Genomic DNA, 56,431 nt, shown 5'->3' on the forward strand with positions numbered 1-56,431 from the left:
CGGCCAGGACTACGGGATGATCATGTCGATGCTGGGTGGCGACGATGCCGGTGGCGGTGTGACCTGGGCTCCGCAAGTCATTCAGGACGCGCAGGCCCATGGCCTGGTGCTGGGCAATAACGGCGTACTTTATGACAGCAAGAAAGGTCAGGAACTGCCGCATAACGTGCGCCCGATGCCTCTGCTGACCGAAGAAGAGCTGAAAGCCTATCCCGAAGTGCCCGTCGAATCCGTAATCGGCAAATACGTGGCCCGTTATTGGGACCTGATGGCGCTGGGTGCGGACAAACCCGCAACGGTGATCGGTGAGAATGGCATCATAAAGGATAAACCGGGTTTCGAGGTTGATTTCCTGACCCGCGGATCGTCGGTCGACGATCCGGTCAAGGCCGAGAAACCTGTGGTTCTTATGCCGGCCAGCGGCCATTGGCGCGTCGCGGTGGACGGGTATGAAACGACACTCTCCAACGGCGATACCGCGCTGGTGATGCCGGGTGAGGCCTACAGCGTCGCGCCCTCCATGACCGGTGAGGCAGGCCTGTACCGCATCACGGCCACCGACGATCCTGCCGGTGCGACCTGGGTCGGATGACCGTCGGTCCCGACGATACCCATGCCGTCTATGAACGGCAGGCCAGGGCCTATGATGAGCAACGCTCAAAGGCCCTGTTCGAAGCGCGCTGGCTGGCGCGCTTCACCGCCAGCCTGCAACCCGGCGATCACGTTCTGGATCTGGGCTGCGGAACGGGGGAACCCATCGCCCGATGGTTCAAGGCCGAAGGGTTCGCTGTTACCGGCGTCGATTTCTCGGACGCCATGCTTGAAATCGCGCGCAGCCGTTGGCCCGATGGCGATTGGGTGCAGGCGGACATGCGGGACTTTGAATTGAACCGCAGCTTTGATGGCATCATCGCCTGGAACAGCTTTTTCCACCTGACGGCTGACGAACAGACAGACTGTATCGCCCGCATGGCGCGTCATCTGCGCCCCGGTGGGATGCTGATGCTGACCGTCGGCCCCAGCGCCGGTGAAGAACAGGGAACCGTGGGCGGAGAGCTGGTGTATCACGCCTCCCTCTCGCCCGCAGGTTATGCCACCTGCCTTGAGGAAAACGGGATGATCCTGACCGGATTTCTGGCCAAAGACCCCGAGACCCAAAGCCACACCGTGCTGATGGCGCGCAAGACATAACGGAGGTTCCATGACCGTAAAAACAACACATGTCGGGTCGCTGCCCCGCTCGCAAGAGGTGGTGGATTTCATCTTTGCCCGCGAACGCGAAGAACCTTTCGACACTGCTGCATTTGATGCAAGCATGGCTGCAGCCGTGTCCGAGACGGTGCGCAAGCAGGTTGAGGCCGGCGTGGATATCGTCAGTGATGGCGAAACCTCGAAGATTTCCTACGCGACTTACGTCAAGGATCGCTATACCGGTTTTTCGGGGGACAGCCCGCGCAATGCGCCCGCCGATCTGAAGATGTTCCCCGGCTTCCTGCAACGTCTGGCCGATGATGGTGGCACCCCGCAATATGCCCGCCCGCAATGCACCGGAGAGGTGCGTTCCAAGGGGCAGGGCGAGCTGGAAAAGGACATCGCCAACCTCAAGGCGGCGATGGCGCAGCACGGCGCCGAGCGCGGGTTCATGAACGCCGCATCTCCGGGTGTGATTTCGCTGTTCCTGCAGAACGATTTCTATCCCACGCGCGAGGCCTATCTGGCCGCACTGGCGGATGCGATGAAAGACGAATACGAAACCATCGTGGCCGCCGGGCTGGACCTGCAACTGGATTGTCCGGACCTGGCGCTGTCGCGCCACATGCTGTTCACCGATTTGTCCGACGCGGAATTCGTCAAGATTGCCGACATGCATGTCGAGGCCCTGAACCACGCGCTGCGGAACGTGCCGCGGGACCGTGTACGGGTGCATATCTGCTGGGGCAATTACGAAGGGCCGCATTGCTGTGACATCGCCATGGACAAGGTGTTCACGACCCTGATGAACACAAAATCCCGCTATGTGCTGTTCGAAACCTCGAACCCGCGGCACGCGCATGAATGGACCGTGTTCCGCGACCGCAAGGCCGAGATACCAGACGACAAGGTTCTGGTCCCCGGCGTTGTCGACACAACGACCAACTTTGTCGAACACCCCGAACTGGTCGCGCAGCGCATCACGCGGTTCACCGATATCGTCGGCGCGGATCGGGTGATCGCGGGCAGTGACTGCGGTTTCGGCACCTTCGCGGGGTTTGGCGCGGTCGATCCCGACATTGCTTATGCCAAGCTGACAGCACTGTCCGAGGGTGCGAAACTGGCCTCGGCATGACACCACTGGTTCTTTTACCCGGCATGATGTGCGACGCGCGGCTGTATCAGCCGCAGATCGCCGCCTTGTCCGGGTCCAGACCTTTGCTGACCTTCCCGTTGGCGATGCAGGACAGCGTGCAGGCGATGGCCGAAGATATTCTGGCCAACACGCCGCCGGTCTTTGCGCTGGCAGGCCTGTCGATGGGCGGCATCGTGGCGATGGAGGTCGTGCGGCAAGCCCCTGACCGCGTCGATCGGCTGGCCCTGCTGGACACCAACCCGCTGGCAGAAAAGCCCGAGGTCAAGGAGCGGCGCGGCCCGCAGATGGAGGCTGTGCGTAACGGTAAACTGCGGCAGGTGATGCGGGATGAGATGAAGCCCAACTATCTGGCCGATGGACCCAATCAGGGCGCTATTCTGGATCTGTGCATGGCGATGGCAGAGGCTTTGGGTCCCGATGTGTTCCTGCGGCAGTCCCGCGCTTTGATGGATCGCCCTGACCAAACCGAAACACTGAAAACCTATCCGGGCAAAGCGCTGGTTCTGTGCGGTCGTGACGACGGCTTATGCCCAGTCGAGCGCCATCAGCTCATGTACGATCTGCTGCCCAACAGCAGCTTTGACATCATCGAACAGGCCGGGCACCTGCCCACTCTGGAACAATCTAACAACACGACAGCGGCGCTGACCCGCTGGCTGGAGGCTACATGACACCGTCCCTTCTGACCCTGTTGCGCAAGGTCGATACCCCCACCGTCTGCAACGCCATCGAGGTGGCGCAGGGCAGGCGCGGGTTCGATGCGTTCACCCGCGGCTCCATGCTGTGTTCGGCCCCGTCCGAACCTGCGATCGTGGGATACGCCCGCACCGCCAAGATCGCTGCAGTCGCGCCACCGTCCGAAGCACCAGAGGTCATCCGGGAACGCCGCATGGCCTATTACAAATACATGGCCGAAGGCCCTGCGCCCTCGGTGGCGGTGATCGAGGACGTCGATTTCCCCAACTGCATCGGTGCCTATTGGGGCGAAATCAACACCACCGTACACAAGGGCTTTGGCATGTCGGGCGCCCTGACCAACGGCGTCATGCGCGACCTCGGCGATTTGCCCGAAGGCTTTCCGGTGGTTGCCGGCTCGGTCGGGCCCAGCCATGGCTTTGTCCATGTGCGCGAGATCGATACCCCGGTGTCGGTCTTTGGTCTGACGATCAATCCCGGTGATCTGATCCACGCTGACCGCCATGGCGCGCTGGTGGTGCCGGCGGATGTGGTTGATCAGCTTGAGGCCGCGATCCAGAAATTGCTGACCACGGAACGCATCGTCCTGGATGCCGCCACCCAGTCGGGCTTTGATTTTCAGGCCTTTCAATCGGCCTGGGAAAAATTCGAGAAATCACGGGTGTGAAATAACCCCGGTCGCACAATAATACCGGGGATCAGAAAGGTCGGGCGCGGGCTACTTGCGCCCGGCCGGAAGGTCGTCGCGTTTTTCTTCCAGAACGGTTTGGAACAACGCGGTCAGTTCGGATTTCTTGATCGGGGGAACCCTGCGGCCCAATGCCGAGGTTGCATCCATATCTTCTGAAACAGCGCCCCGCACCGGTTTGGCCGCTTTGAAGCGATTGAGAAACGTTCTGATCTGCATTGTCACTTTCCTCCAAAATTCCGGACTTAAAAAAACTTGCCGCTGCGGACCTGATCCGAACCCGCTGGTTCCGGGCTCGAGGATCAATGATCCGTGAGCGGTGATCCGCAGCGACAGGGCGCATTTACGCACCGTGTTTTTTCGAACAAGGGGGAAGAAATTGCCCTTTTGCGTCATTTTTTAACCGTTCAATCAAAAAATGATTTCAAACCTTACCTTTAGGTAAAGACGTTGCAGAAGAGGTTTACGTTCCGCGACGCCACGTCACTTTTGCAACGGCCGCTACAAGCGCCTGCCGGGGCATTCGGACCAAAAGGGCTTGGCCGGAGTCGAAAGCAGAGTATTTGCCCCCGTTTGTGCAACACGAACGAAAAAACCAGAGGATAAATCCCGCAGGCGCAGGGAACCTCCGCATAAGCAGATTGGTCTTTTTACTTTGTCGGGGATTTGGTGCCCAGGAGAGGACGCGATCACTACATGAAATCTATATAAATCAATACTTTGAATGGTATATCCGTGTCAATATGTGTAGTGTTTGTGTAGTATTTTCCAGTACGTAGTAGCCCTACAACGACCCTGTTTTCAGAGCGGTCGCTGATCTCTCCTTCGATACTGTTGCGTCTGAGTCACGGAACACTTGGTTGAGTGCTATCGACTTGAGATTAAGCCTATGGTTGCTCAATAACTTGCAAAACATCCAAACGTTCTAGAGGTGATAAGACATGCAGGTGATTTTTTTTGTAGCTTATATCGTGATGGGGTTCGTGCAGTTTTTTGCGACAATGGATGGCCTCGAACAGGCCACAGGGATCAGTGGATTTTTTAATGTGATAGTCTCGTTTTTCCTTGCATACGTTCCAGTTGTTGGCGCGATAACTGGCGTCTACGGTGCCGTAGCTGTTTGGGACTGGAACATTCTACTCGCACTGGCGCTGTTCTTTTGGCCGCTACTGTTCGCGCTCGTTGCCTCTATTCCACAGGCGCTCGAAAGTAGAAGATGACGCGGGACAGGGGCCGCTATCATCGTGCAGTTTGGTTGCTTCCTGCTTGTCTTTTGGTGGTGGCCATCTTGCCAATGCCTTATGGATACTATCAGGTCCTACGACTTGTAGTGTGCTCGGTGGCGGTTTTCTTAACTGCCTTTGAATTCCGTCAGAACAGCAAGTTCGGCGGATGGTGTGTTGTCCTTTCCACCGTGGCGCTGCTGTTTAACCCAATCGTTCCAGTTCACCTGAGTCAGGCACTATGGATGCCGATTGATCTTTTGACAGCGTGTGTGTTCTTAAGCCATTGGTGGACGAAAAGCCTAAGAGGGGTGGCTGAGGGCGGACAATAGTGGGTCTTTAGTCGAAGTCCTCAGTGGGGGGATTATTCAATCTAATTATCCCCTACCTGAGAGACCCCTCTAACGTTCCCTCTCTCGACTGTCTCTAGTCTGTCTCTAGGACAGTCCTATAGTAGACTTAATGTATATGACAATCGGGGGAGGGCTTCGCCTCTCCCGTGTACGTTCTTTAAATTGGTTGTCCAAAAAAAACAGGGGTCCGCTACTACCCGCTGCTAATCCGTACCGGCATTTGGACTCAACGGATTGCCGGTTGCTGGCTGACCGTCTTGAACGCAAGTTCCGCTCAGACATTACATATCGTCCCGCAAGAGCTTGGTCCAATGAGACGTCTCAGACGGTGAGTCAGAATGACTCATTGGAATAGTCCTTGAGATTTGGGACACAAACGACTCCTAGTTCTAAGATATGTATGAGACAAAAAGGGAGTTGCTATGCTTGTCGGCTACGCGCGAACATCCACGCTGGATCAAACTGCGGGGCTTGAGGCCCAGTTACGGGACCTCAAGAATGAGGGCTGTGAACGCATATTCGAGGAACAGGTCTCCTCAGTAGACGTAAGGGCGCGTGAGAGGCTTGAGGAGGCCCTGTCCTTTGTACGAGAGGGGGACACCTTAGTGGTCACGAAACTCGACCGTCTGGCGCGCTCTATGGCCCACCTGATGGACATACGGCAGCGGCTGGAAGCGCGAGGAGCGCACCTAAAGATCATTGGCTTAAACCTTGACACTTCGACGCCCACAGGAAAGCTGATGATTAACCTGCTGGGCAGCGTCGCTGAGTTTGAGCGGGAGATCATGCTCGAACGTCAACGCGAAGGGATCGCCAAAGCCAAAGCGGCAGGGAAGTACAAAGGCCGAAAGCCCACAGCACAAGCCAAAGCGGACGAGGTCAGGGAGCTAAAGGCGAAAGGTGTCAGGCCCACTGACATTGCGAGACAACTCAACATAGGGCGGGCGTCTGTCTACCGGATTCTGTCCAATGTTGAAGAGACAGCGGTTTAGCGTCCTGCTTGTATCTTCGGTCGCTCGGTGGATCGCAAACTCTTGGACATCCAACACTGACGGTAGTCCGTATGTGTACTTGCGCCAAAGCATGGCCGCAGGAGGACTCGCACAGGGGCGAAACCAGTTTTGGTAGGGTAACCTACCGCAATGGGCTTTCCGTCGCTCTACGGCCACAGGGTGCGGGCTTAAAAACGATCTGGGTGTCCACCTCCCCTTGCGAAGGGGGTACGGGGGAAACGATCTTTCGGTAGCGGTGATATATGCCTCAACGGATCACGTAGCAGTTTTAGGTTCCAAACCCTTGCGACTTCATGAGGTCGATTATTCCGCTTTCCGTGCAGCCACGGATCATAGTTTCGTGCAGCAGGTCTAGCATATCGTCTCCACCGTAAACTCCAGCTGAGCCAGGAGCACGATGCCCATGAACACGGTCAACTAAGTTCCTAGGCGCGACCCGGTCAAGCCAGTCTTTATGGGAGTGGCGGAGCGAATAGGGCACCTTTTTCAGTTCTACCCACACTCCAGCCTGAACCATTGCCTTCCGCATGAGCGTCGAAGCAGCGTCTGGTCCATTAGGGGGCGCATAGCGTGGAAACAAGGGTTGGTCTTTCTTCCCCTCAGCGTCCGCTAACCTCTCTTCAAGGGTGCGGAGAGCGGGACCTATTATGGGTACTTTTCGTTCCGATACTTCGCCCTTGATGCGCCACAGAGAGTTGAACCGTATGTGAATGTGGGGGACTTTGTGGTCCAAGACCACATCCTGTCTTTCTAGGCTGAGGATTTCCCCCTGACGAGCGCCTGTAAGCGCCAATACACACCAAAGGTTTTGTATGTCTTTGTTCTTCGACAGGATGAATTCGTTACATCGTTTGATCTCATCCAATGACAGCGGCAACCTGCTATCCTTGGCGTTGGGTTCTGATGCCAGTTTTGGGACTTCGAGGTTATTGAAGGGGTTCGCGTAACCGTCAATCTCGAACCGGCGTACCCCATAGTTCAGTATCGCTTTGATTGTCCCGACTCGGCGTTTGACCGTACCATAACTCAAGCCATTCCCGCGAAGAGCATTTCTGAACTCATAAGCGGCTTCTATGCCAATGTTTCGGACCACGGGGTTCTCTTCACCCATGACTTCGGCGATCAGCGATACCACTAACGAAGTCTGGTTCGTAAGGTTCTTGTTGTTGTATTGATTCCGCCTGTCCTCAAGGTAGGCGTCGACGACTTGCCGAATGCGGATGTCAGGGCGCTTCATGCCAAAGTACTTGGCTTCGACAATTTGGTCGAATTCTGCGCTAGATCGTGCGCCAAGGGCGGCTTTCGTAAAGTCGTCAAATGATCTTGGGTCGTCGTTGAACCGGATCGGTTCGAGAGTTTTGGGCCTTCCTTGCGTCAACCCGTGTTTCCGAAGGACCGCTATTTGCGCTTCATAGTCCTTCATCTCAGGGTCAATCATTCTGGCGGCAGCGATCTCGTTCTCTACCGCTTCATGGACGTCGCAGTAACGCCGTGCGGCATCCTGTTTGTCCTTGGTTTTTAGCGAAATAGAGAACTCTCGTTTCCCAAGTACAGACACCAGACCTTTGGGCACACGACGTCGGTACTTGTATCGCCCGGACTTGGGATCAGTGGTCAGGTGGTCCATTTCAATGACGACTCGCATAGTCACTCCACTTCGCTTGTGTGTAGCGTTCGTGTAGTGAAATTGATGTCAACCCGTTGAAGTGATTGTTTTTATTAGGATCGATGGTGCCCAGGAGAGGACTCGAACCTCCACGTCCATACGGACACTAGCACCTGAAGCTAGCGCGTCTACCAATTCCGCCACCTGGGCAGGTGTCGTGGAGGGGCGTTTAAGCCTACTGGCGGGGGGCGTCAACAGGATTCGGGAGAATTTTTGAAAGTTTTTTGACCCATGCCTCAAACAGTCCGGATTCCGACGGCTTTTTCCCGGACGCGCGGCGTTATTGCGCCTTGTTTGCCGGGGCTTTGGGCGGTAGATCGGATCAAGACCCATCAGCAGGAGCCCTCGCATGTCCAAACTGGTCACGATTTATGGCGGATCGGGATTTGTCGGTCGTTACATCGCACGTCGCATGGCGAACGAAGGATGGCGCGTGCGGGTCGCGGTGCGCCGCCCGAACGAGGCGATGTTCGTCAAACCCTATGGTGTGGTCGGTCAGGTCGAGCCCATCCTGTGCAACATCCGCGATGATGCCTCGGTGGCTGCGGTCATGCACGGTGCCGATGCGGTGGTGAACTGCGTCGGAGTGCTGAACGAGCTGGGCAAGAACGAATTCGATGCCGTGCAGGCCGAAGGGGCCGAGCGGATCGCCCGTATCGCCGCCGAACAGGGCGTTGCGCGGATGGTGCATATCTCGGCCATCGGCGCGGATGCAGAATCGAACAGCGAATATTCCCGCACCAAGGCGCAGGGTGAGGCTGGCGTGTTGGTGCATATGCCGGACGCGGTGATCCTGCGGCCCTCGATCGTTTTCGGAACCGAGGATCAGTTCTTTAACCGTTTTGCAGGCATGACCCGCATGGGGCCGTTCCTGCCTCTGGTCGGGGCCGACTCCAAGTTCCAGCCCGTTTATGTGGATGATGTGGCCAAAGCCGCCGTGCAGGGCGTTCTGGGCCAGGCAGAGGCCGGCATTTACGAACTGGGCGGGCCCGAGGTGAAATCCTTCCGCGCGCTGATGCAGCAGATGCTGGGGGTAATTCACCGCCGCCGTGTCATCATCGGGGTGCCGTTCTTTGCCGCCCGGATTATGGCGGGTGTTCTGGATATCGCCAAATTCGTCAGCTTTCAGCTGTTCCCGAACCACATCCTGACCCGCGATCAGCTGAAGAACCTGCGCCGCGACAATGTGGTGTCCGAGGGCGCCAGGGGCTTTGATGATCTGGGAATCGAGCCGGCCACTTTGGAATCGGTGCTGCCGGATTACCTGTGGAAGTTCCGCCCGGCCGGTCAGTATGACGACATCCAGAATTCGGCCGACAACCTGCGGACCTGATCAGTTGTAGGCGATCACCAGCAGGATCGCGCCCAGGATCACGCGATAGATGACATAGGGCGTGAAACTGACGCTGCGCAGCAGACGCATCATTAGGGACAGCGCCAGCAGGGCCGAGATAAAGGCGAAAAAGGCGGCAATCGCGCCGTCTTTGGCCAGCTGCACATCCGCCTCTCGGATGACTTCTGCCGACAACAGCACGCCTGACGCCAGAATCGTCGGAATCGACATCAGCATCGCGATCCGGGCGCCGTCTTCGCGGCTGTAGCCCAACTGTCGCGCGCCGGTGATGGTGATGCCCGACCGCGAGGTACCTGGGATCAGCGCCAGAACCTGCCACAACCCCATGATAAAGGCGTCGCGCAGCCCCCAATCTCCGGCTTTTTTGGTCTGTGGGCCTTTCTGGTCCATCCAGTACAGAAGCAGCCCGAAACCCAGCATGGTCCAGCCAACCACTGTCATCGAGCGCAAGGACTGGCTGAGCCCGGTTTGGAACAGGATAGTGCCGATGATGATGGTGGGAATCGTTGCGATGATCAGGCCCATAGCCAGCCGGGCCTGCGGGGTATCGACCCGTCCGGTCATGGCGCGGGGCAGGCCGGCGACCGCCTGTTTCACGTCGGACCAGAAATACAGAACCACGGCACCCAAAGTGCCCACATGCACGGCCACATCGATGGCCATCCCCTGATCTTCCATGCCGGTCAGGATGGGCAGCAGGATCAAGTGGCCCGATGAGGAGATGGGCAAAAATTCGGTGATACCCTGAATAATTGCCGCGAGAATCAGTTGGAAAAAGCCCATTTAACCTGCCGTGCTGCCGTCACGTGTTCTTTGCGCGCAATGGGTATAAGTGTGGTGCCGAAAAGGAAAGCGCGTAAATGGGTCCGAATCGGAACTAAAAAACTGATTATTTTCCGCCGATTTCGATTTTCGGCTCAGATTTTTTCAATTTAGGTCAGTACAATTGACTTTTCATTCGGAGCGGTATCTCTTAAAGAAACCCGACCAAGCCAAATCATGGAGTCTGACCCGTGGCCAAGCAACCGATGCTGAAATTTGTGCAGATCGACCGCGTCATGCCGGAAAAGCGTGCCGCCGATGTGCGCAAAGAAGACTTTGACGAGATTTATGCTGAGTTTGCGTCGGCCAAGGCGGAAGAACAAGCCAGCCGCTGCAGCCAATGCGGTGTGCCTTACTGCCAGTCACACTGCCCGCTGCACAATAACATTCCCGACTGGCTGCGCCTGACCGCCACGGGGCGTCTGGAAGAGGCCTATGCGACCAGCCAGGCCACCAACACCTTCCCGGAAATCTGCGGCCGCATCTGTCCGCAGGACCGTCTGTGCGAAGGTAACTGCGTGATCGAACAGTCCGGCCACGGCACCGTCACCATCGGCACGATCGAAAAATACATCACCGACACTGCCTGGGACAAAGGTTGGGTGAAACCGGCCACTCCGGGTGCTGAACGCAGTGAAAGCGTTGGCATCATCGGTGGCGGCCCCGGCGGTCTGGCCGCTGCGGACATGCTGCGCCGTGCCGGTATTCAGGTCACTGTCTATGACCGCTATGACCGCGCCGGTGGGCTGCTGATGTACGGCATTCCGGGCTTCAAGCTGGAAAAAGACATCGTGCAGCGCCGCAATGACCTGCTGGCCGATGGCGGGGTTGAATTCGTGCTGAACTGTGATGTCGACGCCAAAAAATTCGCGGAAATCCGCGCCAAACATGATGCGGTGATAATCGCGACCGGTGTCTACAAGTCGCGCGACCTGACCATGCCGGGCAGCGGGTTGAATGGCATTGAAAAGGCGATCGACTTTCTGACCGCCTCGAACCGCAAGAGCTTTGGCGATGACGTTGAGGATTTCGACAATGGCCGCCTGAACGCTGACGGCAAGAAGGTTGTTGTCATCGGCGGCGGCGACACCGCGATGGACTGCGTGCGCACCTCGATCCGCCAGGGTGCAACCTCGGTCAAATGTCTGTACCGCCGTGACCGCGCCAACATGCCGGGCTCGCAGCGTGAAACCCAGAACGCCGAGGAAGAAGGCGTGGTGTTCGAATGGCTCAGCGCGCCCAAGGGCTTTACCGGTGACGACACGGTCGCGGGCGTGATGGTGCAGAAAATGCGTCTGGGTCAGCCCGATGCCTCGGGCCGCCAGGCGCCCGAAGTGATCGAAGGTGCGGATTACGTCGAAGAGGCCGATCTGGTGATCAAGGCACTGGGTTTCGAGCCCGAAGACCTGCCCACCCTGTTCGGCCAGCCCGACCTTCCCGTGACCCGATGGGGTACCGTCAAGGCCGCGTTCCAGACCGGTGAGACCGAGATGGACGGCGTCTATGCCATTGGTGACATCGTACGTGGTGCCTCGCTGGTGGTCTGGGCGATCCGCGACGGGCGCGACTGCGCCGATGCGATCATCGACCGGTTCAATGCCAAGGCTGCCATCGCAGCCGAATAACCCGATACCCAGCGACAGGAGGGTTCGAATGCCCGAATTGCAAGGCCAATGCATGTGCGGCGCGGTCACCGTCACCGCCACCCCGGCGAAGGACTCGCTGGGCGCATGCCATTGCGACCAATGCCGGCGCTGGACCAGCTCGATGCTGGTGACGTTTCAGGCCGAGCCCGGCTATGCCGCTTTGGGTCCGGTCAAGACCTTCACCTCGTCCGACTGGGCCGAGCGTGCTTTCTGCGCCGAATGCGGATCTGCCCTGTGGTACCGGGTCACCGCGCCGGGCGAAATGCACGGACACACCGAAATGGCAGCGGGCCTGTTCGAAGACACAGGAAACCCGCTGCAACTGGAACTTTTTATCGACAAAAAGCCCGACGGGTACGCGTTCGCAGGCGAGCGCAAGCAGATGACCAAAAGCGAGGTCGAAGCCATGTTTGCCCAGCCGGAAAAAGGAGACAGCCAATGACCAAATACGATGCCGATTGGGTGCGGGCCGAGGAAGCCAAGCGCAAATGGATGGCGGAAAACGGTCTCTATTCCGAGGAAGAAGAGCATTCCTCCTGCGGCGTGGGTCTTGTGGTCTCGGTTGATGGCAAAAAAAGCCGCAAGGTGGTGGATGCCGGGATCGATGCGCTCAAGGCGATCTGGCACCGGGGTGCCGTGGACGCCGATGGCAAAACCGGCGACGGCGCGGGTATCCATGTGCAGATCCCGGTTCCCTTCTTCTATGACCAGATCCGCCGCACCGGCCACGAGCCCAACATGGATGAGCTGATCGCGGTTGGTCAGGTCTTTCTGCCCCGCACCGATTTCGGCGCGCAGGAAAGCTGCCGGACCATCGTGGAAACCGAAGTTCTGCGCATGGGCTATTACATCTATGGCTGGCGACATGTGCCGGTCGATGTCACCTGTCTGGGAGAAAAAGCCAACGCGACCCGTCCCGAGATCGAGCAGATTCTGATTTCGAACTCCAAGGGCGTCGACGAAGAGACGTTCGAGCGTGAGCTGTATGTCATCCGCCGCCGCATCGAAAAGGCCGCGCTGGCCGCGGGGATTTCCGGTTTGTATCTGGCTTCGCTGTCCTGCCGGTCGATCATCTACAAGGGCATGATGCTGGCCGAGCAGGTCGCCGTCTTCTACCCCGACCTGATGGATGAGCGCTTTGAATCCGCCTTTGCGATCTATCACCAGCGTTATTCGACAAACACCTTTCCGCAATGGTGGCTGGCGCAGCCGTTCCGCATGTTGGCCCACAACGGTGAGATCAACACGCTGAAGGGCAATATCAACTGGATGAAAAGCCATGAGATCCGCATGGCCAGCGGCACCTTTGGCGACTATGCCGAGGATATCAAGCCGATCATCGCGGGCGGATCGTCGGATTCTGCTGCATTAGACTCGGTTTTCGAGGTTCTGGTGCGCGCAGGACGTTCGGCGCCGATGGCGAAAACCATGCTGGTGCCGGAAAGCTGGTCCAAGCAGGCGGTGGAACTGCCGCAGGCGTGGCGCGACATGTATTCCTATTGCAACTCGGTGATGGAGCCGTGGGACGGCCCGGCTGCGCTGGCGATGACCGATGGCCGCTGGGTTTGCGCCGGTCTGGACCGGAACGGGTTGCGCCCGATGCGCTATGTGGTGACGGGCGATGGTCTGGTCATCGCGGGATCCGAGGCCGGGATGGTGCCGATTGACGAAGCAACCGTGACCGAAAAAGGCGCGCTGGGTCCGGGTCAGATGCTGGCCGTGGACATGAAGCGCGGCAAGCTCTATCGCGATACGCAGATCAAAGACAAATTGGCCCGTGCGCTGCCCTTTGGCGAGTGGGTCGGCAAGATCAATGATCTGGACGATACGCTGGCCGAAGCGGCCGAGGCGCCGATCTTCTCGGGTGAAGAACTGCGCAAGCGTCAGATCGCTGCGGGCTATTCGATTGAGGAATTGGAGCAGATCCTGGCCCCGATGGCCGAAGACGGCAAGGAATCGATTGCCTCGATGGGCGACGATACCCCATCGGCGGTTCTGTCCAAGCAATACCGCCCGCTCAGCCATTTCTTCCGCCAGAATTTCAGCCAGGTGACCAACCCGCCGATTGACTCGTTGCGTGAATACCGGGTGATGTCGCTGAAAACGAGGTTCGGAAACCTCAAGAACGTGCTGGACGAAGACAGCAGCCAGACTGAAATCATCGTGCTGGGCAGCCCCTTTGTCGGCAACACGCAGTGGGACAAGCTGGTCGAGAACTTCAACTCTCCGCTGGCCGAGATCGACTGCAGTTTTGAGCCCGGCCGGGGCGCGCTGAGCGCCGCTTTGGCCCGTGTCAGAGCCGAAGCAGAAGAGGCCGTGCGCTCGGGCGCGGGGCATCTGGTGCTGTCCGACATGAATTCGGGCCAGGGCCGCGTGGCGATGCCGATGATCCTGGCGACCAGTGCGGTGCATTCGCACCTGACCCGTCAGGGGTTGCGGACCTTCTGTTCGCTGAACGTGCGCTCGGCCGAGTGTATTGATCCGCATTACTTTGCCGTGCTGATCGGCTGTGGCGCGACCGTTGTGAACGCCTATCTGGCCGAAGATTCGCTGGCCGACCGTATTGATCGCGGCCTGCTGGACGGCACCCTGACTGAAAACGTCGCCCGTTTCCGTGAGGCCATTGACCAAGGTCTGTTGAAGATCATGGCCAAGATGGGCATCTCTGTGATCTCGTCCTATCGCGGCGGTCTGAATTTTGAGGCCGTGGGCCTCAGCCGTGCGATGGTGGCTGAATACTTCCCGGGCATGACCAGCCGGATTTCCGGCATCGGTGTCACCGGCATTCAGACCAAGGCCGAAGAAATCCACGCCAAAGCCTGGACCAACGGTCTGGACGTGCTGCCCATCGGTGGTTTCTACAAAGCGCGTAAATCGGGTGAGACCCACGCGTGGGAAGCGACCTCGATGCATATGATGCAGATGGCTTGCAACCGCGCGTCCTATGAGCTGTGGAAGCAGTATTCGGCCAAGATGCAGTCGAACCCGCCGATTCACCTGCGCGACCTGATGGATTTCAAACCGCTGGGCAATCCGGTGCCGATTGAAGAGGTCGAATCGATCACCTCGATCCGCAAACGCTTTGTCACCCCGGGCATGTCGCTGGGCGCGCTGTCGCCCGAGGCGCACAAGACGCTGAACGTGGCGATGAACCGGATCGGTGCCAAGTCCGACTCGGGTGAAGGTGGCGAGGACCCGGCGCATTTCGTGCCGGAACCCAATGGCGATAACCCGTCGGCCAAGATCAAGCAGGTGGCCTCGGGCCGGTTTGGTGTGACCGCCGAATACCTCAACCAGTGTGAAGAGCTTGAGATCAAGGTCGCCCAAGGCGCCAAGCCGGGTGAGGGTGGCCAGCTGCCGGGCATGAAGGTCACCGACCTCATCGCGCGTCTGCGGCATTCGACCAAGGGCGTGACGCTGATCTCGCCACCACCGCATCACGATATCTATTCGATCGAGGATCTGGCGCAGCTGATCTATGACCTGAAACAGATCAACCCGCGCTGTAAGGTGACGGTGAAGCTGGTGGCGTCCTCGGGCGTGGGAACGATTGCCGCCGGTGTGGCCAAGGCCAAGGCGGATGTGATTCTGATTTCGGGTCACAACGGTGGCACCGGTGCTTCACCCGCGACCAGCATCAAATATGCCGGCCTTCCGTGGGAAATGGGCCTGACCGAGGCGCATCAGGTTCTGGCAATGAACAACCTGCGGGATCGCGTGACCCTGCGCACCGACGGCGGCTTGCGCACCGGGCGTGACATTGTCATGGCCGCGATGATGGGGGCCGAGGAATACGGCATCGGTACCGCCGCGCTGATTGCGATGGGCTGTATCATGGTGCGCCAGTGCCAGTCGAATACCTGCCCGGTTGGCGTGTGTACGCAGGACGAAGACCTGCGCGCCAAGTTCACCGGTAGCGCGGACAAGGTCGTCAACCTGATCACCTTCTACGCGCAGGAAGTGCGCGAGCTGCTGGCTAGCCTTGGCGCGCGTTCGATTGATGAGATCATCGGCCGGGCCGATCTGCTGGCGCAGGTCAGCCGGGGCTCGGCGCATCTGGACGATCTGGACCTGAACCCGCTGCTGATTACCGTCGATGGCGCGCAGGACATCGTCTATGACCGTCGCAAGGATCGCAATGCGGTGCCGGATACTCTGGACGCCGAGATCGTCCGCGATGCGGCACGGTTCCTGAAAGACGGTGAAAAGATGCAGCTGTCTTACGCGGTGCAGAACACGCACCGGACCGTGGGGACGCGGGTGTCCAGTCATATCGTGCAGAATTTCGGGATGCGGAACACGTTCCAATCCGATCACCTGCATGTGAAACTGCAAGGCTCTGCCGGTCAGTCCTTGGGTGCCTTTGCGGCGCCGGGTCTGAAACTGGAAGTGTCGGGCGACGCCAACGACTATGTCGGCAAGGGTCTGTCGGGCGGCATGATCGTCGTGCGCCCGCCGCAGGTCAGCCCGCTGAAGGCGGATGACAACACGATCATCGGCAACACGGTGCTGTACGGTGCAACGGATGGGCACCTCTTCGCCGCCGGCCGCGCCGGTGAGCGGTTCGCGGTGCGCAACTCGGGCGCAACAGTGGTGATCGAGGGCTGCGGTTCCAACGGTTGTGAATACATGACCGGTGGTGTCGCGGTGATCCTGGGTGACATCGGTGCCAATTTCGGCGCGGGCATGACGGGTGGTATGGCCTATTTGCACGACCCCGAAGGCAAGGCCGAAAAGCTGATGAACATGGAAACACTGGTGACCTGTCCGGTGACCGTCGACCATTGGGAAGAGCAGCTGAAATCGCTGATCGAAACCCATCAGGTTGAAACCTTCAGCCGCAAGGCTGCGGACATTCTGCAGCACTGGGATGTTGAAAAGGCCAACTTCCTGCAGGTCTGCCCGAAAGAGATGCTGAACAAGCTCAGCCATCCTCTGACCAGAGAGGCCGAGGCTGTCCCGGCTGAGTAAGCCGCCGACAGGGCCCTGAATCAAGAAACCCGCGTGTCACCTGAAACACGCGGGTTTTTTCGATTTCGGACAATTTAGCCAAGTTTATTGCGTTTTTTCTCCGTTCACGCCTAGCTATGGCCATAGTTTCTTCGGGATTTGCAGGGACACTGCTGTCCTACGCGACGAATAGGCAGGAGCAGACACATGCCAACGACCTATACAGACCAGTTTTTTGACATGGATCCGGCGAACCCGCCCGCGGCGGGCACGACGCTGACGGTGCAGAAATACGATCTGGTGGATCAGAATGACGACGGCGATATTGATCGGTTCAACAACGATACCGTCAACGGCGTGGATGTTACCCGCTCGTGGCCAGGGGATACGGTTACAATTAACGTACCCGGTCAGGGAAACGTAACCTACATCGGAACAACCTTTTATCTTGCGGATGGAACGCGGGTTTTCACTCCGACTGACGGCAAGGTGTTGCAAAGCGGCACCTTTGTTTCGTCGACCTTTGTTACCACGCAGGGGCCGCTGGATGTCGGTGATCTGGGCCCGCCCTGCTTCACGCCCGGCACCATGATCGAAACGCCGGACGGTCCGCGCCGGGTCGAAGACTTGCAGCCGGGGGATATGGTCGTCACTGCCGATCATGGTGCGCAGCCCTTGCTGTGGGTGGGCAATACCCGGGTCGAGGCACGGGGCAAACTGGCGCCGATCCGGTTCGAGGCCGGTGTGCTGGGGCTGGATCGTCCTCTGACCGTGTCGCCGCAGCACAGGATGCTGATTGCGGATTGGCGTGCGCCTTACCTCTTTGGTCATTCCGAGGTTCTGATCGCCGCGCATTGTCTGGTCAATGACGATACGGTGACCCGCGTCGAAAACGATGAGGTCGAATATATCCACCTGCTGTTCTCGCGGCATGAGATCGTCATTGCCAACGGGGCGAAAAGCGAAAGCTATTACCCGGGACATGCGGTGACTCAGACGGATCGTGACACTCAGGCCGAAGTGCTGCGCCTGTTTCCGGAACTGCGCAGCCGCGATCCGGTGATGCCGGAAACCGCGCGCCCGGTCATCCGCCCGCGCGAGGCGCGCGCGCTGGCGATATAAACCGTTTCAAACCCCAACGCCGCGTCGTATAGCAACAACATGGCAAGAAAAGCAGCGCGCAAGTCGAGCAGTAAGAAAAGCAAGGCGTCAAAGGCAAGGAAACCAACCACATTGCGGATTCGCCGTTGGGTGACCCGGGCTGTGGTGGGTGTGATTGTCTTTGTGGTCGGGCTGGTGGCGCTATATTCCGTTGTGAACCCGCCGGTGACCCATACGATCTGGTCCGAATGGCGTCGGCTGGGCAAGGTCGAGCGCGATTGGGTGCCGATTGAAGAGATCTCTCCGGTCATGGCCCGCTCGGTTGTGGCGGCCGAGGATGCCAATTTCTGCTTGCACTGGGGCTTTGACGTTGAAGCGATCCGTGATGCGCTGGAAAACGGCGGAACGCGCGGGGCATCGACCATCACGCAGCAGGTGGTGAAGAACGTGTTCCTGTGGCAGGGCCGCAGTTGGGTGCGCAAGGCGCTCGAAACCTCGATCACACCGGTTGTCGAGATTTTCTGGAGCAAGGAACGCATTCTCGAGGTCTATCTGAACGTGGCTGAAACCGGGCAGGGCGTGTTCGGGGTCGAGGCCGCGGCCCAGCGCAATTTCAGCGTGCCCGCCGCCCGGCTGAGCCCGGTCCAGGCGGCCCGGATCGCGGCGATCCTGCCTTCGCCGCGCAATCGGTCTGTCACCGATCCCTCGGTGCGCACCCGCAGGCGGGCCGCGTCGATCCTGGACGGGGCGGCCACCATCCGCGCAGATGGTCGCGCGGATTGTTTCGAGGATTGAAACTCATCGCCCCTCAAGGCTAAAGCTGATGGGGTATTCACTGGTTCGATTAGGAAGCCCATGGCGCGTCTGTTTCACGTTCCCCTGTCCCCGTATTGCCGCAAGGTCCGCCTGTCCCTGGCGGAAAAGAAGATCGAGGTTGAACTGGTCGAGGAACGATATTGGGAAAAAGACCCGGATTTCCTGCGCCGCAACCCGGCCGGTAAAGTGCCGGTTCTGCGTCTGGACGGGCGGGTGATGTCGGAAAGTGCCGCCATTTGTGAATATATCGAGGACACCCGTCCAGAACCCCCGCTGATGCCGAAAACGCCCGAGGCCCGATACGAGGTGCGCCGTCTGGTCGGCTGGTTCGATGACAAGTTTCATCACGAGGTGACCTCAAAACTGTTATATGAGCGAGTGAACAAGAAGGTCACCGGTGAGGGCTATCCGGACAGCAAGAACGTCAAGGAAGGCGCCCGCGCGATCAAATACCATCTGGACTACATGGCTTGGCTGCTGGATCATCGGCGTTGGTTGGCGGGCGATCAAATGACTTTGGCGGATTTCGCCGCAGCGGCGCATCTGTCGGCGCTGGACTATATCTCGGATGTGGATTGGAACCGGTCTGCCGCTGTCAAGGATTGGTACGCAAAGATCAAATCGCGGCCGGCGTTTCGGTCGATCCTGGCGGATCAGGTGCCGGGGTTCCGGCCGCCACCCCATTACGCCGATCTGGATTTCTGATAAGGTGGCAGGGGGGCTGTCTGCCCCCCATCGCGCCGGGGCGCGATTCCCCCGAGGATATTTTTGGCCAGATGAAAAGCGGATCGGGTTTAAAGGGCAAGCTGGTGGCGCAGGCGCTGGGCGAGGGGTTCGTTTCATGCCGTGTGTGTCGACCCTGGGATGTGCCCGAGGTTCCGGCCCGGTTGGAGGCGTTTCTGCAGGCCGGATACCACGGGCAGATGGGGTGGATGGCCGAGCGGACCCATTGGCGCGGTGATCCGGCGGCACTGTGGCCCGAGGCGCGATCGGTTGTCATGCTGGCCGAGAGCTATACACCGGATCATGATCCGACCGAGGTGCTGGATCACCCGGACAAGGCGGCGATCTCAGTCTATGCGCAGAACAAGGATTACCATGATCTGGTCAAGAAACGGCTGAAGCGGCTGGCGCGCTGGCTGATCGCTGAGGCGGGCGGCGAGGTGAAGGTTTTTGTCGATACGGCCCCGGTGCCGGAAAAGGCCTTGGGTTATGCCGCCGGGCTGGGCTGGCAGGGCAAACACACCAATCTGGTCAGTCGGGATTGGGGGAATTGGGCCTTTATAGGGTCTGTTTTCACCACTTTGGACCTGCCATCAGACATGGCCGAGGTGGACCATTGCGGTTCGTGCCGGGCCTGTCTGGATGCCTGTCCGACGGATGCCTTCCCGGCCCCTTACCAGTTGGATGCAACGCGCTGTATTTCTTACCTGACCATCGAACACAAAGGCCCGGTGGACGAGGAGTTGCGGGGCAAGCTCGGCAACCGGATATACGGCTGCGACGATTGTCTGGCCGCCTGTCCGTGGAACAAGTTTGCGGTTGCGGCCAGTGATATACGCTATGCCGCCCGGGATGATCTGAAAGCACCTGTTCTGGCGGAATTGGCCGTGCTGGATGACGCAGCTTTTCGCGCGAAGTTTTCAGGATCACCGGTCAAACGCATTGGGCGGGATCGGTTTGTACGCAATGTGCTCTATGCCATCGGAAACTCGGGAAGGGCCGAGCTTCGGCCCGTCGCGCAGGGTTTGACGGATGATCCGGACCCCACGGTTGCTGACGCCGCGCGCTGGGCGGTGCAACGATTGCCATAAGTGCCGCAAACAGGCTGGACGTGTCGGTCCAAACCGCTAAACCCATCCGCAGCGAACAGGAAGGAGAACCCGATGGCGTTGGCTTTGGGGGTGGATACGGGCGGAACCTACACCGATGCGGTGCTGGTCCGGGATGAGCGTGAGGTGATCGCCTCGGCCAAGTCTCTGACCACGCGGGCGGATCTGGCGATTGGTGTGGGCAAGGCGATTCAGGCGGTTCTGGATGCGGCGCAGGTGGCGCCAGAGCAGATATCGATGGCGTCGCTGTCGACCACGTTGGCGACAAATGCCTTGGTCGAAGGGCAGGGTGGGCGCGTCGCGTTGATCTATATCGGATTCAAGGATGGCGATCTGGACAAACACGGGCTGCGGGACGCATTGAAGGGCGATCCGTCGCTGGTGGTCGGGGGTGGTCACACTCATGCTGGGGGCGAAGCAGCGCCGTTAGACGTGGCGGCGCTTGAGGCCTTTTTAGACTCTCATATAGGTGTTTCGGGCTATGCGGTCGCCGCGCAATTTGCCACGCGCAACCCGGCGCACGAGCTGGAAGCGGCCCGGATCATTGCCGAACGGACCGGTGCTCCGATCACTTGTTCGCATCAACTGTCGGCCAAGTTGAACGGTCCGAAACGGGCTGTGACCGCCGTGTTGAACGCCCGGCTGATCGGGATGATCGACCGGCTTATCGGACGCGCTCAGGACCGGTTGCAGGAAATGGGTATCGCCGCGCCGTTGATGGTGGTGCGTGGTGACGGCGCCCTGATGAGCGCCGATCAAGCACGCGAGCGCCCGATTGAGACGATCCTCAGCGGGCCGGCCGCATCGATTGTCGGCGCAAGCTGGCTGACGGACACCGAGAACGCCCTTGTGTCGGATATTGGCGGGACCACCACGGATGTGGCACTGATCCGCGACGGCAAGCCTGCGATTGATCCCGCTGGCGCGCAGGTTGGCGGCTTCCGCACCATGGTCGAGGCGGTTGCGATGCGCACTCATGGTCTGGGCGGTGACAGTCAGGTGCATGTAATGACCGAAGGGCTGGGCGGCGGCGTGTTTCTGGGGCCACGGCGGGTGCTGCCCGTTTCGCTGATCGCATCTGAGGCGCCCGAGGCTGTTCATGCCGTGTTGGATACGCAACTGCGGGCAACAACGGTGGGGGAGCATGACACCCGCTTTGCACGCCGCGTTCCCGGCATTCACGCCGAGGGGCTGGGCGCGCGGCAAGAAGATCTGTTGGAGCGGTTGGGTGACCAGGTCCTGCCGCTCAGTGACCTGCTGCGAACCCGGATGGAGAACGGGGCTCTGGCGCGGCTGGTGGATCGCGGGATCGTTCAGGTCTCGGGGGTGACGCCATCGGATGCCAGCCATGTTCTGGGTCGGTTGGATGCCTGGGATGCGGATGCCGCCCACAAGGCGCTGGAACTGATCGCGCGCAAACGGGTTGGCACCGGTGACAGGCTGGCCAAGACGCCGGAGGAACTGGCCCAGATCATCGTCGATCAACTGACCGAACAGACAACATTGACCTTGTTAGAGACTGCTTTTGCGGAAGAGGCAGAAGCGTTTGGTGTGCCATCGACCGAATTGGCGCGCCATGTTCTGACGCAAAAGGGCCTGTCCAGCCATCGCGGGCTGCTGGCGTTGGATACGGCACTGAACGTGGATGTGGTGGGCCTCGGGGCGTCGGCGCCCAGCTACTATCCGGCGGTCGGAGAGCGTCTGCGTTGTCGCATGATCCTGCCGGAACATGCGGGTGTGGCCAATGCCATCGGGGCGGTGGTGGGCCGTTTGACCCTGCGCCGAACGGGCACGGTCACGTCCCCGTCCGAGGGCCGGTTCCGGGTTCACCTTGAAGATGGTCCGCAGGACTTCAACGAATCCGAAGCTGCGCTGGACCTGCTGGAATCGGTGCTGCGGTCTGAGGCTGAGGGGGCCGTCCGTCAGGCCGGGGCCGAAGATATCCGGATCGTGGTCGACCGGGATATCCGAACCGCCCGGATCGAGGCGCAGGACGTGTTTGTCGAGGCCATGATCACCGTCGAAGCCAGCGGCCGTCCGCGCGTGGCGACGGGCTAGCCCCCGCAGGGGCCGCCCCTTTATTCAGCCGCGTCGCGTTTGGGTAGAACCCAATCGGGGCGCGGGAAGTGGCAGGTATAGCCGTTCGGAATCCGCTCAAGATAGTCCTGATGCTCGGGCTCGGCCTCCCAGAAATCGCCGACGGGTTCAACCTCGGTCACCACCTTGCCAGGCCAGATGCCGCTGGCGTTGACGTCCGCGATTGTGTCCAGCGCCACTTGTTTCTGGGCGTCATCCACATAGTAGATGGCCGAGCGGTAGCTCATGCCGCGGTCATTGCCCTGACGGTTCAGTGTGGTGGGATCGTGGATCTGAAAGAAGAACTCCAACAGATCGCGATAGCTGATTTGCGACGGGTCGAACCAGATCTCGATCCCTTCTGCATGGGTGCCGTGGTTACGATAAGTGGCGTTGGGCACGTCACCGCCGGTATAGCCGACGCGGGTGCGCGACACGCCCGTCAGTTTGCGGATCAGGTCCTGCATCCCCCAGAAGCATCCCCCGGCAAGTACGGCGCGTTCTTCGGTCATTGGATATCCTCCACATGGATCAGGTATTCGCCATAGCCTTCGGCCTCCATCTCGTCCCGATGGATAAACCGCAGCGCGGCAGAGTTGATGCAATAGCGTAGCCCGCCATGTTCACGCGGACCATCGGGAAAGACATGTCCCAGATGGCTGTCGCCGTGTTTCGAGCGGACTTCGGTGCGGATCATACCATGGGTGGCGTCGTGAAACTCTTCCACATGCTCATGGATGATCGGTTTGGTGAAACTGGGCCAGCCGCAGCCGGATTCGTACTTGTGGGTCGAGGCGAACAGCGGCTCGCCCGAGACGATATCCACGTATATCCCCGGTTCCTTGTTGCCCAAATATTTGCCGGTGCCGGGACGTTCAGTCCCGCTGCGCTGGGTGACGTGGAACTCTTCGGGGGACAGGGCGGCGATGGCCTCGGGGTCTTTGGTATAACGGGTCATGGCTCCTCCGGTCGTTTTTCTTGTGGCATAATCTGGGGGCAGCGGCGGGGAAATCAAAGACCTATTTCAGCGGCCTCGCGCGTTCGTGCAGGTGATCTGCAACGGGGTTTGGAACGTAATGTCAGAAAAGGGAGGCCAAATCATGCTCAGAATATTTGTATTGACGGTTTTGATCCTGCTCGGCCGGGTGGCGCAGGCGGCACCGCTGGCGGGTGAGTTCGCATCCATCGACGGCGGGACTCTGTCGATCGAGGATTGGAGGGGTCAACCGGTTCTGGTGGTGAACACGGCCTCGCAATGCGGGTTCACCGGGCAATATGCGGCTCTGCAAAAGGTATATGAGGCGTTTTCGGATCAGGGCCTTGTGGTATTGGCGGTGCCGTCGGATTCGTTCAATCAAGAACTGGGTTCGGCCGATGAGGTGAAGGAGTTCTGCGAGATAAACTATGGCCTGACCCTGCCGATGACCGACATCACTCCGGTGAAAGGTGCCGATGCGCACCCGTTCTTCAAGGCGGTCGCGGCGCAGACCGGGTTTGAGCCCCGGTGGAATTTCAATAAGATTCTGTTGGACCCCAATGGTGAGGTTGTTGCCACCTATGGCGCGAACACGAAACCAGATGCGCCCAAGCTGCTGCGTCAAGTCGAGGCCTTACTGCCCTGAGCAGGCTGCCGCGCCAGTTGAACCGCCAGAATACCGAGCGTCGTGATTCCGACCCCAACCGCATCCAGCGGTCCCAGTTTTTCACCCAGCAGGATGGCCGCGATGGTGACACCGAAGACCGGGTTGAGGAAATGGAAGGTCGCTGCGCGGGTGGCGCCGATCCGGTCCAGCAGCAGAACCCAGATCAGCGTCGCCAGAAGGCCGGGGAACAGGGTTGTATAGGTAAAGGCCAGCACCAGCGGCACGGTCGGGTGGATGTAGATCGTCTCAAATACCGGTGCTGCGACAAACAATGCGGCAGAGCCCACCAGCATCTGCAACCCGACCACCATCATGAAGTTGCCGCCCGAGGTGGCGCCGCGAATGGACAATGTGGCAAAGGTCAGTGCCAAGGCCCCAAGGCAACACAGGGCCACGCCGAACATGTCAACACCACCACCGATCCGCGTGCTCATGATCAGGGCCACGCCCGCAAAGCCGGCAAACAGGCCCAGCACCGCAACCGGTCGCAGCTTTTCGCCCAGAAAAACCCATCCCGCCAGCGCCACAAGCAGCGGCATGGTCGAGGCGATGATAGCCGCAAGCGACGCCTCAACCGTTTGCATCGCATAGAAGTTCAGACCCAAATAAAGGGCATTCTGACAGATTCCGAACAGGATTGTCGCCCGCCATTGGGGCCGGGTCAGGTTCCAGCTTTGACCCATGGCGCGCGCAATGGCGACCCCGAGAAGCCCCGAGATCAAAAACCGCAACGCCAGTGAAAACAACGGAGACGCATCTGCGACGATGATCCGGGCCGAGGTGAAAGCCGAGGACCAGATGAACGCAAATGTCAGCCCCATGGCAATGGCGCGAAGGTCCATTCCACTCCCCTCTCAGCACTTTCGCGCACTGTTTATCAATTTCGCATTTACCGCAAGGCGGGTCGCTTTTTTGCGTCAAAAAAGGCACATCCGGTCCACAGCATTAACCCATCAGTCGTTTTTATTGATTGACTCGCCAATAAAAGATAACAGCAGGCGCATCTGAAACATAATGGGAGGTGTGTTAAGTGTTGTTGGAGTACATCCTGTCGTTCGGCGTCCTGCTGGCTTTGGGCCTGGTCGCTTTCTTTGTGGTGAAGTGGTGGAACCTGCGCTGTGTTGGCGTAACCCCCGTTCATCTGTTCACGTTCATCGCTATCCTGTTCACATCCGGTCTGGATGTAGGCCTGATCATGTTCCCGTTGACCGAGTTCGGGGGATACGCCGAGGACCCCGCCTATGCTTTCGCCAACCCGCTGGCCATCGAGTTCGGGTTCTGGGGTTTCCTGATCTGGGCCTTCTACTTCCTGACGGCGTTCTATTTCTGCGTGATCGAACCGCGGGTGAAGTTCTTTGAGATTCCGCTGGTCAAACTGGTCAACAACGTGGTCATCATCGGCACCTGCGCCTTCACCGCCAGCCTGTTCCTGATCTACCTGCCGGGTTACCTGCCCGAGGTTGGTGACGGAGAGTCCGTGGTCGGCACCTTCTATATCATCGTATTCGTCGTCATTCTGGCGGCGGCCTATTCGTCGACCGACCTGAAATACGTGCGCATTCTGTCGGTGGGCTCGACCTTCCTGTTCCTGGCGCTGATCCTTGGCATGTGGGCGGCCGCAGGCATGGGTGTCACCGGGTTCCTGGAAACCGGCAGCAATATCGGTGCCTATTTCGCGAACCTCCACAAGTTCGTCCTGCCGCTGACCGACTATCACGCCTTCTACCTGTTCTGGTGGTTCGCATGGTCGATCATGATCGGCCAATTCACCTCGCGCTTTGTCGGCGGTCTGACCACATGGCAACTGCTGGCGGCGCTGCTGATCTTCCCGTCGATCCCGCTGGGGATCTGGTTCACCGTTCTCTACTACTTCCACCTGAACGGCATCCAGGCTGCGGGCCTCATCAACATCGCAATGGTGATCGTCGGCGTGACCTTCGTGATCAACTCGCTGGACTCGCTGATCCGTCTGTATACCGACAACCTGAACATGACGGTCGAGCGGTTCGGCAAGGCCCCGTACGTTGCGGGCAACGTTGCGCTGCTGTTTGTCCTGACCCTGCTGTTTCAGAGCCAGTGGCTGCAAATCCAGTGGATCGGGGCCGTGGTTGTCGGCCTGTATCTGGCCTGCGTGGTCTATATCCTGATCGCCAAGCGCAAAGAGGTACTGAGCATCGATTCAATGCCCGAGGATCGCGATCTGGATTTCCACAAGGTTGAGACGGTGCACTGAACGGGGTCGGCCAAAAAACTTGAAACGGGCGCTTCGGGCGCCCGTTTTCTTTTAGAGAGGCGTCTTGTCGCGACTGGGTCCGCTTTGCGGACAAAGCTGTCGTCAAAATTTACCGGCAGAACGACTGCTTCGTGCAATTGCTTTATCGACTATCCGTTGCTCACGGTTTGTCTGGCCCTCATAGTGAAGATCATTCGAATAAGGTGCCCGTTCGTTGAATAAGCTTCATTTAGCGGTGGACGAAAGCGGCTTCGGGACAAGTTCTTCTGCGAGAGTGGCAATTGCGTCGACACGCGCGATGCGTCGTGATCCGGGTCGGAAGGTCAGGAAAACGCTGTATGGCCGGTCATTGTGAATTTCGCTTCGCGCACTCGCACACGAAAAAACGCTGCCTGCGCTCGAAATCTGGCGCTGTGACGCGGCGATGAATCCGGCCTTGGGTTCAGCACGCAGCGAGGCTGGACCGGTGGGTTCACAAGGAGCGGACGTAGCCGTCATCAAAGTCGATTGCGTGAAGGTCTGCTTTCGTTACCAATCTCTAGTTGGGTCCTAAAGGATGCTAACGCGGCTCAAGTCCGCAACATACGCCACTTCTGGCGGATTAGGATTTCGCCAGTGGCGGTATCCAAAGTGAACACCCGCAGGATGTTGTAGCTGGATCGCCCTTTACCCTGTTCAATCGCCTCAAGGGTGATGCGCGCGGCGAGGTTAGTTTCCGGAATGATGGGCTTGGCAAAGCGAATTTCGCTGATTTCTGCACCAATCAACGGCTGGCCACCAAAAGGGCGAGCCTCGACCGCCATACGCATTGTGAGGGCCAGTGCGTGCCAACCGCTGGCGACAAGTGACCCAAAGAAACTGTCCAAGGCCGCGCTCTCGTCGACGTGCATCGGTTGCGGGTCAAACTCTTTCGCGAATTCAACCATTGCCTCTTTGGTGAGCCGCATTGATCTACTGGTGATGGACTGCCCAACTGCAAGCGATGTCGGTTCAGCCATGCATTTTCGCGCCCTTGGTGATTTTATCGACGATCTTCGTGTCCGCGCGGAGGGCTATGCCGACGGTGTTTGCTTCACTGGCATCGTGTTCGGCAAAAACGGCTCGGTTTGCAGCGTCATGACCGGTCGCAAACATCTCTTCGATGTAGGCAACAGTTTCCACATCACGGCTGTGAGCACGATTACGAATGTTCGTCATGACGTTGGCAGCACCCGTCAACACGATCACAGGCTGGACTGACATCGGAAGATGCACATTGCCGTCGGCGTCTCTGTAATGTTCGCCGATGATGTCAGGGTTGGCACCCGCAATCCCACTCATAAGAAAGGCGGTCACATTGAGCTTCTGCCAGGTCGCAAGGTCGTCACGCACAATGATTGCTATCTTGGTATCGAACATTCTCAGGCTTTCTACTTGGTTTGCAGCGCCGCGAGGGTCTGAAGGCTCTTGCGCACACTAGGTGCCGATTGACTTAACTCGGCATCGATTTCGTCGTTCAATTCATCCATGCCGGCTTGCATAGCAGGCAGTGATTTCACGCCGTGCGAGGTGAGGAGCAGTCGATAGAGTCGTCTGTCTGCTGGGTCGGCTTCCCTCATGAGAAGATTAAGCCCTTCCAGGCGGTCGATGACGCCAACAATTGTAGCACTGTCGATCATCAAGGCCGCTCCAACTTCTGCTGCAGTTGGCCGATCCGCCTCGGACACGGCTTGGAGCACCGCAAATTGGATGGGTGTTACTCCAAACGGTGACAGACGCGCGCGCGATAGGCGCGCTATTGTCTTTGCCGCAGCACTTGCCTGAAAACTGATGCAGTCGCGAATATGTTCCATGCAAACTAATTACTTGTATACAAGCTTCTTGTAAAGTACAATGTGCTAAGCACGTTTCTCCTTCATCGATGCAGGGGCTCTATCGCCAGATAGCAGCAGTCTCAGGACTCGACCAATATGGTGCTTTTCCGGACTACACCGCAGGTCAATTTGAGGAGCTTCGCGACAGTCTAAGCAGTATCATGGAGAACAATATGACATTTGAAATCGCGCCATTGGTTCCGGAGCTTTGGTGCACTGACTTCGAAGAATCGATGAAGTTCTACACTGAATCCATCGGCTTTGAAGTCGTCCAACAGCGAGGCCATGATCCCCACGCATACATATCTTTGAACCAAGCTCAGATCATGCTTGCACATTGGACAATCGATGGAGGCTGGGAGCCTTGGCATCCTAAGCCGATGGAGCGACCCTTCGGACGTGGGATAAATTTCCAGTTTTTGGTTCACAACGTACAGGGTCTGTATGATCGAATATGCTCAATAGGGATTGAGCCATTCGTCGATATTCATGATGCGGAAGTCTGGAAGACCGGTTGCATGGATACAAGGCGGCAGTTCATAGTTCTTGATCCCGACGGATATCTTTTACGGTTTGCCCAAAGTGTTGGCATGCGCGCGGTCACAGACACCGATCACAAAAGACTGAATCAGAAATATGGAACGCGTTCTTCTTAAAGCTGTTTCGAACTGAGAGTCGCTGCAATGCTGGCAGCACTATTAGTCTGAAACGCAGTCCACTGACATGGAAATGAGCCAAATGAAGATCACCAAACTCAGCGTCTTTCAAAAGGATTTACCCTATGTGGGCGGCGGGCTGGCAGTTGGTGATCTGGCCGCAGACCGCGCGAGGACATTTGACACTTTCAACAGTACTGTAGTGGTCATCGAAACTGACGCGGGCATCAGCGGATGTGGCGAGTCCTGCCCCTGGGGCGCGAGCAATCTCGGGGCGCTGCCTGCCATGCCAGGTCTTGCCAAGGCTTTGTCAGGGAAAGACCCGCGAGAGCTTTACAAAATTGAGCGGATAATGGATGCGGCTATCGAAGGCTACTTCTATGCCAAAAGTGCCGTTGATATGGCCTGCTGGGACATCCTCGGCAAAAGCGCCGGTATGCCGGTTTACATGCTTTTGGGAGGCAAGTTGTGCGATGGTGCCCCGCTCTATCGCTGCGTCATGGAGCAAGAGCACGACAAGATAAAGGCCGAGATAGAGCAGTACAGAGCGGCAGGGTACAGGTATTTCAAACTCAGGGTCGGCATTGAACCCGAACGCGATATCGAACTCATTCGCTTCGCTGTTGGACTGGCTCAGCCGGGAGAGTTTGTTTACGCGGACGCAAATTGTCGGTGGACCCTGCACGACGCTTTGAAAGTTGTGAGGGCGGTCGATGATCTAGATGTCATGATCGAACAACCCTGCCTCACCTACGAAGAGTGTTTGCATGTGCGGGCGCGCACGAACCTGTCGATGAAGCTCGATGAACTCGTGACCAATCAATTCACGGCAGAGCGAATGACGCAAGATCTGATTGCAGACGTCGCCTGTGTGAAAATGGCACGGATAGGTGGCCTGACCAAGGCACGTAGAATACGCGACTACTTCGTAGATCACGGGATCAAAGTCGTACCCGAATGCATGATGGGTGGTGAAATTGTGTCTGCGGCTGTATCCCATTTTGCAGCGTCCACACCCGCAGAGTTGACTTTCAATACGACCGACCTGCATGCCTATCACACAGAGCCGACCGGCACGGCTGCACCGCCGACTTCAGATGGGCGGATGTATTGCCACGATACCCCTGGTTTGGGTGTTGATCCCGATTTCGACAGTTTGGGTGATCCGGTGGCTGTCTTCGAGTAAGGGAAACAGCGGAGATCCCACTAAAGCTGAACATCATGCGTGTTTCAGCATTGGATAAAATGGGCTTGGTATGAACGTTAGGGCCGGAGGGGATCAGAGTTTGTATCCCCGAGACGCCGAACGGGCGGAGTTACCAAGCGGATTTGTGCTCGAACATCTGAGCGAAGGTGAGTACCGTCATCTCAACGCCAAACAATGAGGGGCTCAAGTTCGAAATTCTGTTGATTGTTGGAATAGGACTTGCTGGTGGTTTCGCTGTCGGTGCGCAAGCTCAAATCGCTGGCTCAATGGGAGATCGCATCGGTGGAGCCGCCGGAAGCTTCAAAGTCCACCTTGGAGGCGCTCTCGCGTCGCTTGCGCTGCTGATCGTCCGGCGGGGAGAGAGCATTAGCGAATGGAGGCACTTACCCTGGTATATGTTGGGAAGTGGTTTTCTCGGACTGATCCTGTATCTGACCCTCAGTCAAACCATACCAAAACTGGGGGCAACATCCGCTATTTCATTGGTTGTTGTCGGCCAGCTTCTGGTGGGGCTGCTGATCGATCACTTCGGTCTATTTGATGCCTCTGTCAGAAGCATCGATTCAATGCGAATTGCCGCAGCTGTCCTGCTCTTGGCCGGAGCCTATATGATGTTACGCTAAAATCGCATTCAGCCTTTAAGCGTCCGTGTCGGGCTCGGTGCAATCCTCTGACGGTTTCGATCTCCCTTCGCGGAGCGGTAAATCATTGAGTAGGCGGAAGCAGTGCGGGACAGACCCGCCTTTTGCTCAAGCAGCCATTGCTGACGCGGCATTCGTTCGCGGGAGCAGCACGAATAACTCTGCGTTGCAACTGACGTCACCAGAATGGTCATTCTCGGCCGCGGTGAAGCGCAGGTCAAAAGCCGCCTCTTTACTGCAACCAAGGTCGAACATTAACCATTGCACAGGCAAGACCGATGGCGTCGACCGAGCCGCCTTGCAAATCTGGCACTACATGATCTCAGGCGTTAAATCCTATCGTGAAAACGCTAGGGATGAAGTCACGCCATCGGCGCGTTTGGCGATGTTGATTTAGCACAGCCTGAAAGAAAATGTATCATTGGGACTGAATGCAGTACCGAGGAAACTGTGCAGCCAACAATGTTAGTTCGACGCTTCAAGCCTCGGTCAGGTGTTTCCTGACAGTCGGATCGATCTTATTGCTTTGGATTGGGTAGATACCACAGGCAGCAATAGCCTCGCGCGCTGATACACGCTCGTGCAAGCGTTTCCAAATTGTTTTGGCTGCGTAGGGATGCGGGTAAGGGCGCCATGCGACGCCCATAGTCATTCCTCGCAGATACTTCAATTGTTGACGGTGCGCCGAGTACAGGATCGTATTGGCAACGCAGCCTTCACGCGCGAGCTCGTGTTCAGTCACAAATATCCTGTTTCCCCGCATTGTCACCAAGCCAGCATAGCGCGAAATCTGATGCGTGCTTTTGTCTGGGGATGTGGCAATTTCCCGAGAGCGGATCGTGACAAGCCCTTCAACTTCCTGGATGCGTATTAGCGAGCAGAATATCTTTCCTTCCCAAGAGGGCGTGCAAAAATATGAATGGTAGAAACCTACGTAACGTCTGAGGTTTTTCTGTTGATCCCGAAAGGGATCCAGAAACACATCTGTGGGCGTTTTGCCAATTTGTGGCCGAACACCCTTTAGCATGCGTTCAAAGCTTGTTGTTTCCGCGAAGAGTTCGGCCTCGGTCAGATCGAAATGGCGTGCAATGCGGCGCATGTTGTGGGCCGAAGGCAGGCTAGAGCCATTCAGGTAACGATTGAACTGCTGTCTGTTGACGCCGATATCGCGGCAAATCTGCGAAATACTGCCGTGTTCTGCGCATAAAGACTTTAGGTTTGCAGAAAAATTCTCTGACACAGGCACAACCTTTCGCGTTTTGACGCTATTCCGCGACAAATAGCATTAATTCGCACAAGTTCGCACAATTTGTTTTTCTGCAAACTGGTTTCTTCTTTGGCATCAGCTCGCAACAGACAAGCCGCCAGATGCCGATTGAAACCATTGAAAACACATGGATCACACTCTCCGATGGGCGGAGGCTTGCTGCGCGGCTCTGGTTATCCGGAGCAGGCCCTGCACCGGCCATTCTGGAATACCTGCCTTACCGCAAACGCGACGGTACAGCGCCGAGAGATGAAACCACACACACAGTTTTTGCCGAGGCGGAGTATGCCTGCATTCGGGTCGACATAGCCGGCACCGGTGACAGCGAAGGGCAATTCGACGACGAGTATTCCGAACAGGAGCTGTGTGATGGTGAAGAAGTCATAGCCTGGATCGCCGCGCAGGATTGGTGTGACGGCCAGGTTGGGATGATCGGAATATCGTGGGGTGGGTTTAACGGTTTGCAACTGGCCTTCCGGCAACCACCTGCTTTGAAGGCGGTGGTCAGCGTTGCCTCGACCGTAGATCGGTTTGCGGACGATATCCATTTCATGGGCGGGTGCTTGCTGAGCGACAACATGAACTGGGGCAGTCAAATGTTTGCTTATCTGACCCGCCCCGCTGATCCGGACCTTCGCGCGGACTGGCGTGAGGACTGGTTGGCCAGACTTAATAACGTGCCATTCTCAGCCGCAGATTGGCTGCGCCACCAGACGCGTGATGCATTTTGGCGGCACGGCTCGGTTTGCGAGGATTGGTCCGCAATCCAAACCCCCGTTTTGGCCATCACGGGTTGGGCAGATGCCTACGTCAATGCGCCCCCGGCTTTGGCGGCCAATCTGACGGTGCCAACCAAGGCCACCATCGGGCCATGGGAACACCGTTATCCCCATATCTCGAAACTCGACCCTGCAGACTTTCATTCCGAAGTGATCGGCTGGTTTGACCGCTGGCTGAAGGGGCAGGAAAATGGGGCCGAGGACCTGCCTGCGTACCGGGCTTACATGCAGGAACATTTCAATCCGACGGCGCACAACTCTGCCCGGAAAGGTCGTTGGATTGCAGAAACCGCTTGGCCGTCGCCGCATGTGTCAGAACAGGTCTGGCATTTAACACCCGGCGGGTTCTCACGGGAACCGGCTACAGGCTCGGTTGCTATAACGTCACCCAGTCATGTCGGTGCGGACGGCGGGTATTTCTGTGCGGGCATGCGGATCGACAATGAGCTTGCCGGGGATCAGACAAGGGATGATGCCCTGTCGGTATGTTTTGACAGCGCGCCGCTACAAGCCCCGCTGGAACTGCTGGGCCGCGCAAAGCTAAAGTTCCGGTTCTCGGTAGATCAGCCCGTTGCCCAGCTTGTCGCTAGGCTCTGCGATGTCTCGCCTGAAGGTGTATCGCAGCGCATAAGCTATCGTCCGTTGAACCTGTGCCACTACCATGGCCACGAAACGCCCGAAACCTTGCAACCGGGTGAAATCTATGAGGCCGAGATTGCCCTGAACGAATGCGCGCATCATCTGCGCGAGGGGCACGTTTTGCGGCTGGCGCTGTCGACGTCGTACTGGCCGATCGTCTGGCCAGCACCGCATTCGGCCGAGGTGACTTTGCAATTGAGTGATTGCGCCCTGCACCTGCCGGTACGCGAGGTCACACAAGAGATTCAAGCGTCGGAACCCGGTCCGGCGCAGGACTATCCGGTTCTAGCCGCTGAACAATTGCGCCCGCCATCCTCGCAATCCGAACGCATCATGACCGATGACGGACAGGTCTTGCTAAAGACGTTTGATGACTATGGCAAAACGCGCGACCCCTATCACGATCTGATCGTCGGCAGTGACGTGCGCATGCGCTACGGCATTCACCCCGATGATCCGGCATCTGCGTGTTTTGAGACCGCCTGGAATTTCACGTTTGAACGGGCGGATTGGCAGGTCGCCATCTCGACCGAATGCCGGATGACCTGCGATGCGCAGAATTTTTATCTCGACCGCAAGCTACGCGCCACCGAAGGCGCGGATGAAATCGAAGTTCTGACGAAAGAATGGTCCGAAACCGTTCCGCGCGGGCTTCTGTGACTTAATCCAAGGGAGGATACAATGAAGATCGAATGGACAAAGGCCAATGTAGGCCGCCGGGGATTCCTGAAAGGTGCAACCGCGCTTGGAGCCGCCACGGCGTTTCCGATGGGGTGGGCGAACCGCGCGTTTGCGGCAGATGACGGCGTTTTGAGGGTGCGGGCCTATGGCGACGCACAAAACATGGACCCGGCCCATTCCGTTGGTGTCGTTGAAGAAGAGGTTCATGCCTCGATCTACAACAAGCTGATTCAGTACAAACCGGGCGAGGAATGGGGCTGGCAGTTGGATGCGGCCACGACGATCGAGCAGGTTGATCCGACCCATATCAAGTTCGCATTGCGTGACGATATCGGGTTTACCAACGGATTTGGCGCCATGACCGCCGAGGACGTCAAGTTCAGTATGGAACGGATCGTGGACGACGCGACCGACAGTCCGAACAAGCCCGACCTGGGGCCGTTCAGCCACGTGGATGTGACTGGTGAGCGTGAAGGTACGATTGTGCTGAACAAACCGTTTGCACCGATCTGGTCGATTGCCCTGCCGTATATCACGGGCAACATTGTCTCGAAAGCGGCGGTCGAAGCCGCCGGTGGCCGGATCGGTGCTGATCCGGTGGCAGAGTCCGGCCCGTATCTGCGGGACAGCTGGTCGCCCAAGGAAAAGACTGTTCTTAAGCGTAACCCCGACTGGAAAGGGGATGCCCCCACCTGGGACACTGTCGAGATCTATCCGATTGACGATGAAAACACCGCCGAGATTGCGTTCGAGGCCGGTGAACTGGACGTAACGCGCGTGTCGCTGGGCTCGGTCGAGCGTTACCGCGCCGGGGTTCCCAACGGTGGATCACTGGTTGAGAAACCCTCGCTCTATTATGTCTGGATGGGCATGAACGTTGAGCATCCAAAGCTGCAAAACCAAAAACTGCGGCAGGCGATTCAACACGCGGTGGATGTCCCCAGTATTCTGGAGGCCGCGTATTTTGGTGCTGCTGAACCAGCGACGGGCATCATCGCGCCGGGTCTTGCCGGGCATCGGCCATCTTCGCTTGTGCCACCGGCAGCAGACTTTGAGAAAGCGGCGCAGCTGCTCGCGGAGTCCGGTGAGACAAACGTCACACTGACCCTCGATACGTTGAACAAGACGACGTTCACAACTACCGCCCAGATCATTCAGGCTACGCTGGCGCAGATCGGGATCACTGTTGAAGTAAACGTCCTGGAATCCGGTGCGTTCTGGGCGTCGGGTGACAATGAAAACCTGCAGCTTGTTCTGAACCGCTTCTCAATGACCCCTGACCCGTATTATGCGACGTCGTGGTTCACGCCCGAACAGATCGGAAAATGGAACTGGGAACGCTTTAACAGCCCTGAATTCAACGAAATCCATGAAACTGCGGCTGCGGAAACGGATATTGCAAAACGGGCAGAAATGTATCAGCGCGCGCAGGATCTGATGGAAGAAAGCGGGGCCTATCGCTTCATCACCCATGAGGCGACACCGGTCATTCACAGTGCCCGGGTCATTCCTGCACTGCGGCCAGATGGCCTGTCGTTGCTTCGCTATTTCGGCAAGGCGACCTGACCTCCCCGGGTCGACCAGGTACGGCGGGCGCGTGAGGCTCGCCGTGCCAAATTGAACGCCATCAAGCCATAAGGAGCCAGTTGGCCATGCTGAATTTCGCAACCCGTCGCTTCGGGCTGTCGCTGCTCATCCTGTTCGTGGCGGTCACCGTCATGTTCCTGATGATCCGCGCCGTCCCTGGCGATCCGGTCCAGATCATGTTGGGCCCGCGTGCCACGCCCGAGCTTCAGGCCCAACTCACGGCCGCGCTGGGGCTTGATCAACCGATCTGGAAACAGCTTTTGATCTTTTATGGGAATCTTCTGCAAGGAGACCTGGGAACCGATGTCTTTTCGGGCCGGTCCGTGACGGACATCGTATTCCAGCAGTTGCCATATACTCTGGAACTGATTTTTGCGTCGATCCTGTGGTCTGCGACACTGGGCATTGCACTTGGCGCCTATGCGGCTGCACATCCCAACACGCTGATCGACCGGATCGCGGCCGCAATATCTGTCAGCTTCGTGGCTGCACCTGCCTTTGTTGTCGCGCTTCTGGCGCTTTTAGTTTTTGCCGTGCATCTGCAATGGTTTCCAGCCATTGGCGCAGGAGAGGGGTTTTGGGATCGGCTGGACCACTTGGTTTTGCCCGCCTTTGCCATCGGCCTCAGCTGGGTTGGCTATATTGCCCGGCTGGTGCGCGCCTCGATGTTAGAGGTTATGGGCGAAAGCCATGTGCGCACAGCGCGGGCTTTTGGCATCGCCGAACGTCGCGTGGTCATGGTCTATGCGTTGCGCATCGCCATTCTGCCAGTCGTTACCGTGATCGGCGTTGGAATGGGCTTTCTTCTCAGCTCGGCCGTTTTTGCTGAGATTGTCTTTGCCCGACCGGGATTGGGTAAGTTGGTGATCGATAGCATCACGACCCGCAACTACCCGATTGTCATGGGCTCGGTCCTCATTTCAACGGCGCTGTTCGTGGTGTCGACGGCCTTGGCAGACCTGATCAATGCGTTGCTCGATCCACGTGCACGCACGGCTCACTGAGGGGAGAGAGGCATGGAAAAATCTCGTTCCGAACTGGGTCAGATCATCGTCGGCGTTGCCCGTGACCCGCTTGGCCTTATGGGGTTGATCATCGTCGGTGTTATCGTGTTCTGCGCCATCTTCGCCTATTGGATCGTACCCTACGATCCGATTGCGATGGATATCAAATCCCGCATGCAAGGCCCGTCTGCTGCGCACCTGCTGGGTACTGACCAACTGGGCCGCGACACGTTTTCGCGTGTGATCGCCGGGGGTCAGGTCGCGCTCAAGGTGGCGTTGCCGGCCGTGTTCGGCGCGATGGCAATTGGCCTGACGCTGGGCATGATTGCCGGGTATGGGCCGAAATGGCTGGATAACCTTCTGATGCTGTTTTTCGACACCATCAGGTCCTTTCCGACCGTGATGTTCGCGCTGGCTGTTGTTGCCCTGGTTGGTCCCAGCTTGCAGACGGTGGTGTTTGTGGTCATGGCGACCTCGATCCCGACCTATGGGCGCGTGGCGCGGACCCAGACACTGACGTTGCGCAACTCCGAATTCATTCTGGCCGAACGCTCGATGGGGGCCAGCATGGCGCGGATTCTGGGTGTGCATATGCTGCCCAACATCATCGGCGTTCTGGCGGTGCTGGCGGCGATGGATATCCCCACGGTTATCGCGCTTGAGGCTGGCCTGTCCTTTTTGGGACTGGGCGTTAAACCCCCGACACCCAGCTGGGGAGCTTTGCTGAAGGATGGCTATTCGCTGATCCGTCAGACGCCGTGGCTGGTGGTGGGCGGGGGCCTGCCGATCATTCTGGCAACGCTTGGATTCACCTTCCTGGGTGAAAGCCTGCGCGACGTGGTTGATCCGAAATTGAGGAAACAGCGATGACCGACACACTTCTGGAAATCGACCACCTCAGCGTCGACTACGAAACAGGCCGTGGCGATCTTAAGGCCCTGAGGGACATCACTTTCAACGTCAACAAGGGCGAAATCGTCGGTATTGTCGGGGAATCCGGCTGTGGCAAATCCACCTTGATCTCATCCATCCTGCGCCTGACTGCCCCCAATACGCGGTTCCGTGAGGGAGAGGTTCGGTTCAAAGGACAGGACCTGTTGAAGGCGTCCGAGCGTCAGATGCGCGACCTGCGCGGTGCGGACATATCCATTGTCTTTCAGGATCCGATGCAAACGCACAATCCGGTTCTGACCATCGGGCAGCAGATGCTGGACATTCAGCACCGCTCTAAACAGTCAAAGACGGATAAGCTGGCCCACGCGGCCAAAATGCTGGGCGCGGTTGGCATTCCCGATCCCGAAGCGCGCCTGAAGCAGTATCCGCATGAATTCTCTGGCGGGATGCGCCAGCGGATCGCTATCGCGATGGCGTTGATGTCCGAGCCCGATCTATTGATTGCGGATGAACCGACAACTGCGCTGGATGCAACTCTTGAAGTACAGATCATCGAGCGTCTGCAAGAGTTGCAGCGCGAGTTTCATTGCGCCATCCTGTTCATCTCGCACCACTTGGGAGTGATAGCGGAACTCTGCGACCGGGTGGTGGTGATGTATGCCGGTGCGGTTGTCGAAAGCGGGGACGTGCGAGAAATTTTCCACAACCCCAAACACCCTTACACACGCCGCTTGATCGAGTGTGACCCCGGCCACATCAAGGAACGCGCCCGCGTATTGCCGACTATTCCCGGCGAAGTGCCCGATCTGGCCAATCTGCCGGGCGGCTGCATATTCCGGGACCGGTGCGATCAAGCGATGGCGCGCTGCGCCAGCGACGTGCCGCCACTGGATCAATTGAAAGAGGGCCACCACGCCGCGTGCTGGCTGAACCACGAGGAGGTCACATCATGAGCTTGCTGAACGTTGTGGACCTGAACACAAGCTATGGGCCGGTCAATGTGCTGGCAGGTGTCAGCTTTACCGTAGAGCCCGGCGAGACCTACGCGCTGGTCGGTGAAAGCGGTTCTGGCAAAACAACCGTTATTCGTGCCATTGCTGGGCTTGCACCTGCGCAAGATGGCTCGGTTACTTTTGAGGGTCAGGAAATCCGCGGAGCGCCGGAAAGTGTCATGCGCCCCCTGCGCAAAGACATGGCAATGATGTTTCAAGACCCAGTCGGAAGCCTGTCGCCACGCCTGACAATCCGCAGTCTGATCACAGAACCCTATCGCATTCAGGGCATGAAGGATCGCGATCTGGATGCCGAAGCGAAGCGCCTGTTGGAAATGGTCAACCTGCCCACGCATTTTGCGGATCGTTACCCTTATCAGCTGTCAGGCGGTCAGGCACGGCGCGTGGGCGTGGCACGAGCGTTGGCGCTGGAACCCAAGCTGATCCTTGCGGATGAGCCGACCGCGGGCCTTGATGTGTCGGTGCAGGGTGAGCTCTTGAACCTGCTCAACGATCTGCGCGAAAGGCTGGGGCTGGCGATGGTGATCATCACCCATAACCTCAGCGTCGTGCGCCACGTTGCCGACAGAATGGGCATCATGTATCTGGGTCGATTGGTAGAAGAAGGTACGACTGAGGCGATATTCAACGACCCCCGACACCCCTATACGCGCTGCCTTCTGAGTGCCAACCCAGAGCCGGACCCGGATGCGCGATTGGAACGGATCGCCCTCAAAGGGGAACCTCCCAGCCTGCTGAAACGCCCCTCGGGTTGCGAATTCCGCGAACGTTGTCCTTTTGCCAAGGACATTTGCACCCAGACCCCGGAATGGGAAGTGGACGGCGACCACGGGCTGCGCTGTCTGGCCCCGCTGTCGTAATAGGAAGACCGATGCCAAGCACTCTCTATTTCAATGGCACAATCCTGACGATGGATGCGCAGAACTCGTCACCAGAGGCAGTTCTGACCGAAGGAAGCCGAATTCAGGCAGTGGGCGCCGAGGCTGATCTGCGCCCACGCATGACGGCGGACTCTCAGGAATACAACCTTCAGGGTCGTACTTTGATGCCTGCGTTTATCGACCCACACGGGCATTTCCCAGATCCGGGGTTTATCCGTCTGTTCCGTGTCAACTTGTCGTCACCTCCGTTAGGAGATTGTAGCCAAATGGCGCAGGCGCTGGACAGGCTGCGAGAGAAGGCCGACGCAACGCCTGAGGGCGAATGGGTCATGGGGGTGTCGTTCGACAATACGTCCATTCTGGAAGGTCGAATGCCCACGCGGGCCGAGTTAGACACTGTTTCACAACGCCATCCGATTTGGGTTATTCATGCGTCAGGTCATAGTGGTGCGGCAAATTCCCTTGCGCTTGAGAGACGCGGAGTAAACCGTCAAACCCCCGACCCGGAAGGCGGCCGTTTTGGCCGGGATTCTGAAACCGGGGCGTTGAATGGGCTGATCGAAGGTCTCTCGGCCATGGGTCAGATGGGCGATACCGATTTCCTGATCGATCGCGAAAGATTCTGGCAGGGCTTTGACGCCTGTCGCGACGAATACCTGTCCCACGGCGTGACTTACGCCCAAAATGCCTGGGCGTCGCTAGCCATGCTGGATCACTTCGCCAGCCTGCCGGCAGATCAGGATCCGGGAATTGACATAGAGCTTTTGCCTGTTGCTCATCTGGAGCCAGAGCTGTCTGCGCGCTGGATCGGCACCAATTGGCCCGGCAACCCGCATTTCACGCTTGGACCGCGCAAGCTGTTCACTGATGGGTCCTTTCAGTTGCAGACCGCGTATTTGTCTGCCCCGTATTTCAAGCTGGCCAATCCGGATCACCCTTGTGGGATGGTGTATACCTCGCACGAGCAGTTGGATGCCGACGTCAGCAGGCTTCATAGCCAAGGTTTCCAGATTCATTGCCACTGCAATGGTGATGCCGGCGCAGAGATGTTCATAGATGCGGTGGAAAAGGCACTTATGGTGCACCCACGCCAAGATCATCGTCACACTATTATCCACGGCCAGGCCCTGCGGGACGACCAACTAGAGCGTATGGTTCAGCTTGGTCTGACCGTCAGTTTCTTTCCTGCGCATGTCTATTTTTGGGGGGATCGTCATTACGACACCTTCTTGGGGCCTGAGCGGTCTGAGCGGATATCGCCGGCGGCGTCGGCTGAACGGTATGGCGTGCGATATACGATCCACAATGATGCCTCGGTCACTCCGACACGTCCGATACACCTGGCCCATTGTGCGGTAAATCGAAGAACCGTTTCAGGCCGCGTGCTGGGTGAGGGTCAAAAAATCAACGTTCTGTCGGCTCTGCGTGCACAGACCATCAACGCCGCTTGGCAGGTATTCAAGGAAGACCAACGCGGATCAATCGAACCGGGTAAAGTCGCGGACTTTGCTGTTCTTTCGCGCAATCCACTGCACGAACCGGACCGCCTGACGGATACACGGGTGCTCGAAACAATTCGCAACGGCCAAAGTGTATTTGCCGCCGCAGATATCGAACAAGAAACCGAGCACACGAAATGACAAACAAGCGAATTGCGGTCGCAGGGTTTCAGCATGAAACCAACTGTTTTGGTGTGACAAAGGCCGGTCTGCACGAGTTTGAAATGGCGGATTCCTGGCCCGGTATGTTGCACGATGGACAGGTCATCTCGGGAACCGAGGGCATGAACCTTCCTATCGCTGGTTTTGCCGCAGCAGCAACGGTGGTGGGGTTTGAGGTCTTTCCGGTACTGTGGTGCTCTGCCGAGCCATCCGCCCATGTAACGGATCATGCGTTCGAAACGATTTGTGCGATGATGTTGAGCGGAATTCGGGACGCAGGGCACATTGATGGCGTCTACCTAGATCTCCATGGGGCGATGGTCACCGAAAGCCTTGCTGACGGTGAAGGAGAAATTCTGCGTCGTGTACGTGAAGCCGTCGGTCCCGAAGTTCCAGTGATCGCAAGTTTGGATCTGCATGCCAATGTTTCCGCCGAGATGGTCGAACAGGCGGACTACCTGTCTGTTTTTAGAACCTACCCTCATTTGGATATGGCGGAATCGGGCGCACGATGCGTTCCTGTCCTGCAGCGCTTGTTAGCGGGCGAAACACTATACAAGGCGTTCCAACCGGTGCCTTATCTTGTCCCCTTGCATGCACAGCATACAGGTTCTGCGCCGTTCAACGAAATTTATCAAATGCCGGCAAGATATGAACAGCAGGAAATCCTGGCTGAAATTGCTCTTGGTTTCACAGCGGCGGACTTCCCCGACACCGGACCGTCATGCGTTGTCTACGCATCCAAAGCCGAGAAAGCCGCCGCTGTCGCTGAAGAAATCGTCAACGTGTTTACGTCTCGGGAAGTCGATCTCGATTGCTCGATGTTGACTTTGCAGCAAGCTGTTTTGACATGTCGTCAAAGGCGGGAAAAACCCGTTGTCCTCGCAGATGTCCAAGACAACGCTGGTGCCGGTGGAACCTCAGATACTACAGGGTTGCTGGCGGCACTGATTGAGGGCGGGACAAAAAATGCATTGATGGGTTTGTTCCACGATCCGGAAAGTGCAAAGCAAGCTCATGAAGCCGGCGAAGGTGCATTGGTCAAACTGGCCATCGGCGCAAAGTCTGACCTGGCGGGACATTTTCCGGTTAAAGCCGAGTTTGAAGTTCTGGCTTTGGGGGACGGCACTTGCCGCTATATCGGCGAAATGTATGGCGGTGGTGTAGCAACACTGGGCAAGACGGCAGCGCTGCGTCTGGTTGGACACGAGGCCGAGATTGACCTCGTCGTTACAAGCGTACGTAACCAATGTCTGGATCGCGCGCATTTTACGCACATCGGGCTGAATCCGACGAGTTACTCGGTGATTTGTGTCAAGAGCACCACACACTTTCGAGCAGACTTCGAACCGATTGCAGGAGATATATTTCCGGTCTCTTCGCCAGGTGCTTTTCTCTGCGACCTGGAAAAAGTCCCTTACAACTGTATAACCAGAAGGTTGCCCTGCACTGGCGGCGCTTCATTTAGCCAACACAAAGATATAGGCCCATTGAACTCTGAACATCCCATTCTGAGAGCGTTGCTTCCTTAGTTATCGAACACAACCGCTCGGCGCTAAATGTTTGAGTACCAAATTCGTTCCCCTTTTTCGCTAGCCAGTCATAGAGAGAAAATTCGCGATCTGGAGGGTTCTGTTCGGTCACTTGATTGCGTGATAACTATGTAACAGAGGGCGGTGGCCCAGGACGTATTCCCTTGAGTAAGCAAACTTTAATGCAAGCTCAGTTTGTCAGCGACACATAAATTTAATCCTTGTTATTCACTGCGGACATCTTGAATGACCGTTCGATACGCCTCGCGGCGGCGCCAATAATGATGCAGCCGCAGCTATTTTTACGCTGCGAGTGCGTGCAGCGACAAACCAGAAGGAACAGGTTGGGCTCAATGCGGGCGAAGCTGACTTCCGACGTTGAACGCCAAATGTCAGCATTCCTGCTTTTTGAGGTCTATGTTACTCTACTTTGAGGACGCGCCTTCAGCGTGAAACACTGATCCTCCCGGTCATTTTCAGACCGTCTCGAATGTTCAGTCCCATCATGGTGAGATTTGCAGCACCGGCGACCAATTCGACAAGCTGAACAAGGTAGAAGGTGCTATCGAATTCGCCAGCAGCAGCCTTGCCAGCTAAGAACCAGGCGGCCGGTACGAGTATCAGCAAACCGTTCAGCGCGATGATGGGCATACGTTTTTTCTTGGCTCTCGCAGGCGCATCCTTGCGTCTCCGGCCCATGGCCATGCCCGATCCGCCGACAATTGCCATCGCCGGGATGAGGATAAACATGCCCTTAAGGATCAAACCCTTGACGGCTGCTACCGTCTCGTGGCTGGCGAATAACTCGCTGAACACGGTGGAGGTCCAGAAGAGGAGGATTATTAGGAAGCCGATGCCGCCCGCAATTGCGTGAATGCGTGTTTTCATCTCTATTTTCCCTGAATTGGTCTATTTCCTAGGGTCCCGTCAGACCGTGCAGCAGTTCGGTACGGCAATCTTTTCGAAGAGGTGCGGCGCGGTCACTGCACTGGATGGGTAGTGACTGAGGGCCTTTTGAAATTCAGGATTCGAAAACGCCGCGCGAAAGTCGGCCACAGAGTCCCAAATGGCATAATTCAGATACATGCTGCTTCCGCCGATAGCCTTATGCATCTGAGTGCTGATGTAACCCGGTTGTTTCTTCATCCAGAGAGCATCGTCTCTCCATGCCGCAATCAGATCGTCGTGATCATCCGGATCAATTGTGAAGAGGTTGACCAATACCACCGGGCCGGCGTCGACACCCAGTTGTTGTTCGATTGGAAATTCGGGATCGAGGGGTTCGAAGTTGACCATCTGTTTTGCTCCGTAAGTGCATAAATATGGTGACATGTTGTCATATTTGGGCACTAACCATATTGACAATATGTTGTCAACATTTCAGATTGTGCCCATGACAAACAAACAATGGACGGAGGCCGGAGAGGCGGTGACAGCGCTTATCCTGGATGTGTTTCGGCTGAATGGCCGATTGCAGCTTGCTGGTGATCGGCTAGTGGCCGAACTTGGGTTGACCAGCGCGCGCTGGCAGATTCTTGGTGCCATCGCCTATGTCGATAGACCGGAGTCTGTCGCGTGGCATGCGCGCGCGATGGGCGTTCACCGACAGGGAGTTCAGCGCATCGTCAATGAGATGGAAAAAGAAGATATCCTGGAGTTCCGACCAAACCCGCATCACAAGCGTGCGCAACTTGTTGTGCTCACGACCAAAGGTCAAAATCTGTTTGACGCTGCGCTCGCGCTGCAAGTCCCGTGGGTGAATGACCTGTCTGAAGGTCTGTCATCAAATGACATCGCGACCACGCAAGAAGTCATCGGTCTCCTGAAAAAGCGCCTTGAAGCAAGCTCGACCTCACAAGGCGAGCGCTCCATCCAATACTGACGTTCAGTCGACTCGCAGCATCGGTTACTCTGGGCTCATCCCTGCCATGCATCTTGCAAGATGTAGAGAAGCTGTCGCTGAACCCATTGGCCTGCTTGGCCCAAAACGTGTTGTTCGGTCCAGGCTACCCGAAGCGGTTCGTTATCTTGTGAACCAGCCACCAAACGAAGCCAATCTGGCCCTTGGCTGGCATTGTCAAAATCAGTCCACAAATCAGAGGCTAAGTAACGGCTTGACGGCTTGGAAGTTCGAAAGCGGCTTCGAGCGCTGCGGTATCCTCGTAGAACTGATAATGTCTTATCATTCCGGTTTCGACTTCGCAGATCAGCGCCCAATCTGACACAAAGTCACGACCGGTCGATCGAATCCTGTGATGGAAACGTCCCCACAACGCGACGTGGTTGCCTTCCGAGATCACGTGCTTTGTAACAAACTCCCGGGTGTCGAAATTGGCAGAGAGTGATGTGAGGAAATCACGCGCACCGCTTTTCCCGCGATAGCTGCCGTATAACGGCAGATACTTTCGAAAAGCATCACCCAGCACCGCCACAAACACGGCGTCGTCAGCTACAAATTCCAATGCAGCGTCGATACCTCTACCCCGTAGAGCGGTAAAAAATCCGGTTACCGCGTCCTTTGCTGACAAGGCGCCAGTATGTTCAGACATCCTGTTTCTCCTGTTTTTGTGGTTTATAAAGTTCGGTGGATCGACCAATTTAAACCCAAGGCTGTGAACGTTTTCTGAGAACGTCAGTGGATTGCACCAGTTGAGTCTCCTCACAGGTCGATCAGTGCGGCACCGGCCTTTGTCGTCCGATCGCCATTGATTGCGTTACGGGGGAAGGCCAAAGAGAGGCGGTCAATGTCTTCGACCGTAAGCCGAAGATCCATTGATCCGATGTTCTCATACAATCGCTCCGGTCGGCGTGTGCCGGGGATCGGGACAATATGATCACCTTGCGCGAGCAACCATGCGAGCGCGATTTGTGCCAGTGTGGCATTGTGTTTCTTGGCGATGAATTGCAGCGCATCCAAGGTCTTGAGGTTCTGATTCAGCACGTCTGGCGCGTAGCGCGGGATAGTTCGGCGAAAATCCCCCTCGGCCAGGTCATCCGCAGATCGCAATGCTCCCGTCAGGGCACCCCGCCCCAGCGGGCTGTAGGGCACGAATCCGATACCAAGCTCTTTCGTAAGCGGTAGAATTTCATCCTCCACATCGCGACTCCAGAGCGAATACTCCGTCTGGATAGCCGTGATCGGATGCGTTGCATGTGCACGGCGGATCGTTTCCGGTGCAACTTCGCAGAGCCCCAGCGCCCGAACCTTCCCTTGATCTACAAGACGCGCCATTGCGCCCACGGTGTCCTCGATGGGTACGTCCGTGTTGCGCCGGTGCAGGTAGTAGAGATCGATCATTTCAATACCCAGGCGGCGCAACGACGCGTCGCAGGCCGCCGATACATACTCCGGCGAGTTGTCGACCGGGGAGAAACCGACCAAGCAGTTCCTCGTTTGCGCCATGACCGTACATATCTGCGGTATCCAGGAAGTCGATTCCACGGTCGAGCGCCGCGTCGAGCGTGGCCAGGTTCTGGGCCTCGCTTGAAGGGCCATAAAATTCACTCATGCCCATGCAGCCAAGCCCCAGTGTAGAAACGGTGAAGCCGGTATCACCAAGTGTGCGTCGTTTCATTTCATGTCCTTCCTCATGTGACTGTTAGGGCGGTCTGCCCGATTATCCGCGCCGGATTCCGGGAACGGTGTGTGGATGAACTCGGAGCGTGCGCGGCAGCATTGCCGATCATTGATCAGTGACCAGCATGTCGGCGGCAAGATCAGCCAGGGCCCGCCCCAGCGCATCGTGCATCGGCGCGGTCATGTGGACGCCGTCGATACTGTCGATGGTGACCACCTCACCTGCGTCGAACACGTCAAAATTTGCTTCACCGCCCGCTGCGATAATGGAGGTCGCCACCGCGCGGCTGCGCTCCTGAGACCCCTGTGTGACCGCGGAAATTGGCGTGGCCGAGGTGTCGCCGATAGCCGGAGGTGCCACGACCAGAACCGACGGCGTGGAATAGGTGGTCGCGACCCCGCCATCGAGCGAACGGATCTCTTCCACAATTTTGATCACGTCGGCCCCAACCTCTGCCGGATCAACAGCGAGGTCGGACCGGGCGTCGTTGGTGCCAAGCATCACCACGACAAGGTCCAGCGGCAATGCCGCTGCAACCGCCGCCCGGATGTCTTCCAATCCTGCGAAGGCCTCCCCCGCGACACCATTCTGCGCCTCTGGATACCCCGTATTCACGGTTCGACCGCTCAGGCCGTCGACGATCACGGTGACGTTGTTCAAAGGCTCCTCAAGAGCGGTTTCCATAACGCCTGGCCAACGAACGCTGTCGGGGTAGCGCGTTGTTGGAAATCCGGCCTCGCTGGGAATCCAGCCCCAGGTATTCGAGTCTCCGTATGCGAGGATGCGGGGCTCGGCCAGGGTGGCGCCAGCGTTCAACAGGCAGAGCGCGACAGCGGCTGTGACAGATTTGATCATGGGAAGTCCTTTCGGGTTCGCGGTGTCCAGACGGTGACCGCCGGATGGAATACCCAGCGGAATTCCTGCTGGTCTATCATCTCGGGTTTGAGCTTGTTACAGCTAAGATTGAACGCTAACTTTGCGAAAACGAGAAGTGGTACATGGATTGGGGTGACCTGAAATTCTTTCTGGCCGTCGCGCGCGATGGCACGCTTTCAGCAGCGGCGGAACGTCTGCGGACAACCCCGTCCCGCGTATCGCGCCATATCGAGGCACTGGAACAGGCGATTGGACAGGTCCTGTTCCGCAGGTCGCTGGATGGCTATCGCCTGACGGACGAGGGACGCGCCCTATTGCCACGCGCCGAAGTTGTAGAAGGCGCAGTGCAGGCCCTCGGGGCGGCCACATCTTCCGAGGTTGCGGGCCGGGTCCGGCTGGCCACGACAGAGAATATCGCCACTCATCTTCTCGCGCGGTCACTACGTGACTTGCAGGACCGCTATCCCGACCTGCGGCTGGAACTACAGACCAGTTCCGCGGCCATAGATCTTATTTCGGCGGAGGCCGACGTTGCTTTGCGGCTGGTACGCCCGCGCGCCGGGAATCTGTCGGTGCGCCTGCTTGGACGCCTCGCCTTTGCGGCGTATCAGGATGTGACTGGCGCAGGTCAACGCGGGTTCATCACCTGGATGCCCGAGATGGCAGACTTGCCCGCAGCGCGATGGGTCGAACGATCCGGGGCACCGATTGTCATGAAGGCCAGTTCGCTGAGCGTGCAGCACGAGATGGCCGCGCAGGGATTTGGCCGTGCAGTCCTGCCTTGCTTTCTTGGCGATCCCGATCCGCGCCTTATGCGGATAGGCGAGGAGATCCGCGAGGCCGCGCAGGATCTCTGGCTCGTCACGAACCGCGATCTCGCTGGCTCAGCCCGTGTTCGATGTGTAGCAGATACCGTTGCAGCCGCGATTGCGGAGCAGCGCGATCTGGTTGAGGGACGCAATTGCCCGTGATTTCGCTCGAAACGAGAGTGTACCGCAGCCATTCTCAGCTTCGCGGTGGCTTTTCGAGAGAAACCGATCCATGCCAAGCCGTCCCTCCTGCTCCAGATGTCATCATCGGGTTGGCCTACGGATTGCACTATCAAAATCTGAAATTGCGCTGGCAACTGTAAACCGCCTTTAATTCAATCGCAGCGAAAGTGTGTTTCCGTTTGCGATCTTGTTGCAGCGTGCCTGAATGGCTTCAACGTCTGCTACGTTGCAAATCAAATTTTGATGGCGATGCGGCGAGAACCCTTCTACACGTGAATTAGCCAAAAAATCGAAAAGCCCGGTTTGGACTCGGAACCGCCTTCCGCGCCGCAGCTGACCTAATACTTTTGGGCCGAACAGCAACTACGTCGATGGCCCATAACAGTCGTACTTCGCGGCCACGTTCGCCGCAGTGCAGCTTTCGCAGAGCAGATCTTTGTCGATCGCTCAGCATTTCTAGCCATCAGATGGCCGTACTGCGTGGACTCTCAGGACCTGTGCGAGCGCGGCGGATGCACGTGCGGAATGCACAAAGCGACACTCGCTTTTGCCGCCACCTGTATATGGCGGCGCGGCAATTGTTGCCGTGCCGTTCGTTCGAAGTTGTTTCGCCTGCAGAGAACCCAATCCGCCAGTTTGCGGCTGGCGGACTCAGCGATCGAGATCCGCCGCGCTGGACCTTTCCTGCCCTACGCCTGTTCAGCGGTCCCGATCTTGTCCCAAAGCTCACTGGCAACGACACCGGGCGGCTGGTCTCTGCGTCTCATCTTGAAAATCATCGTTCGACGTATGGGGAAGCTTTCCAGGTTTAGCGAAAGCAGATCACCCAACCGTCGCTCGTCCTTTGTCATATGATCGGGCAGACCGCCCCAGCCGAGGCCAGCCAGAATGACCTTTTTCTTGGCGGCGAGATCGGAGACGGTCCATTTCAGCCCGCCCGGCAGCAAGTCGCGGCTCTGGTCATGCGCAGCACCACCAGTGCCAGCTGCCACCACCTGAACGTAGCTTTGCATTTTAGATGCTGAAATTGCACGGGAACTGGCTGGCACGTTCAGATCCGGGCTTGCCACTGGGCGTATTGTCACTTCCGCAACCGGCTCTGCCTCCACATCGTCCAGCGGCACTCCGTCAAGAGAAGCGAGGGCAATGTCCGCCTTGCCTTCCATCAGCCGGGCAATCGGGCCGCCCATCATTTCCATCCGCAGCCGGAGATGGGTCGCAGGGTGCCTCCGTCCAGTGTCGGAAAGCGCCGTGAGCAAAGGGTCGAGATCCAGTGTTGCGCTGACGGCAATATTCAGTTCCGGCTCTTCGCGGGCGCGCAGCCGGGCCGCTGTGGTTCTCAACCCCTGCATCTGCCGCAGCACCTTCGACGCCTCGCGGTAGAAGATCTCACCCGCCGGGGTGAGCGAGGGCCGGTAAGCCGCGCGGCTGAACAGCTCCAGTTCCAATTCCTCCTCAAGCTGGCGGATTGTGTGGCTGATGGCGGATTGTGACTTATGCAGCCGATCAGCCGCGCCGCGGAAGGTGCCGGTTGAGACTATCGCCTCCAGGGCAAGAAGCTGGTCGTGTTTCATGCATCCTCACTTGATTAGTTTTTTTGATAGTTATCTTGAGAACACAATATTATCAATCAATCATGACGCGGGTTAGGCAGAGGGCATTGCTCAACACAGGAGAATGCCATGAAACTCTACTACAAACCCGGCGCCTGCCCGATGGCCAGCCATATCGCCCTGCATGAAACGGGCCGTCCGTTTGAGATCGAAGCTGTCGATACGGTAAAAGGCCAGACCGAAAGCGGCGCAGACTACCGTGCGATCAACCCCAAAGGATATGTTCCGGCCCTGGGCCTGGACGACGGTAGCATTCTGACCGAAGGGGCGGCTGTTCTGCAGTATATCGCGGACAGCAACCCAGAGGCAGGTCTGGCACCGGCAGCCGGTACATTGGCCCGGGCCCGAATGCAGGAACAGCTCAATTGGATCGGGACCGAACTGCACAAGGCCTTTGGCCCGCTGTTCCGTGAGGGCACGCCCGAGGCCGGCAAAGACGCAGCGCGCACCGCTGTTGCGGGCAAGTTCGATTTCATTGAGACGCAGCTGGAGGATGGCCGCGAGTGGCTGGTTTCGGATCGGTTTTCCGTGGCGGATGCCTATCTTTTCGTAGTCTCGAACTGGGCGAATTTCACCGGCATCGACCTGTCTCGCTGGCCCAATCTGGCGGCGTTTGTGAACCGCAGCGCCGCCCGTCCGTCTGCTCAGGCTGCAATGCGCGCTGAAGGGTTGATCCAATGACGCCCGCCGACCACAAAACGGTCGGCGAATTGATGGAGGTCTATTTCGAGGGCCTCCATCAAGCCGACAGCGCCATGCTGCGAAAGGTGTTTCATCCGAAGCTGGCTTATGTCTGCGCCACCGAAGGCGATGAACTGTATCTGGATCTTGAGACCTACATGAGCCGCGTGGACGGGCGGGAGCCGCCAGCCAAGCGCGGTGACCCGCGCGAGGAGGAGGTTCTGGAGATCGCATTTGCCAGCGACAGATTGGCCCGTGTCAGCGCCCGAATGACCATGATGGGGCGGGATTTCCATGACCTGCTGACCCTTGTCCGCTACGGCACAGAATGGCGCATCGTTGCAAAAGTGTTCTCTTATGTTCCGCGAAAGGACTGACCCATGCCTTATGTGAATATCAAAGTGATACGCGAAGGCGGCCCTGACGGCACAGGCCCAAGTGCAGATCAAAAAGCGCAGCTGATTATCGGGATTACGGACCTTCTGCACAACGTTCTGGGCAAGAACCCGGCCACAACCTTTGTGGTGATAAACGAAGTTCCGCTGGAAGACTGGGGCGTTGACGGTCTGCCGGTGCAAGAGTACCGGAAGCAGACGCAATGAAGACGCGGCTGACAAAGGCGCTGGGGATCACCTGTCCGGTGATCCAGGCGCCAATGGCATTTGCTGCGGGCGGCGCACTGGCCAGCGCCGTCTCCCGCGCTGGCGGGCTGGGCATGATCGGGGGCGCCTACGGTGATGCCCGCTGGATCGACCAACAGTTTGATATCGCTGCGGGTGTCCGCGTAGGCTGCGGGTTGATCACCTGGAAGCTTGCGGAGCGGCCGCACCTGCTTGACCGGGTGCTGGCGCGTGATCCCGCTGCGCTGTTCCTGTCATTTGGCAATCCGGCACCATTCGCTCCAGCGATCAAGGAAGCCGGTGTGCCGCTGATCTGCCAGGTCCAGACCCTGCGCGATGCGCGGCAGGCGCTGGACTGCGGCGCGGATATCATAGTCGCCCAAGGCGCGGACGCCGGCGGCCATGGCGAGGCACGTGGGACTTTTGCCCTGGTTCCCGAGATCGCCGATGAGATTGCACGCCAGAACACCCCGGCGCTGCTATGTGCTGCTGGCGGTATCATGGACGGGCGTGGCCTGGCGGCGGCCCTGATGCTTGGGGCAGATGGGGCGGTGATCGGTACGCGGTTCTGGGCCTCGAACGAAGCGCTGGTGCATCCGCGTATTCTTAAACGCGCAATGGCCGCGACAGGTGACGACACGATCCGCACGCGGGTGGTGGACGTGGTCCGTGGTTACGACTGGCCCGACCGGTACAATGGCCGCGTTCTGCGCAACTCGTTCATTCAGAAATGGCACGGCTCAGAAGACGCCTTGAAGCTGGAAGCGGGCGTTGTAGCGGCAAAATGGGCGGCAGCTCAGGAAGCCGGAGATATTGATGTTGCAACCGCCTTTGCAGGCGAGGGTATCGGTCTGATCCGCTCGGTGGCGGCTGCGGGCGACATTCTTGCGGATCTCATGGCAGAGGCGCAGCGGTGCCTGGCGGGGGCGGCTACCGCAATTGGCGGGCAAATCGAATGCGCCGCGCCGGCGTGACAATCCCGGCAACTCAGGAAACCCCAATTCGGGCACAGGCTGGCAGAAGCCCGGCCTGTGCCTTTCCCTTTAGGTATCAGCAGGTATGGTCCAGAACGAACTTGCCGGTGTGTCCGGGCGCCTCCAGTCTGCGGTGCGCTTCTGCGATCCGGTAAAGCGGCAGGATGTCCTCAATCGCAACGGCCAGGACACCCTGGGCCAACCAGTCCGCCAACGGCAGCAGTACCTGCTGATTGGCGGGGTTCTGAACCGTCACCGGGGTGATGCCTCGTGCTGCGGTGAAAACCCCGCCCGGCTTCCACCACTCAGGAACAATGGTTGCATAGGCCCCGCCATCCTTCACTGCAGCAAATGCCTGTTGACCATGTTCACGGCCACGCACGTCAATGGCGCCGTCCACATTCCGCGCCTCTTGGGCAGCCAGTTTCAACCCCAGAAGCGGCGCGATTGCGGCGGCCATTGCTCCGACAGCCCCCTCGGGGTTGTTGATCAGGACAGACGCGCCCGGCTGCAAGTCCAGCGCCTGAAGAGCCGCCAGCGCTGTGCTGCCGATCAATGGCACCGCTGCAGCTGTGCTGAAGGGAACCAAATCGGCAATCTTCACAACCTGGCTGGCTGGCAGCGCGGCATACTCCGCATGGGTGCCCACCAATGATCCCGGCTGCGGTGAAATCGCCATGACCCGGTCGCCATTGGTATATCCGTCCGTTCCAGGGCCAAGCGCCTCGACCGTACCCGCTGCGTCCCATCCCAGGATCATCGGGAAATGTGCCGGGTCATCGGGCAGGATCTTTCCCGATCGGACACCGGCATCCACCGGGTTCACGCTGGACGCATGGACGCGGATCAGCAGTTCTCCCGGCTTGGGTTCGGGGCGCGGCAGTTCTGCCATACAGAACACATCCGCTCCGCCAAAAGTCTCGATAATTACCGCTTTCATCTGTGCCTCCATAATTTTGTAGTGATCGTTAAATTATAAGCGGCTTGCCGGGTCAAGCACATTTGTGTAGTGATCGATAAATAACGGAGGCGACCTTGGGACGGCAGCGATCCTTTGACACAGATCATGCGATTGAACAGGCGATGCTGCTGTTTTGGGAGCGGGGATATGAAGCCGCCTCTATGGCAGACCTCAGTGCAGCCATGGGGTTGAATCCCCCCAGTATTTACGCGGCCTTCGGCAACAAACAGGCACTGTTCGATCGGTGCGCCGCTCATTATGCGCAAAGCGTTGCAGCCTACGCCCCCCGCGCCCTTGGCGAGGAAACAACCACAGAGAAGGCGCTGCGCCGCTATGTGTTCGAGGCCATCGAAGCATTCTCTGCGGAAGATCGACCCAAGGGCTGTCTGCTTGTCAGCGCCGCAACCAATTGCGGAAAGGGCAGCATGGGCGCACAGGAACTGCTTGCCGGATACAGGCAAGCCAGCGAGGCAATGATTGCAGACCGGATCCAGCGCGGTATCAACGAAGGGGACATGTCTGATTCCACCGAGCCGAATGTGTTGGCGAAATACGTTGCTGTGCTGATTCAGGGGCTTGCAGCGCAGGCTCGTGATGGGGCAACCGTTGACGAATTGCACAGCGTGGCAGAGCTTGCACTCAGTCTGATTGCCGTACCATCATAACAAATCGGAAGGCCACTTGTTGGTTTCTGTCACTTTGGCCTCAATTACTGGACGCAGATACATGTCAGGGACATTTGCTCCGACTTTGTGCCTCTAATTCTCCGATATCTACAGATTGACAACCCGCGATCTGAAAGACACTCGGTGGGGAATACAAATGGTCGCTGTGCCCTTTCACGTCTGACTGACACTCAACTTATCCCCAAAATGCACTTAAGAGTACAGTCCGGCATGTAAGGGCACAGTGGCATCTGAGCACCGAGCACGCAGCAGCATTTAAACAGCTCGCAGTTTGTTCATCGGAATCGCAACGCCCTTGCGATACCGACTCCAAAAATACTGCAATGCTTGTGCTTGGCGAACGCCACTCTATACCAAAAACTGCGCCTATTGAGCCGCGCTAACGGCGGCTTTCTGCTTTTCGTTCAGGTTATCCGTTTCATCCAGACCAGGGATGGCGACGCGTACTTCGCGGCGAGCAAAGTCGATGCCGTTTTCCTTGAAGGCCGCCTTGACCCGGTTGAAGATTTCCTTGCGCAGGGTGAACTGCTTGCCCGGTTTGGCCATGAACTTGCCACGGATAATCATGCCGACATCGTCAAAGTCGAACACACCTTGTGATTTGAAAGGCTGCAGGAAGCCATCTTTGTGAACCTCGTCCGCCATCATCTCGGCACCGATTTTCTTGAAGATCTTCTTGACCTTGTTCGGATCGGTGTCGAAAGGCACGGTGAACTTCAGCTTCATGATAACCCAGTCGCGGCTGTAGTTGGTCAGCTTCTGGATCTCGCCATAGGGAATGGTGTGCACCGGGCCGCGATGGTGACGCAATTGCATTGAGCGGATCGAGATTTTCTCGACCGTACCAGTTGTGCCGCCGACATCCACATATTCGCCGACGCGGAAAGCGTCATCGATCAGGAAGAAAATCCCGCCAACAATATCCGAGACCAGCTTCTGGGCGCCGAAGCCGATGGCCAGACCCAGGATGCCGGCACCAGCCAGAAGCGGTGTGATATCCAGACCCAAGGCCCCCAGCGCGAGCAGCACAAAGATCACCGCGATCGCGACCTGAGCCGTGACCCGCAGCAGCGGCAGAACAGTGGCCAGACGCGAACCGCCCGAGCCGCCGCCTTCACCAGCTTCTTCATCGGGGCTTTGATCCGCTGTCTGTTCCTTGGCCAGACGCCGGTTGATCCAGAGCGAGACAACCTCGTTCAAGATGTAGCCAACCGCGATAATGATGAAGAATTGAATCAGTCGGCTGCCGTCTTCTTCGCCGCCACCCGCGATTTCTTGCAGGTTCAGGTTCCAGGTCTTGGCGATCATCAGGATCACCAAGATGCCGGCCAGTACGCGGCCAATGCGAATATAGCTGCGTTTGGTGGACCTGTAGGCTTGTTCAGCCACCGGACCTTCGCCCAGCATCGGCGGCTGCAGGTGGCGAACCAATCCGCGTATCAATGTGTCCAGTGCCGGGGCGATCAGCAGCCAGAACATGGTGGTGAAATGAGCGCCTTGCAGCAGGATGGCCCGGATCGCCGGATCACGCTGTGCAGCCAGAAATTCGACCAGCAGCCAGATCACCGCAGACACACCGATCGCAAAGTAGGGGTAATAATGCGCGACCTCTTCATCGAACTTGGTATGATCGGGGTCGGTGCCCAGCATCATCTGTGACAAGCCTTCACGTGCGGTCCAGGCGATGACGCCGATATAGATGTGAATCGCGGCATTCAACCAGAAGCCAATGCGTGTTTCACCGTCGGTGATGCCGTTCAGTCTGTTGAAGTGCAACAGGAACAAAGTAAAGCCAATCAGGATCAACAGGCCAATCAAGTTGCGATACAGGTATTTCGCCCAGTGATCGTCGGTATTGACCAGGCGGTATTCCGGCTTGTTCGGGGCCAGAATAAACCGCGACGCCGCAGCACCCAAACGGGGAATCCAGATGAGGTAGAATACAAACGGCGCGGCGTAGGTGATCTGTTCATGTGTAAGAAGCCCGCGTCCGACGGCTCGGATGACTACATAAAAAACGACCAGACCGGCGATCTCGTGACAAAAGCGGACGAACAGGTATCTGACGGCACCCCAAAGATCGTTCTCGTCTCCGATATCAGCCTTTGCGTGCCACTTGCGCGTCAGCAGGCCGAACAGTTTTTCGGCGATGAAACCGACAACAAGAACGCTGAGCACTAGCCCCACTAGCAATAACGCTCCGTTGCCTCCGAAATTGGTGATGAAATTGTCTGCCGCATGTGCCTGAGCACTGAAAATATTGGGGATCGTAACAACGACATGGGTCCAGGATGCGACCATCTCGGCCCAGATTTCGTTGATTTCCGTGATCGGATCTTCCCGTTCCTCGGCGGCTGCCGCGTTCTGTTCAGCGACGGCATCCAGACGTTCCAACAGGATGGAACGCACCTGATCATCAGACATGCGCGCAACCATGTCATCGACTTGTTCGGGCGTCAGGTCTTCGGGAATTGAGACTGCCGCGGGTGAATCCGTTGATGACGTGGTGGGCACCTGTGCGTGCAATGGCCCGACCAGAAGCAACAAGCCAATCAGGGTAACACTAGAGAATAGCCGAAACATATGTCCCACTTTGTCTATGAGATGAAATTGAAAAGCTGGCCGCATCTGGTCAGGCTTGAACACCCAAAACCTGACCGGATCGACGTTCTTACGCTACAGCATTCCAACGACCT

Annotated in this window: 53 protein-coding genes, 1 tRNA gene and 2 pseudogenes; 37 read left to right on the forward strand and 19 right to left on the reverse strand. The window is 57.8% G+C overall.

From position 1 onward, the window contains the following. The 5 genes and pseudogenes from ACOQFT_RS11315 to ACOQFT_RS11335 all read left to right on the forward strand — a co-directional run. Window positions 1-592: pseudogene (locus ACOQFT_RS11315) on the forward strand (cupin); the annotation flags it as partial. Then, window positions 589-1,191 (forward strand): class I SAM-dependent methyltransferase, encoded by a 603-nt coding sequence (locus tag ACOQFT_RS11320; RefSeq protein WP_421598031.1) that lies wholly within the window; start codon window positions 589-591, stop codon window positions 1,189-1,191. The pseudogene ACOQFT_RS11315 and the gene ACOQFT_RS11320, both read left to right, overlap by 4 nt. Before the next feature lie 10 nt (window positions 1,192-1,201). Then, window positions 1,202-2,326 (forward strand): cobalamin-independent methionine synthase II family protein, encoded by a 1,125-nt coding sequence (locus ACOQFT_RS11325; protein ID WP_421598032.1) that lies wholly within the window; start codon window positions 1,202-1,204, stop codon window positions 2,324-2,326. Then, entirely contained in the window at window positions 2,323-3,018 is a 696-nt protein-coding gene (locus ACOQFT_RS11330; protein WP_421598033.1) for an alpha/beta fold hydrolase, read from the forward strand. The genes ACOQFT_RS11325 and ACOQFT_RS11330 overlap by 4 nt, the downstream gene beginning before the upstream one ends. Beyond that, on the forward strand, window positions 3,015-3,710 hold the full coding sequence (locus tag ACOQFT_RS11335) for an RraA family protein (protein WP_421598034.1): 696 nt from the start codon (window positions 3,015-3,017) through the stop codon (window positions 3,708-3,710). Before ACOQFT_RS11330 ends, ACOQFT_RS11335 begins: the two co-directional genes overlap by 4 nt. Before the next feature lie 51 nt (window positions 3,711-3,761). Here the strand turns inward: ACOQFT_RS11335 and ACOQFT_RS11340 are convergent, their stop codons facing one another. Then, a complete protein-coding gene (locus tag ACOQFT_RS11340; RefSeq protein ID WP_421598035.1) occupies window positions 3,762-3,950 on the reverse strand; it encodes a hypothetical protein in 189 nt (62 codons plus the stop codon). Between the two features lie 722 nt (window positions 3,951-4,672). On the opposite strand from ACOQFT_RS11340, the gene ACOQFT_RS11345 reads away from it, so the two are divergent. The 3 genes from ACOQFT_RS11345 to ACOQFT_RS11355 all read left to right on the forward strand — a co-directional run bounded on the left by ACOQFT_RS11345 (window position 4,673) and on the right by ACOQFT_RS11355 (window position 6,299). Beyond that, window positions 4,673-4,951 (forward strand): hypothetical protein, encoded by a 279-nt coding sequence (locus ACOQFT_RS11345; protein ID WP_421598036.1) that lies wholly within the window; start codon window positions 4,673-4,675, stop codon window positions 4,949-4,951. Next, the gene (locus ACOQFT_RS11350) at window positions 4,948-5,286 is read left to right on the forward strand and encodes a DUF6804 family protein (RefSeq protein WP_421598037.1); all 339 of its coding nucleotides are present in this window, start codon (window positions 4,948-4,950) and stop codon (window positions 5,284-5,286) included. The genes ACOQFT_RS11345 and ACOQFT_RS11350 overlap by 4 nt, the downstream gene beginning before the upstream one ends. 443 nt (window positions 5,287-5,729) lie before the next feature. Next, window positions 5,730-6,299 (forward strand): recombinase family protein, encoded by a 570-nt coding sequence (locus tag ACOQFT_RS11355; RefSeq protein WP_421598038.1) that lies wholly within the window; start codon window positions 5,730-5,732, stop codon window positions 6,297-6,299. Between the two features lie 289 nt (window positions 6,300-6,588). On the opposite strand, the gene ACOQFT_RS11360 is transcribed toward ACOQFT_RS11355, so the two are convergent. Further along, on the reverse strand, window positions 6,589-7,965 hold the full coding sequence (locus tag ACOQFT_RS11360; protein ID WP_421598039.1) for a DUF6538 domain-containing protein: 1,377 nt from the start codon (window positions 7,963-7,965) through the stop codon (window positions 6,589-6,591). Between the two features lie 84 nt (window positions 7,966-8,049). Then, a tRNA-Leu gene (locus ACOQFT_RS11365) sits at window positions 8,050-8,136 on the reverse strand. Window positions 8,137-8,335: 199 nt separating this feature from the next. Between ACOQFT_RS11365 and ACOQFT_RS11370 the strand changes: the two genes are divergently transcribed. Next, entirely contained in the window at window positions 8,336-9,319 is a 984-nt protein-coding gene (locus tag ACOQFT_RS11370; protein WP_421598040.1) for a complex I NDUFA9 subunit family protein, read from the forward strand. On the opposite strand, the gene ACOQFT_RS11375 is transcribed toward ACOQFT_RS11370, so the two are convergent. After that, window positions 9,320-10,123, reverse strand: coding sequence for an undecaprenyl-diphosphate phosphatase (locus ACOQFT_RS11375; protein WP_421598041.1), 804 nt, complete (start codon window positions 10,121-10,123; stop codon window positions 9,320-9,322). It abuts the gene before it with no gap. 230 nt (window positions 10,124-10,353) lie between these two features. On the opposite strand from ACOQFT_RS11375, the gene ACOQFT_RS11380 reads away from it, so the two are divergent. From ACOQFT_RS11380 to ACOQFT_RS11415, 8 genes are all read left to right on the forward strand, one after another. After that, window positions 10,354-11,787 (forward strand): NAD(P)-dependent oxidoreductase, encoded by a 1,434-nt coding sequence (locus tag ACOQFT_RS11380; protein ID WP_421598042.1) that lies wholly within the window; start codon window positions 10,354-10,356, stop codon window positions 11,785-11,787. A 28-nt stretch (window positions 11,788-11,815) separates the two neighbouring features. Next, window positions 11,816-12,250, forward strand: a complete 435-nt coding sequence (locus tag ACOQFT_RS11385) for a GFA family protein (protein WP_421598043.1) — start codon at window positions 11,816-11,818, stop codon at window positions 12,248-12,250. Continuing rightward, on the forward strand, window positions 12,247-16,779 hold the full coding sequence (gene gltB, locus ACOQFT_RS11390; protein ID WP_421598044.1) for a glutamate synthase large subunit: 4,533 nt from the start codon (window positions 12,247-12,249) through the stop codon (window positions 16,777-16,779). Before ACOQFT_RS11385 ends, gltB begins: the two co-directional genes overlap by 4 nt. A 186-nt stretch (window positions 16,780-16,965) precedes the next feature. After that, complete coding sequence (locus ACOQFT_RS11395; protein WP_421598045.1) at window positions 16,966-17,880, forward strand: Hint domain-containing protein; 915 nt, start codon at window positions 16,966-16,968, stop codon at window positions 17,878-17,880. Window positions 17,881-17,919: 39 nt separating this feature from the next. After that, entirely contained in the window at window positions 17,920-18,654 is a 735-nt protein-coding gene (mtgA, locus tag ACOQFT_RS11400) for a monofunctional biosynthetic peptidoglycan transglycosylase (protein WP_421598046.1), read from the forward strand. 60 nt (window positions 18,655-18,714) lie between these two features. Next, the gene (locus tag ACOQFT_RS11405) at window positions 18,715-19,380 is read left to right on the forward strand and encodes a glutathione S-transferase family protein (RefSeq protein ID WP_170444961.1); all 666 of its coding nucleotides are present in this window, start codon (window positions 18,715-18,717) and stop codon (window positions 19,378-19,380) included. 71 nt (window positions 19,381-19,451) lie between these two features. After that, complete coding sequence (gene queG / locus ACOQFT_RS11410; RefSeq protein WP_421598047.1) at window positions 19,452-20,489, forward strand: tRNA epoxyqueuosine(34) reductase QueG; 1,038 nt, start codon at window positions 19,452-19,454, stop codon at window positions 20,487-20,489. A 72-nt stretch (window positions 20,490-20,561) separates the two neighbouring features. Then, a complete protein-coding gene (locus ACOQFT_RS11415; RefSeq protein ID WP_421598048.1) occupies window positions 20,562-22,565 on the forward strand; it encodes a hydantoinase/oxoprolinase family protein in 2,004 nt (667 codons plus the stop codon). Window positions 22,566-22,585: 20 nt separating this feature from the next. On the opposite strand, the gene msrA is transcribed toward ACOQFT_RS11415, so the two are convergent. Both msrA and msrB read right to left on the reverse strand, forming a co-directional pair. After that, entirely contained in the window at window positions 22,586-23,095 is a 510-nt protein-coding gene (gene msrA, locus ACOQFT_RS11420) for a peptide-methionine (S)-S-oxide reductase MsrA (protein WP_421598049.1), read from the reverse strand. Further along, the gene (gene msrB / locus ACOQFT_RS11425; protein ID WP_170334459.1) at window positions 23,092-23,541 is read right to left on the reverse strand and encodes a peptide-methionine (R)-S-oxide reductase MsrB; all 450 of its coding nucleotides are present in this window, start codon (window positions 23,539-23,541) and stop codon (window positions 23,092-23,094) included. Before msrB ends, msrA begins: the two co-directional genes overlap by 4 nt. 142 nt (window positions 23,542-23,683) lie before the next feature. Here msrB and ACOQFT_RS11430 point away from each other — a divergent pair, with 142 nt between their 5' ends. Beyond that, window positions 23,684-24,205 (forward strand): glutathione peroxidase, encoded by a 522-nt coding sequence (locus ACOQFT_RS11430; RefSeq protein ID WP_421598050.1) that lies wholly within the window; start codon window positions 23,684-23,686, stop codon window positions 24,203-24,205. Here the strand turns inward: ACOQFT_RS11430 and ACOQFT_RS11435 are convergent. Then, window positions 24,181-25,068 (reverse strand): DMT family transporter, encoded by an 888-nt coding sequence (locus ACOQFT_RS11435; protein WP_421598051.1) that lies wholly within the window; start codon window positions 25,066-25,068, stop codon window positions 24,181-24,183. The genes ACOQFT_RS11430 and ACOQFT_RS11435 overlap by 25 nt on opposite strands. 194 nt (window positions 25,069-25,262) lie before the next feature. On the opposite strand from ACOQFT_RS11435, the gene ACOQFT_RS11440 reads away from it, so the two are divergent. Then, entirely contained in the window at window positions 25,263-26,459 is a 1,197-nt protein-coding gene (locus tag ACOQFT_RS11440; protein WP_421598107.1) for a BCCT family transporter, read from the forward strand. A 569-nt stretch (window positions 26,460-27,028) separates the two neighbouring features. Here the strand turns inward: ACOQFT_RS11440 and ACOQFT_RS11445 are convergent. The 3 genes from ACOQFT_RS11445 to ACOQFT_RS11455 are packed head-to-tail and all read right to left on the reverse strand — an operon-like array spanning window position 27,029 to window position 28,291. Beyond that, the gene (locus ACOQFT_RS11445; RefSeq protein WP_421598052.1) at window positions 27,029-27,457 is read right to left on the reverse strand and encodes a MaoC/PaaZ C-terminal domain-containing protein; all 429 of its coding nucleotides are present in this window, start codon (window positions 27,455-27,457) and stop codon (window positions 27,029-27,031) included. Beyond that, window positions 27,450-27,857, reverse strand: a complete 408-nt coding sequence (locus ACOQFT_RS11450; RefSeq protein WP_421598053.1) for a DUF2000 family protein — start codon at window positions 27,855-27,857, stop codon at window positions 27,450-27,452. Before ACOQFT_RS11450 ends, ACOQFT_RS11445 begins: the two co-directional genes overlap by 8 nt. 11 nt (window positions 27,858-27,868) lie before the next feature. After that, entirely contained in the window at window positions 27,869-28,291 is a 423-nt protein-coding gene (locus ACOQFT_RS11455) for a MarR family winged helix-turn-helix transcriptional regulator (RefSeq protein WP_421598054.1), read from the reverse strand. Between the two features lie 194 nt (window positions 28,292-28,485). Between ACOQFT_RS11455 and ACOQFT_RS11460 the strand changes: the two genes are divergently transcribed. The 3 genes from ACOQFT_RS11460 to ACOQFT_RS11470 all read left to right on the forward strand — a co-directional run bounded on the left by ACOQFT_RS11460 (window position 28,486) and on the right by ACOQFT_RS11470 (window position 30,798). Continuing rightward, window positions 28,486-28,968, forward strand: a complete 483-nt coding sequence (locus tag ACOQFT_RS11460; protein ID WP_421598055.1) for a VOC family protein — start codon at window positions 28,486-28,488, stop codon at window positions 28,966-28,968. Between the two features lie 82 nt (window positions 28,969-29,050). Continuing rightward, a complete protein-coding gene (locus tag ACOQFT_RS11465; RefSeq protein WP_421598056.1) occupies window positions 29,051-30,154 on the forward strand; it encodes a mandelate racemase/muconate lactonizing enzyme family protein in 1,104 nt (367 codons plus the stop codon). Window positions 30,155-30,321: 167 nt separating this feature from the next. Further along, window positions 30,322-30,798 carry a DMT family transporter gene (locus tag ACOQFT_RS11470; protein ID WP_421598057.1) on the forward strand — a complete coding sequence of 159 codons (477 nt, stop codon included), beginning with the start codon at window positions 30,322-30,324 and terminating at the stop codon, window positions 30,796-30,798. 496 nt (window positions 30,799-31,294) lie between these two features. Here the strand turns inward: ACOQFT_RS11470 and ACOQFT_RS11475 are convergent, their stop codons facing one another. After that, a complete protein-coding gene (locus ACOQFT_RS11475; protein WP_421598058.1) occupies window positions 31,295-32,056 on the reverse strand; it encodes a helix-turn-helix transcriptional regulator in 762 nt (253 codons plus the stop codon). A 128-nt stretch (window positions 32,057-32,184) separates the two neighbouring features. Between ACOQFT_RS11475 and ACOQFT_RS11480 the strand changes: the two genes are divergently transcribed. The 8 genes from ACOQFT_RS11480 to ACOQFT_RS11515 all read left to right on the forward strand — a co-directional run bounded on the left by ACOQFT_RS11480 (window position 32,185) and on the right by ACOQFT_RS11515 (window position 42,754). Continuing rightward, the gene (locus ACOQFT_RS11480) at window positions 32,185-34,161 is read left to right on the forward strand and encodes a CocE/NonD family hydrolase (protein ID WP_421598059.1); all 1,977 of its coding nucleotides are present in this window, start codon (window positions 32,185-32,187) and stop codon (window positions 34,159-34,161) included. A gap of 21 nt (window positions 34,162-34,182) precedes the next feature. Then, entirely contained in the window at window positions 34,183-35,748 is a 1,566-nt protein-coding gene (locus tag ACOQFT_RS11485) for an ABC transporter substrate-binding protein (RefSeq protein ID WP_421598060.1), read from the forward strand. An 86-nt stretch (window positions 35,749-35,834) separates the two neighbouring features. Then, window positions 35,835-36,773, forward strand: a complete 939-nt coding sequence (locus ACOQFT_RS11490) for an ABC transporter permease (RefSeq protein ID WP_421598061.1) — start codon at window positions 35,835-35,837, stop codon at window positions 36,771-36,773. A 12-nt stretch (window positions 36,774-36,785) separates the two neighbouring features. Further along, on the forward strand, window positions 36,786-37,643 hold the full coding sequence (locus ACOQFT_RS11495; RefSeq protein ID WP_170400275.1) for an ABC transporter permease: 858 nt from the start codon (window positions 36,786-36,788) through the stop codon (window positions 37,641-37,643). Beyond that, on the forward strand, window positions 37,640-38,620 hold the full coding sequence (locus ACOQFT_RS11500) for an ABC transporter ATP-binding protein (protein ID WP_421598062.1): 981 nt from the start codon (window positions 37,640-37,642) through the stop codon (window positions 38,618-38,620). The genes ACOQFT_RS11495 and ACOQFT_RS11500 overlap by 4 nt, the downstream gene beginning before the upstream one ends. Beyond that, window positions 38,617-39,540, forward strand: a complete 924-nt coding sequence (locus ACOQFT_RS11505) for an oligopeptide/dipeptide ABC transporter ATP-binding protein (protein WP_421598063.1) — start codon at window positions 38,617-38,619, stop codon at window positions 39,538-39,540. Before ACOQFT_RS11500 ends, ACOQFT_RS11505 begins: the two co-directional genes overlap by 4 nt. Window positions 39,541-39,680: 140 nt before the next feature. Beyond that, window positions 39,681-41,201: an amidohydrolase gene (locus ACOQFT_RS11510; protein ID WP_421598108.1), complete on the forward strand. Its 1,521-nt coding sequence runs from the start codon at window positions 39,681-39,683 to the stop codon at window positions 41,199-41,201. Further along, window positions 41,198-42,754 carry a M81 family metallopeptidase gene (locus ACOQFT_RS11515; protein ID WP_421598064.1) on the forward strand — a complete coding sequence of 519 codons (1,557 nt, stop codon included), beginning with the start codon at window positions 41,198-41,200 and terminating at the stop codon, window positions 42,752-42,754. The genes ACOQFT_RS11510 and ACOQFT_RS11515 overlap by 4 nt, the downstream gene beginning before the upstream one ends. 444 nt (window positions 42,755-43,198) lie before the next feature. On the opposite strand, the gene ACOQFT_RS11520 is transcribed toward ACOQFT_RS11515, so the two are convergent. Both ACOQFT_RS11520 and ACOQFT_RS11525 read right to left on the reverse strand, forming a co-directional pair. Beyond that, window positions 43,199-43,642, reverse strand: a complete 444-nt coding sequence (locus ACOQFT_RS11520) for a hypothetical protein (RefSeq protein WP_421598065.1) — start codon at window positions 43,640-43,642, stop codon at window positions 43,199-43,201. Between the two features lie 39 nt (window positions 43,643-43,681). Continuing rightward, a complete protein-coding gene (locus tag ACOQFT_RS11525) occupies window positions 43,682-44,050 on the reverse strand; it encodes an antibiotic biosynthesis monooxygenase family protein (protein WP_421598066.1) in 369 nt (122 codons plus the stop codon). A 97-nt stretch (window positions 44,051-44,147) separates the two neighbouring features. Here ACOQFT_RS11525 and ACOQFT_RS11530 point away from each other — a divergent pair, with 97 nt between their 5' ends. Beyond that, window positions 44,148-44,636: a MarR family winged helix-turn-helix transcriptional regulator gene (locus ACOQFT_RS11530; RefSeq protein ID WP_421598067.1), complete on the forward strand. Its 489-nt coding sequence runs from the start codon at window positions 44,148-44,150 to the stop codon at window positions 44,634-44,636. A gap of 220 nt (window positions 44,637-44,856) precedes the next feature. On the opposite strand, the gene ACOQFT_RS11535 is transcribed toward ACOQFT_RS11530, so the two are convergent. From ACOQFT_RS11535 to ACOQFT_RS11545, 3 genes and pseudogenes are all read right to left on the reverse strand, one after another. After that, window positions 44,857-45,303 (reverse strand): nuclear transport factor 2 family protein, encoded by a 447-nt coding sequence (locus ACOQFT_RS11535; protein ID WP_421598068.1) that lies wholly within the window; start codon window positions 45,301-45,303, stop codon window positions 44,857-44,859. Window positions 45,304-45,413: 110 nt separating this feature from the next. Then, a pseudogene (locus ACOQFT_RS11540) lies at window positions 45,414-46,329 on the reverse strand (aldo/keto reductase). Between the two features lie 108 nt (window positions 46,330-46,437). Beyond that, window positions 46,438-47,187 carry a GDSL-type esterase/lipase family protein gene (locus ACOQFT_RS11545; protein WP_421598069.1) on the reverse strand — a complete coding sequence of 250 codons (750 nt, stop codon included), beginning with the start codon at window positions 47,185-47,187 and terminating at the stop codon, window positions 46,438-46,440. A 143-nt stretch (window positions 47,188-47,330) separates the two neighbouring features. Between ACOQFT_RS11545 and ACOQFT_RS11550 the strand changes: the two genes are divergently transcribed. After that, window positions 47,331-48,179, forward strand: a complete 849-nt coding sequence (locus ACOQFT_RS11550) for a LysR family transcriptional regulator (RefSeq protein ID WP_421598070.1) — start codon at window positions 47,331-47,333, stop codon at window positions 48,177-48,179. A 710-nt stretch (window positions 48,180-48,889) separates the two neighbouring features. Here the strand turns inward: ACOQFT_RS11550 and ACOQFT_RS11555 are convergent. Then, window positions 48,890-49,774, reverse strand: coding sequence for a LysR family transcriptional regulator (locus ACOQFT_RS11555; protein WP_421598071.1), 885 nt, complete (start codon window positions 49,772-49,774; stop codon window positions 48,890-48,892). 108 nt (window positions 49,775-49,882) lie between these two features. Here ACOQFT_RS11555 and gstA point away from each other — a divergent pair, with 108 nt between their 5' ends. Genes gstA through ACOQFT_RS11575 form a run of 4 tightly spaced genes read left to right on the forward strand, consistent with a single transcriptional unit; the run spans window position 49,883 to window position 52,088 of the window. Continuing rightward, window positions 49,883-50,494 (forward strand): glutathione transferase GstA, encoded by a 612-nt coding sequence (gene gstA / locus ACOQFT_RS11560; RefSeq protein ID WP_421598072.1) that lies wholly within the window; start codon window positions 49,883-49,885, stop codon window positions 50,492-50,494. Beyond that, window positions 50,491-50,871, forward strand: a complete 381-nt coding sequence (locus ACOQFT_RS11565) for a nuclear transport factor 2 family protein (RefSeq protein WP_421598073.1) — start codon at window positions 50,491-50,493, stop codon at window positions 50,869-50,871. Before gstA ends, ACOQFT_RS11565 begins: the two co-directional genes overlap by 4 nt. 3 nt (window positions 50,872-50,874) lie before the next feature. Beyond that, window positions 50,875-51,096, forward strand: coding sequence for a tautomerase family protein (locus ACOQFT_RS11570; RefSeq protein ID WP_421598074.1), 222 nt, complete (start codon window positions 50,875-50,877; stop codon window positions 51,094-51,096). Beyond that, window positions 51,093-52,088, forward strand: coding sequence for an NAD(P)H-dependent flavin oxidoreductase (locus tag ACOQFT_RS11575; protein WP_421598075.1), 996 nt, complete (start codon window positions 51,093-51,095; stop codon window positions 52,086-52,088). Before ACOQFT_RS11570 ends, ACOQFT_RS11575 begins: the two co-directional genes overlap by 4 nt. A gap of 76 nt (window positions 52,089-52,164) precedes the next feature. On the opposite strand, the gene ACOQFT_RS11580 is transcribed toward ACOQFT_RS11575, so the two are convergent. Continuing rightward, a complete protein-coding gene (locus tag ACOQFT_RS11580) occupies window positions 52,165-53,028 on the reverse strand; it encodes an NADP-dependent oxidoreductase (protein WP_421598076.1) in 864 nt (287 codons plus the stop codon). Window positions 53,029-53,171: 143 nt separating this feature from the next. Between ACOQFT_RS11580 and ACOQFT_RS11585 the strand changes: the two genes are divergently transcribed. Next, entirely contained in the window at window positions 53,172-53,714 is a 543-nt protein-coding gene (locus ACOQFT_RS11585; RefSeq protein WP_421598077.1) for a TetR/AcrR family transcriptional regulator, read from the forward strand. A gap of 387 nt (window positions 53,715-54,101) precedes the next feature. Here ACOQFT_RS11585 and ACOQFT_RS11590 read toward each other — a convergent pair whose 3' ends face one another. After that, the gene (locus tag ACOQFT_RS11590; RefSeq protein ID WP_421598078.1) at window positions 54,102-56,318 is read right to left on the reverse strand and encodes a mechanosensitive ion channel family protein; all 2,217 of its coding nucleotides are present in this window, start codon (window positions 56,316-56,318) and stop codon (window positions 54,102-54,104) included. Between the last annotated feature and the right edge of the window lie 113 nt (window positions 56,319-56,431).

The sequence above is a fragment of the Ruegeria sp. MALMAid1280 genome (assembly GCF_049195285.1).
In the GTDB taxonomy this organism is placed as follows: domain Bacteria; phylum Pseudomonadota; class Alphaproteobacteria; order Rhodobacterales; family Rhodobacteraceae; genus Ruegeria.

Coding starts and splice junctions, on each gene's coding strand:
- ACOQFT_RS11320 (WP_421598031.1), top strand. CDS start 589: ATGACCGTCGGTCCCGACGATACCCATGCCGTCTATGAACGGCAGGCC.
- ACOQFT_RS11325 (WP_421598032.1), top strand. CDS start 1,202: ATGACCGTAAAAACAACACATGTCGGGTCGCTGCCCCGCTCGCAAGAG.
- ACOQFT_RS11330 (WP_421598033.1), top strand. CDS start 2,323: ATGACACCACTGGTTCTTTTACCCGGCATGATGTGCGACGCGCGGCTG.
- ACOQFT_RS11335 (WP_421598034.1), top strand. CDS start 3,015: ATGACACCGTCCCTTCTGACCCTGTTGCGCAAGGTCGATACCCCCACC.
- ACOQFT_RS11340 (WP_421598035.1), bottom strand. CDS start 3,950: ATGCAGATCAGAACGTTTCTCAATCGCTTCAAAGCGGCCAAACCGGTG.
- ACOQFT_RS11345 (WP_421598036.1), top strand. CDS start 4,673: ATGCAGGTGATTTTTTTTGTAGCTTATATCGTGATGGGGTTCGTGCAG.
- ACOQFT_RS11350 (WP_421598037.1), top strand. CDS start 4,948: ATGACGCGGGACAGGGGCCGCTATCATCGTGCAGTTTGGTTGCTTCCT.
- ACOQFT_RS11355 (WP_421598038.1), top strand. CDS start 5,730: ATGCTTGTCGGCTACGCGCGAACATCCACGCTGGATCAAACTGCGGGG.
- ACOQFT_RS11360 (WP_421598039.1), bottom strand. CDS start 7,965: ATGCGAGTCGTCATTGAAATGGACCACCTGACCACTGATCCCAAGTCC.
- ACOQFT_RS11370 (WP_421598040.1), top strand. CDS start 8,336: ATGTCCAAACTGGTCACGATTTATGGCGGATCGGGATTTGTCGGTCGT.
- ACOQFT_RS11375 (WP_421598041.1), bottom strand. CDS start 10,123: ATGGGCTTTTTCCAACTGATTCTCGCGGCAATTATTCAGGGTATCACC.
- ACOQFT_RS11385 (WP_421598043.1), top strand. CDS start 11,816: ATGCCCGAATTGCAAGGCCAATGCATGTGCGGCGCGGTCACCGTCACC.
- gltB (WP_421598044.1), top strand. CDS start 12,247: ATGACCAAATACGATGCCGATTGGGTGCGGGCCGAGGAAGCCAAGCGC.
- ACOQFT_RS11395 (WP_421598045.1), top strand. CDS start 16,966: ATGCCAACGACCTATACAGACCAGTTTTTTGACATGGATCCGGCGAAC.
- mtgA (WP_421598046.1), top strand. CDS start 17,920: ATGGCAAGAAAAGCAGCGCGCAAGTCGAGCAGTAAGAAAAGCAAGGCG.
- ACOQFT_RS11405 (WP_170444961.1), top strand. CDS start 18,715: ATGGCGCGTCTGTTTCACGTTCCCCTGTCCCCGTATTGCCGCAAGGTC.
- queG (WP_421598047.1), top strand. CDS start 19,452: ATGAAAAGCGGATCGGGTTTAAAGGGCAAGCTGGTGGCGCAGGCGCTG.
- ACOQFT_RS11415 (WP_421598048.1), top strand. CDS start 20,562: ATGGCGTTGGCTTTGGGGGTGGATACGGGCGGAACCTACACCGATGCG.
- msrA (WP_421598049.1), bottom strand. CDS start 23,095: ATGACCGAAGAACGCGCCGTACTTGCCGGGGGATGCTTCTGGGGGATG.
- msrB (WP_170334459.1), bottom strand. CDS start 23,541: ATGACCCGTTATACCAAAGACCCCGAGGCCATCGCCGCCCTGTCCCCC.
- ACOQFT_RS11430 (WP_421598050.1), top strand. CDS start 23,684: ATGCTCAGAATATTTGTATTGACGGTTTTGATCCTGCTCGGCCGGGTG.
- ACOQFT_RS11435 (WP_421598051.1), bottom strand. CDS start 25,068: ATGGACCTTCGCGCCATTGCCATGGGGCTGACATTTGCGTTCATCTGG.
- ACOQFT_RS11445 (WP_421598052.1), bottom strand. CDS start 27,457: ATGGCTGAACCGACATCGCTTGCAGTTGGGCAGTCCATCACCAGTAGA.
- ACOQFT_RS11450 (WP_421598053.1), bottom strand. CDS start 27,857: ATGTTCGATACCAAGATAGCAATCATTGTGCGTGACGACCTTGCGACC.
- ACOQFT_RS11455 (WP_421598054.1), bottom strand. CDS start 28,291: ATGGAACATATTCGCGACTGCATCAGTTTTCAGGCAAGTGCTGCGGCA.
- ACOQFT_RS11460 (WP_421598055.1), top strand. CDS start 28,486: ATGACATTTGAAATCGCGCCATTGGTTCCGGAGCTTTGGTGCACTGAC.
- ACOQFT_RS11465 (WP_421598056.1), top strand. CDS start 29,051: ATGAAGATCACCAAACTCAGCGTCTTTCAAAAGGATTTACCCTATGTG.
- ACOQFT_RS11480 (WP_421598059.1), top strand. CDS start 32,185: ATGCCGATTGAAACCATTGAAAACACATGGATCACACTCTCCGATGGG.
- ACOQFT_RS11485 (WP_421598060.1), top strand. CDS start 34,183: ATGAAGATCGAATGGACAAAGGCCAATGTAGGCCGCCGGGGATTCCTG.
- ACOQFT_RS11490 (WP_421598061.1), top strand. CDS start 35,835: ATGCTGAATTTCGCAACCCGTCGCTTCGGGCTGTCGCTGCTCATCCTG.
- ACOQFT_RS11495 (WP_170400275.1), top strand. CDS start 36,786: ATGGAAAAATCTCGTTCCGAACTGGGTCAGATCATCGTCGGCGTTGCC.
- ACOQFT_RS11500 (WP_421598062.1), top strand. CDS start 37,640: ATGACCGACACACTTCTGGAAATCGACCACCTCAGCGTCGACTACGAA.
- ACOQFT_RS11505 (WP_421598063.1), top strand. CDS start 38,617: ATGAGCTTGCTGAACGTTGTGGACCTGAACACAAGCTATGGGCCGGTC.
- ACOQFT_RS11510 (WP_421598108.1), top strand. CDS start 39,681: ATGACGGCGGACTCTCAGGAATACAACCTTCAGGGTCGTACTTTGATG.
- ACOQFT_RS11515 (WP_421598064.1), top strand. CDS start 41,198: ATGACAAACAAGCGAATTGCGGTCGCAGGGTTTCAGCATGAAACCAAC.
- ACOQFT_RS11520 (WP_421598065.1), bottom strand. CDS start 43,642: ATGAAAACACGCATTCACGCAATTGCGGGCGGCATCGGCTTCCTAATA.
- ACOQFT_RS11525 (WP_421598066.1), bottom strand. CDS start 44,050: ATGGTCAACTTCGAACCCCTCGATCCCGAATTTCCAATCGAACAACAA.
- ACOQFT_RS11530 (WP_421598067.1), top strand. CDS start 44,148: ATGACAAACAAACAATGGACGGAGGCCGGAGAGGCGGTGACAGCGCTT.
- ACOQFT_RS11535 (WP_421598068.1), bottom strand. CDS start 45,303: ATGTCTGAACATACTGGCGCCTTGTCAGCAAAGGACGCGGTAACCGGA.
- ACOQFT_RS11545 (WP_421598069.1), bottom strand. CDS start 47,187: ATGATCAAATCTGTCACAGCCGCTGTCGCGCTCTGCCTGTTGAACGCT.
- ACOQFT_RS11550 (WP_421598070.1), top strand. CDS start 47,331: ATGGATTGGGGTGACCTGAAATTCTTTCTGGCCGTCGCGCGCGATGGC.
- ACOQFT_RS11555 (WP_421598071.1), bottom strand. CDS start 49,774: ATGAAACACGACCAGCTTCTTGCCCTGGAGGCGATAGTCTCAACCGGC.
- gstA (WP_421598072.1), top strand. CDS start 49,883: ATGAAACTCTACTACAAACCCGGCGCCTGCCCGATGGCCAGCCATATC.
- ACOQFT_RS11565 (WP_421598073.1), top strand. CDS start 50,491: ATGACGCCCGCCGACCACAAAACGGTCGGCGAATTGATGGAGGTCTAT.
- ACOQFT_RS11570 (WP_421598074.1), top strand. CDS start 50,875: ATGCCTTATGTGAATATCAAAGTGATACGCGAAGGCGGCCCTGACGGC.
- ACOQFT_RS11575 (WP_421598075.1), top strand. CDS start 51,093: ATGAAGACGCGGCTGACAAAGGCGCTGGGGATCACCTGTCCGGTGATC.
- ACOQFT_RS11580 (WP_421598076.1), bottom strand. CDS start 53,028: ATGAAAGCGGTAATTATCGAGACTTTTGGCGGAGCGGATGTGTTCTGT.
- ACOQFT_RS11585 (WP_421598077.1), top strand. CDS start 53,172: ATGCTGCTGTTTTGGGAGCGGGGATATGAAGCCGCCTCTATGGCAGAC.
- ACOQFT_RS11590 (WP_421598078.1), bottom strand. CDS start 56,318: ATGTTTCGGCTATTCTCTAGTGTTACCCTGATTGGCTTGTTGCTTCTG.